Source organism: Streptomyces toyocaensis (assembly GCF_000725125.1).
GTDB classification, from domain to species: domain Bacteria; phylum Actinomycetota; class Actinomycetes; order Streptomycetales; family Streptomycetaceae; genus Streptomyces; species Streptomyces toyocaensis.
Genome location: NZ_JFCB01000003.1, coordinates 168,499 through 223,898 on the forward strand (window position 1 = coordinate 168,499; position 55,400 = coordinate 223,898).

56 protein-coding genes, 4 tRNA genes and 1 riboswitch (1 of these 61 running past the window's edge) are annotated in these 55,400 nt (G+C 72.4%); of the genes, 39 read left to right on the forward strand and 21 right to left on the reverse strand.

Going from position 1 to position 55,400, the window contains the following annotated elements:
- A protein-coding gene (locus BU52_RS06100; RefSeq protein ID WP_235216268.1) for a glycosyl hydrolase crosses the window boundary here: on the forward strand, positions 1-296 show its end. The gene continues 790 nt to the left of window position 1, outside the view; the window shows 296 of its 1,086 coding nt (coding positions 791-1,086); its start codon lies beyond the left edge, outside the window; the stop codon is at positions 294-296.
- Positions 297-353: 57 nt separating this feature from the next.
- Here BU52_RS06100 and BU52_RS06105 read toward each other — a convergent pair whose 3' ends face one another.
- The 3 genes from BU52_RS06105 to BU52_RS06115 are packed head-to-tail and all read right to left on the reverse strand — an operon-like array spanning position 354 to position 3,699.
- Entirely contained in the window at positions 354-1,166 is an 813-nt protein-coding gene (locus BU52_RS06105) for a polysaccharide deacetylase family protein (RefSeq protein WP_235216269.1), read from the reverse strand.
- On the reverse strand, positions 1,163-2,593 hold the full coding sequence (locus BU52_RS06110; RefSeq protein ID WP_037929381.1) for a glycosyltransferase: 1,431 nt from the start codon (positions 2,591-2,593) through the stop codon (positions 1,163-1,165). The genes BU52_RS06105 and BU52_RS06110 overlap by 4 nt, the downstream gene beginning before the upstream one ends.
- A gap of 20 nt (positions 2,594-2,613) precedes the next feature.
- Entirely contained in the window at positions 2,614-3,699 is a 1,086-nt protein-coding gene (locus BU52_RS06115) for a GNAT family N-acetyltransferase (protein WP_037929383.1), read from the reverse strand.
- A gap of 206 nt (positions 3,700-3,905) precedes the next feature.
- Here BU52_RS06115 and BU52_RS06120 point away from each other — a divergent pair, with 206 nt between their 5' ends.
- Positions 3,906-4,778, forward strand: a complete 873-nt coding sequence (locus tag BU52_RS06120; protein ID WP_037929385.1) for a Cof-type HAD-IIB family hydrolase — start codon at positions 3,906-3,908, stop codon at positions 4,776-4,778.
- Here the strand turns inward: BU52_RS06120 and BU52_RS06125 are convergent.
- The gene (locus BU52_RS06125; protein ID WP_037929386.1) at positions 4,742-5,230 is read right to left on the reverse strand and encodes a transglycosylase SLT domain-containing protein; all 489 of its coding nucleotides are present in this window, start codon (positions 5,228-5,230) and stop codon (positions 4,742-4,744) included. The two genes, BU52_RS06120 and BU52_RS06125, sit on opposite strands and share 37 nt — an antisense overlap.
- A gap of 3 nt (positions 5,231-5,233) precedes the next feature.
- A riboswitch (cyclic di-AMP (ydaO/yuaA leader) is annotated at positions 5,234-5,407 on the reverse strand.
- Positions 5,408-5,932: 525 nt separating this feature from the next.
- Between BU52_RS06125 and BU52_RS06130 the strand changes: the two genes are divergently transcribed.
- From BU52_RS06130 to BU52_RS06145, 4 genes are all read left to right on the forward strand, one after another.
- Positions 5,933-6,943, forward strand: a complete 1,011-nt coding sequence (locus BU52_RS06130) for a polyprenyl synthetase family protein (protein ID WP_037929389.1) — start codon at positions 5,933-5,935, stop codon at positions 6,941-6,943.
- Between the two features lie 245 nt (positions 6,944-7,188).
- A complete protein-coding gene (locus BU52_RS06135; protein WP_037929392.1) occupies positions 7,189-8,409 on the forward strand; it encodes a LolA family protein in 1,221 nt (406 codons plus the stop codon).
- Positions 8,410-8,449: 40 nt separating this feature from the next.
- Positions 8,450-9,424, forward strand: coding sequence for an ABC transporter ATP-binding protein (locus BU52_RS06140; RefSeq protein ID WP_037929395.1), 975 nt, complete (start codon positions 8,450-8,452; stop codon positions 9,422-9,424).
- Positions 9,411-10,280: an ABC transporter permease gene (locus tag BU52_RS06145; RefSeq protein ID WP_037929397.1), complete on the forward strand. Its 870-nt coding sequence runs from the start codon at positions 9,411-9,413 to the stop codon at positions 10,278-10,280. Before BU52_RS06140 ends, BU52_RS06145 begins: the two co-directional genes overlap by 14 nt.
- Here BU52_RS06145 and BU52_RS06150 read toward each other — a convergent pair.
- The 3 genes from BU52_RS06150 to BU52_RS06160 form a co-directional block, all read right to left on the reverse strand.
- The gene (locus tag BU52_RS06150) at positions 10,270-10,893 is read right to left on the reverse strand and encodes a flavodoxin family protein (protein WP_051857993.1); all 624 of its coding nucleotides are present in this window, start codon (positions 10,891-10,893) and stop codon (positions 10,270-10,272) included. The genes BU52_RS06145 and BU52_RS06150 overlap by 11 nt on opposite strands.
- 81 nt (positions 10,894-10,974) lie before the next feature.
- Positions 10,975-12,117, reverse strand: a complete 1,143-nt coding sequence (locus tag BU52_RS06155) for an amidase (RefSeq protein ID WP_037929752.1) — start codon at positions 12,115-12,117, stop codon at positions 10,975-10,977.
- Positions 12,114-12,626: a DUF6668 family protein gene (locus BU52_RS06160; RefSeq protein ID WP_037929398.1), complete on the reverse strand. Its 513-nt coding sequence runs from the start codon at positions 12,624-12,626 to the stop codon at positions 12,114-12,116. Before BU52_RS06160 ends, BU52_RS06155 begins: the two co-directional genes overlap by 4 nt.
- 169 nt (positions 12,627-12,795) lie before the next feature.
- On the opposite strand from BU52_RS06160, the gene BU52_RS06165 reads away from it, so the two are divergent.
- Positions 12,796-14,028 carry a hypothetical protein gene (locus BU52_RS06165; protein WP_037929403.1) on the forward strand — a complete coding sequence of 411 codons (1,233 nt, stop codon included), beginning with the start codon at positions 12,796-12,798 and terminating at the stop codon, positions 14,026-14,028.
- Positions 14,029-14,061: 33 nt separating this feature from the next.
- Here the strand turns inward: BU52_RS06165 and BU52_RS06170 are convergent, their stop codons facing one another.
- The gene (locus BU52_RS06170; RefSeq protein ID WP_037929405.1) at positions 14,062-14,535 is read right to left on the reverse strand and encodes a VOC family protein; all 474 of its coding nucleotides are present in this window, start codon (positions 14,533-14,535) and stop codon (positions 14,062-14,064) included.
- 82 nt (positions 14,536-14,617) lie between these two features.
- Entirely contained in the window at positions 14,618-15,652 is a 1,035-nt protein-coding gene (rarD, locus tag BU52_RS06175) for an EamA family transporter RarD (protein ID WP_037929408.1), read from the reverse strand.
- A gap of 240 nt (positions 15,653-15,892) precedes the next feature.
- On the opposite strand from rarD, the gene BU52_RS06180 reads away from it, so the two are divergent.
- Entirely contained in the window at positions 15,893-16,480 is a 588-nt protein-coding gene (locus BU52_RS06180; protein WP_200881158.1) for a M23 family metallopeptidase, read from the forward strand.
- 91 nt (positions 16,481-16,571) lie between these two features.
- Here BU52_RS06180 and BU52_RS06185 read toward each other — a convergent pair whose 3' ends face one another.
- A complete protein-coding gene (locus tag BU52_RS06185) occupies positions 16,572-19,466 on the reverse strand; it encodes an AfsR/SARP family transcriptional regulator (RefSeq protein WP_037929410.1) in 2,895 nt (964 codons plus the stop codon).
- A gap of 106 nt (positions 19,467-19,572) precedes the next feature.
- Between BU52_RS06185 and BU52_RS35900 the strand changes: the two genes are divergently transcribed.
- Positions 19,573-19,737: a hypothetical protein gene (locus BU52_RS35900; RefSeq protein WP_200881159.1), complete on the forward strand. Its 165-nt coding sequence runs from the start codon at positions 19,573-19,575 to the stop codon at positions 19,735-19,737.
- A gap of 33 nt (positions 19,738-19,770) precedes the next feature.
- Here the strand turns inward: BU52_RS35900 and BU52_RS06190 are convergent, their stop codons facing one another.
- The 5 genes from BU52_RS06190 to BU52_RS06210 form a co-directional block, all read right to left on the reverse strand.
- Complete coding sequence (locus tag BU52_RS06190) at positions 19,771-20,829, reverse strand: 2-oxoacid:ferredoxin oxidoreductase subunit beta (protein ID WP_037929412.1); 1,059 nt, start codon at positions 20,827-20,829, stop codon at positions 19,771-19,773.
- Positions 20,822-22,753 carry a 2-oxoacid:acceptor oxidoreductase subunit alpha gene (locus BU52_RS06195; protein ID WP_037929414.1) on the reverse strand — a complete coding sequence of 644 codons (1,932 nt, stop codon included), beginning with the start codon at positions 22,751-22,753 and terminating at the stop codon, positions 20,822-20,824. Before BU52_RS06195 ends, BU52_RS06190 begins: the two co-directional genes overlap by 8 nt.
- Positions 22,754-22,884: 131 nt before the next feature.
- On the reverse strand, positions 22,885-23,544 hold the full coding sequence (locus BU52_RS06200) for a response regulator transcription factor (RefSeq protein ID WP_327148558.1): 660 nt from the start codon (positions 23,542-23,544) through the stop codon (positions 22,885-22,887).
- 158 nt (positions 23,545-23,702) lie between these two features.
- The gene (locus BU52_RS06205; RefSeq protein ID WP_037929420.1) at positions 23,703-25,067 is read right to left on the reverse strand and encodes a sensor histidine kinase; all 1,365 of its coding nucleotides are present in this window, start codon (positions 25,065-25,067) and stop codon (positions 23,703-23,705) included.
- Between the two features lie 109 nt (positions 25,068-25,176).
- The gene (locus BU52_RS06210; protein WP_037929425.1) at positions 25,177-26,436 is read right to left on the reverse strand and encodes a sensor histidine kinase; all 1,260 of its coding nucleotides are present in this window, start codon (positions 26,434-26,436) and stop codon (positions 25,177-25,179) included.
- A gap of 239 nt (positions 26,437-26,675) precedes the next feature.
- Between BU52_RS06210 and BU52_RS06215 the strand changes: the two genes are divergently transcribed.
- From BU52_RS06215 to BU52_RS06270, 12 genes are all read left to right on the forward strand, one after another.
- Positions 26,676-27,068 carry an NADH-quinone oxidoreductase subunit A gene (locus BU52_RS06215; protein ID WP_037929428.1) on the forward strand — a complete coding sequence of 131 codons (393 nt, stop codon included), beginning with the start codon at positions 26,676-26,678 and terminating at the stop codon, positions 27,066-27,068.
- The gene (locus BU52_RS06220; RefSeq protein WP_037929431.1) at positions 27,059-27,709 is read left to right on the forward strand and encodes an NADH-quinone oxidoreductase subunit B; all 651 of its coding nucleotides are present in this window, start codon (positions 27,059-27,061) and stop codon (positions 27,707-27,709) included. The genes BU52_RS06215 and BU52_RS06220 overlap by 10 nt, the downstream gene beginning before the upstream one ends.
- Positions 27,706-29,412 (forward strand): NADH-quinone oxidoreductase subunit C, encoded by a 1,707-nt coding sequence (locus BU52_RS06225; protein WP_037929433.1) that lies wholly within the window; start codon positions 27,706-27,708, stop codon positions 29,410-29,412. The genes BU52_RS06220 and BU52_RS06225 overlap by 4 nt, the downstream gene beginning before the upstream one ends.
- Entirely contained in the window at positions 29,409-30,377 is a 969-nt protein-coding gene (locus BU52_RS06230; RefSeq protein WP_037929434.1) for a complex I subunit 1/NuoH family protein, read from the forward strand. Before BU52_RS06225 ends, BU52_RS06230 begins: the two co-directional genes overlap by 4 nt.
- A gap of 2 nt (positions 30,378-30,379) precedes the next feature.
- Positions 30,380-30,931: a NuoI/complex I 23 kDa subunit family protein gene (locus BU52_RS06235; protein ID WP_037929436.1), complete on the forward strand. Its 552-nt coding sequence runs from the start codon at positions 30,380-30,382 to the stop codon at positions 30,929-30,931.
- Complete coding sequence (locus tag BU52_RS06240; RefSeq protein ID WP_037929439.1) at positions 30,928-31,560, forward strand: NADH-quinone oxidoreductase subunit J family protein; 633 nt, start codon at positions 30,928-30,930, stop codon at positions 31,558-31,560. The genes BU52_RS06235 and BU52_RS06240 overlap by 4 nt, the downstream gene beginning before the upstream one ends.
- Positions 31,560-31,967 (forward strand): NADH-quinone oxidoreductase subunit NuoK, encoded by a 408-nt coding sequence (gene nuoK / locus BU52_RS06245; RefSeq protein WP_037929441.1) that lies wholly within the window; start codon positions 31,560-31,562, stop codon positions 31,965-31,967. The genes BU52_RS06240 and nuoK overlap by 1 nt, the downstream gene beginning before the upstream one ends.
- A complete protein-coding gene (locus BU52_RS06250) occupies positions 31,964-33,961 on the forward strand; it encodes an NADH-quinone oxidoreductase subunit 5 family protein (RefSeq protein ID WP_037929444.1) in 1,998 nt (665 codons plus the stop codon). Before nuoK ends, BU52_RS06250 begins: the two co-directional genes overlap by 4 nt.
- A gap of 6 nt (positions 33,962-33,967) precedes the next feature.
- Positions 33,968-35,542 carry a complex I subunit 4 family protein gene (locus BU52_RS06255; RefSeq protein ID WP_037929447.1) on the forward strand — a complete coding sequence of 525 codons (1,575 nt, stop codon included), beginning with the start codon at positions 33,968-33,970 and terminating at the stop codon, positions 35,540-35,542.
- Positions 35,539-37,038: an NADH-quinone oxidoreductase subunit N gene (locus BU52_RS06260; RefSeq protein WP_037929450.1), complete on the forward strand. Its 1,500-nt coding sequence runs from the start codon at positions 35,539-35,541 to the stop codon at positions 37,036-37,038. The genes BU52_RS06255 and BU52_RS06260 overlap by 4 nt, the downstream gene beginning before the upstream one ends.
- Before the next feature lie 272 nt (positions 37,039-37,310).
- The gene (htpX, locus tag BU52_RS06265) at positions 37,311-38,174 is read left to right on the forward strand and encodes a zinc metalloprotease HtpX (RefSeq protein ID WP_037929452.1); all 864 of its coding nucleotides are present in this window, start codon (positions 37,311-37,313) and stop codon (positions 38,172-38,174) included.
- Positions 38,171-38,566, forward strand: a complete 396-nt coding sequence (locus tag BU52_RS06270; RefSeq protein WP_037929456.1) for a YccF domain-containing protein — start codon at positions 38,171-38,173, stop codon at positions 38,564-38,566. The genes htpX and BU52_RS06270 overlap by 4 nt, the downstream gene beginning before the upstream one ends.
- A gap of 461 nt (positions 38,567-39,027) precedes the next feature.
- On the opposite strand, the gene BU52_RS06275 is transcribed toward BU52_RS06270, so the two are convergent.
- A complete protein-coding gene (locus BU52_RS06275; RefSeq protein WP_037929459.1) occupies positions 39,028-40,275 on the reverse strand; it encodes an APC family permease in 1,248 nt (415 codons plus the stop codon).
- A gap of 93 nt (positions 40,276-40,368) precedes the next feature.
- Between BU52_RS06275 and BU52_RS06280 the strand changes: the two genes are divergently transcribed.
- Positions 40,369-40,635, forward strand: coding sequence for a GlsB/YeaQ/YmgE family stress response membrane protein (locus tag BU52_RS06280; RefSeq protein WP_037929758.1), 267 nt, complete (start codon positions 40,369-40,371; stop codon positions 40,633-40,635).
- Positions 40,636-40,688: 53 nt separating this feature from the next.
- On the opposite strand, the gene BU52_RS06285 is transcribed toward BU52_RS06280, so the two are convergent.
- Positions 40,689-41,177 carry a YajQ family cyclic di-GMP-binding protein gene (locus BU52_RS06285; RefSeq protein WP_024883143.1) on the reverse strand — a complete coding sequence of 163 codons (489 nt, stop codon included), beginning with the start codon at positions 41,175-41,177 and terminating at the stop codon, positions 40,689-40,691.
- A 233-nt stretch (positions 41,178-41,410) separates the two neighbouring features.
- On the opposite strand from BU52_RS06285, the gene BU52_RS06290 reads away from it, so the two are divergent.
- Both BU52_RS06290 and BU52_RS06295 read left to right on the forward strand, forming a co-directional pair.
- Positions 41,411-41,492 (forward strand) — tRNA-Tyr (locus BU52_RS06290).
- A 109-nt stretch (positions 41,493-41,601) separates the two neighbouring features.
- Entirely contained in the window at positions 41,602-41,814 is a 213-nt protein-coding gene (locus BU52_RS06295; protein WP_037929464.1) for a hypothetical protein, read from the forward strand.
- Between the two features lie 22 nt (positions 41,815-41,836).
- Here the strand turns inward: BU52_RS06295 and BU52_RS06300 are convergent, their stop codons facing one another.
- Together BU52_RS06300 and BU52_RS06305 are read right to left on the reverse strand one after the other, a co-directional pair.
- A complete protein-coding gene (locus tag BU52_RS06300) occupies positions 41,837-42,493 on the reverse strand; it encodes an NAD(P)H-binding protein (RefSeq protein ID WP_037929467.1) in 657 nt (218 codons plus the stop codon).
- 99 nt (positions 42,494-42,592) lie between these two features.
- Positions 42,593-43,852 (reverse strand): amidohydrolase family protein, encoded by a 1,260-nt coding sequence (locus BU52_RS06305; protein ID WP_037929470.1) that lies wholly within the window; start codon positions 43,850-43,852, stop codon positions 42,593-42,595.
- A gap of 206 nt (positions 43,853-44,058) precedes the next feature.
- Between BU52_RS06305 and BU52_RS06310 the strand changes: the two genes are divergently transcribed.
- The 7 genes from BU52_RS06310 to BU52_RS06340 all read left to right on the forward strand — a co-directional run bounded on the left by BU52_RS06310 (position 44,059) and on the right by BU52_RS06340 (position 47,397).
- Positions 44,059-44,131 (forward strand) — tRNA-Thr (locus tag BU52_RS06310).
- 46 nt (positions 44,132-44,177) lie between these two features.
- A tRNA-Met gene (locus tag BU52_RS06315) sits at positions 44,178-44,250 on the forward strand.
- Positions 44,251-44,338: 88 nt separating this feature from the next.
- Complete coding sequence (gene rpmG, locus BU52_RS06320) at positions 44,339-44,503, forward strand: 50S ribosomal protein L33 (protein ID WP_003948671.1); 165 nt, start codon at positions 44,339-44,341, stop codon at positions 44,501-44,503.
- 83 nt (positions 44,504-44,586) lie between these two features.
- A complete protein-coding gene (locus tag BU52_RS06325; protein ID WP_037929473.1) occupies positions 44,587-45,039 on the forward strand; it encodes a MaoC family dehydratase N-terminal domain-containing protein in 453 nt (150 codons plus the stop codon).
- Positions 45,040-45,047: 8 nt separating this feature from the next.
- Positions 45,048-45,476, forward strand: a complete 429-nt coding sequence (locus BU52_RS06330; RefSeq protein ID WP_037929761.1) for a MaoC family dehydratase — start codon at positions 45,048-45,050, stop codon at positions 45,474-45,476.
- A 54-nt stretch (positions 45,477-45,530) separates the two neighbouring features.
- A complete protein-coding gene (locus BU52_RS06335) occupies positions 45,531-46,586 on the forward strand; it encodes a UDP-N-acetylmuramate dehydrogenase (RefSeq protein WP_037929477.1) in 1,056 nt (351 codons plus the stop codon).
- A gap of 145 nt (positions 46,587-46,731) precedes the next feature.
- Positions 46,732-47,397: a hypothetical protein gene (locus BU52_RS06340; RefSeq protein ID WP_327148491.1), complete on the forward strand. Its 666-nt coding sequence runs from the start codon at positions 46,732-46,734 to the stop codon at positions 47,395-47,397.
- Here BU52_RS06340 and BU52_RS06345 read toward each other — a convergent pair.
- Both BU52_RS06345 and BU52_RS06350 read right to left on the reverse strand, forming a co-directional pair.
- Positions 47,342-48,415 carry an adenosine deaminase gene (locus BU52_RS06345; protein ID WP_051857977.1) on the reverse strand — a complete coding sequence of 358 codons (1,074 nt, stop codon included), beginning with the start codon at positions 48,413-48,415 and terminating at the stop codon, positions 47,342-47,344. The two genes, BU52_RS06340 and BU52_RS06345, sit on opposite strands and share 56 nt — an antisense overlap.
- 126 nt (positions 48,416-48,541) lie before the next feature.
- Positions 48,542-49,768: a pyridoxal phosphate-dependent aminotransferase gene (locus BU52_RS06350; RefSeq protein ID WP_037929483.1), complete on the reverse strand. Its 1,227-nt coding sequence runs from the start codon at positions 49,766-49,768 to the stop codon at positions 48,542-48,544.
- A 283-nt stretch (positions 49,769-50,051) separates the two neighbouring features.
- On the opposite strand from BU52_RS06350, the gene BU52_RS06355 reads away from it, so the two are divergent.
- The 8 genes from BU52_RS06355 to rplL all read left to right on the forward strand — a co-directional run bounded on the left by BU52_RS06355 (position 50,052) and on the right by rplL (position 55,273).
- Positions 50,052-50,124: transfer RNA gene (locus BU52_RS06355), tRNA-Trp, on the forward strand.
- A gap of 109 nt (positions 50,125-50,233) precedes the next feature.
- Positions 50,234-50,518, forward strand: a complete 285-nt coding sequence (secE, locus tag BU52_RS06360; protein WP_037929486.1) for a preprotein translocase subunit SecE — start codon at positions 50,234-50,236, stop codon at positions 50,516-50,518.
- A gap of 80 nt (positions 50,519-50,598) precedes the next feature.
- A complete protein-coding gene (gene nusG, locus BU52_RS06365) occupies positions 50,599-51,507 on the forward strand; it encodes a transcription termination/antitermination protein NusG (protein ID WP_037929489.1) in 909 nt (302 codons plus the stop codon).
- 168 nt (positions 51,508-51,675) lie between these two features.
- The gene (gene rplK, locus BU52_RS06370; protein ID WP_004927359.1) at positions 51,676-52,110 is read left to right on the forward strand and encodes a 50S ribosomal protein L11; all 435 of its coding nucleotides are present in this window, start codon (positions 51,676-51,678) and stop codon (positions 52,108-52,110) included.
- A gap of 82 nt (positions 52,111-52,192) precedes the next feature.
- A complete protein-coding gene (gene rplA / locus BU52_RS06375) occupies positions 52,193-52,918 on the forward strand; it encodes a 50S ribosomal protein L1 (protein WP_037929493.1) in 726 nt (241 codons plus the stop codon).
- Positions 52,919-53,106: 188 nt separating this feature from the next.
- On the forward strand, positions 53,107-53,940 hold the full coding sequence (locus BU52_RS06380; protein WP_037929500.1) for a LolA-like protein: 834 nt from the start codon (positions 53,107-53,109) through the stop codon (positions 53,938-53,940).
- Positions 53,941-54,232: 292 nt separating this feature from the next.
- Positions 54,233-54,763: a 50S ribosomal protein L10 gene (gene rplJ, locus BU52_RS06385; RefSeq protein WP_037929502.1), complete on the forward strand. Its 531-nt coding sequence runs from the start codon at positions 54,233-54,235 to the stop codon at positions 54,761-54,763.
- A 123-nt stretch (positions 54,764-54,886) separates the two neighbouring features.
- Positions 54,887-55,273: a 50S ribosomal protein L7/L12 gene (rplL, locus tag BU52_RS06390; protein ID WP_037929503.1), complete on the forward strand. Its 387-nt coding sequence runs from the start codon at positions 54,887-54,889 to the stop codon at positions 55,271-55,273.
- Positions 55,274-55,400: the final 127 nt, after the last annotated feature.

The following is a 55,400-nucleotide window of genomic DNA, read 5'->3' on the forward strand; positions in this document are numbered from 1 at the left end:
TCGCCCGGACCCAGCGGGCCACCCACGCGTGGATACGGAAGAACATCTCCGGCGACAAGCCGCTGATGCTCTCCGAGTTCGGCACGGCGGCCGACCCGTCCCGCCCCGAGCGGCAGGCCGAGTGGTACGCGCAGGTGCCGCGGGTGCTGAAGGACCTGGACGGCGTCAAGGCCGCCCTGCAGTGGAACCACCGGGACCCGGGGCCGCACTGCGACCTCGCCCTGGCCGACGACGCGGCGTGGAGGAGCCTGCGCGAGGCGGTGGCCGACCCGTACCTGAACCAGCCACTGGGGTGAGCCGCCGGGCGCCCCGGGCGCTCAGCCCGCTCAGCCCGCCCAGTCCGCCCAGTCCGCTCAGCCCGCGAACTCCGGACCGCGGAGCATCGCCCGGCCGCGCCGGTACCAGCGCCAGGCGATGGTCTGCGGGCCGTCCCGGTACGGGGCGATCCGCGCACCGCCGCCCGCCAGCCACGCCTCGACGTCGGCGAGGGTGTGGCCGCGGCGGACGATCAGGCGCGCGATGCGGTGGCGCTCGTCCCGGTCCGAGCTGAGCGCGTGCCGCACGGCGGTGGCCGTCTCGTAGCCGGCCCGGGCGGCCGCCGCCCGCACCCGCGGGCTGTTGTAGCCGTGCGGATAGGCGAGGTGGGGGACGGAGTGACCGAGGGTGTCCTCCAGCGCCGCTTTGGAGTCCCGCAGTTCGGCGCGCAGTCGCCGTGCGGTCAGCGTGTCGAGCTGGGCGTGGGTGACCGTGTGGCTGCCGATCTCCAGCCCGGCCTCCTCCAGACGCCGCGCCTCGTCCAGGGTCATCATCGGGGCGGTTGGCAGCAGACTGCGGCCGCCCGGGGTGATGGCGCCGGTGGTGAGGTAGGCGGTGGCGGGCAGCCCACGCCCGGCCAGGACGTCGGCGGTCGGGCCGGGCAGGTCGGCGAAGCCGTCGTCGAAGGTGAGCAGCACCGGCCGGGGCGGCAGCGGTGCCCGCCCCGCGAGACAGTCGGCGAGGGCGCTGATGGTGAGGGGCGTGCGGCCGCTGTCCACGACGGCGTCCAGATGGGCCGCGAAGTCCTTCGGCGTGACGGTGAACTCGGCGATCCACTCCGGCGGGTCGTCCATCACGGCGTGGTAGAGGAACACGGGAACGGCCGGGGTCGCCCCCGGCGCCGGACTCATCGCGTCCCCCTTCCCCCGCCGTTCCGCCACGCCCGCCGCGCCCGCAGATAACCGAGCGGCCCGTGGACCATCCCCGTGCGCTGCAACCGCGACAGCCGGTGCGGCCAGGGATGGGTGCGGGTGTCGTGCCCCCCGGGTGCGCCGCCACCCGCGCCGGTGGCGCGTGCGGCGGTCAGCGCGCGGGCGTGGGCGAGACCGCGCGGCAGCCGGGCGAGGAACGCCGGCAGCAGCGCGGGCCGGTTGACCAGGACCGCGGTGAGGTAGGCGGTGAGGCCGGCGCCGTAGCCGTACGCCTGGGTCTCCAGGTCGGCCCAGGTCCGCCGGTGGTGGTGCCACACCAGCGCGTACGGCGTGTAGTGCAGCCGGTGCCCCTCGGCGAGCACGCGCACGAACCCGTACAGGTCGTCGCCGCCCCGCGCCGGCGTCCCGGCACCGGTGGCCGGGTCGAAACCGCCGACGGCACGCAGCACCCGGGTACGGAAGGCCATGTTGGCGCCGGAGCCGAAGCGGCCCGCGGTGAAGGGGAACAGCGGCTCGTCGCGGGGCGGGTCCCAGGGGTCGTACGTCGTCGGGGTGAAGCCCTTCGCGAACCCGCCGTGGCTCTCCAGCAGGACCTGGGCCGGGGTGCGCAGCCGGGCCGGCAGGATCAGGCCGGTGGCGCAGCCGAGCCGGGGGTCGGCGGCGAACGGCGCGGTCAGTTCGGTGAGCCAGCGGGGATCGGCGATCACGTCGTCGTCGGTGAACGCGACCACCTCGCCCCGGGCCGCCGCGAGTCCCGTGTTGTGCGCGATCGCGAGCCCGGGGACCGGCTCGCACACGTACCGCACGCGCTCGCCGTACGCCCGTTCCACGAGGTCGCGCGTCCCGTCGGTCACGGGCGCGTTGTCGACGACGACGATCTCGAACCGCGGATGGTCCTGCGCGAGGAGCGAGTCCAGAGCCCGGGCGAGCTGCCCGGCCCGCTCCCGCGTGGCCACGACGACCGAGGTGTGGGGCGGCCCGGCGCCGTTCCCCGCGCCGTCCGGGGCCGGCGCCCGCACCGGCACGGCGGCCCCCCGGCCGGCCGCGGCGTCCCGGAGCCGCCCGCTGCCGCCGGCCGCCGACGCCGCGCCGGACGGCGGCCCGGGGAGTGTCCCCTCCGGCGTCTCCCGCGCCGCCGTCGTGAGCCCTCGCCGTGCCGCCCGTGTCAGTGCCGCCCGTGGGTCCGCTCCCTCCGGTACCCGCGTCAGCAGTGTGCCCACCGGCCGTCCCGCCCGTCTGACCAGGAGGAACACCTCGCCGTGGGTCACCGGTGGGCTGCCGGGGCCGGGACGGAGCACGGCCTCGTCCCCGCCCGGGTCCAGCTCCAGCTCGGCGACCTGCACCGCGCCGATGGCCCGGAAGCGCCGTATCTCCTCGCGCGTCCGCGCGCGTGCTCTGCCGGACATACGTCCCCCCTCCCTCCTCCTCACGAGCGGCGCAGCCGTGCCGCGCCCTTCAGGGTCCGCGACGCCAGCGACGCGAGGCGCGGGCGGGAGCGGACGAACGCGTGCGCGCGGCGCGCGGGCTCGCGGCTCAGCCGGTGCAGCGCGGCACCCGCTCCCGGACGGGTCGCCGCACCCTCGTAGACGGCGAGTTCGCCGGTCTTCAGCGCGTCCTTGTACTCGGCCGGACCGCGCCCCATGTCGAGCAGGCCGATGCCCTCGGCGGCCGCCGCCTCGGCCATCCGCAGGTGCAGCACGAGCCCGGGCGAGTACGTCGCGAACTCCGGGTCGTACGCCGGGAACCAGCAGGCCAGGACGGAGGCGGAACGCAGGCCGAAGTGCGCGGCGACGGGGCGGCCGGCGGCGTACAGGACGGAGAGCGTGCCCGTGCACTGGGGTGCCCGGGTCTCGGCGAGCCGGCCCACGAGCCGGGCGATCCACTCCTGCGCGAACCGGTCGCGGCGCCCGGTCCTGCGGTACTGCGCCGACTTCCACGCCATGAGGGCCCGCAGCGCGGCCGGGTCGCGTTCGTCGAAGACGAACCGCACGGGCCCGGCCCGGCGGCCCAGCCTGCGCTCCTTGGCCAGCGTGGTCTTCAGGAACTTCGGCGACTGGGTGCGCAGCACCGACTCGTAGGTCTCGTAGCCCTTCTCCACGTCGATGACGAAGGTGGCGTGCTCCTCGGCCGCGTAGGGCACGAAGAGGTCCTGGCCTGCCTCCAGATTGTCGAAGGCGAAGCTCGACACCGAGCAGGCCCGCAGCAGTTCACCGGTCTCCGGTGCCGCACCGGGGGCCAGCACCGCGCCCTGGCAGTCCGACACCCCGAGCCCGATCGCCCGGCCCTGTCCCGCAACGCCCCGCTCGTAGGGCAGGAAGCCCGCCGGTTCCGCCCCCTCGTACAGCACCGCCACCCGGGCCCGCGTCCGCACCCGGCCCACGGCGGTGGTGAACTCCGGTTCCATGAAAGGGCTGCGGGGAGCGTCCGTCGCGGCGCGCAGTTCCCGCCAGCGCTCCCGTTCCCCCTCGCCGAGTTCCTCCGGCCTCAGCACGCGCACGCGTCCACTGCTCACCTGACCCCCCGATCAAGTCCCCCCTGGACTCCTGGACGGTACCGCCCGGGCCGGGAGGACGGTAGATAGCGGACGATGTTCTTGCCAAACGGTGAAAGAGTCCTCAACCGGTCCGTACCCGGCGATGACGGAAGGAGAACCGCACCGAAAGCGAGCTGAAACGGGCACGGTGAAGCGGACGGCCGCGTGGTCCGTATTCTCTGATCATGCCCGCACCCACCGCTTTTTCGCTCATCGCCACCGACCTGGACGGGACGCTGCTGCGCGGCGACGACACCCTCTCCGACCGGTCCCTCGCCGCGCTCGCGCGAGTGGCGCAGACCGGTGCCCGGCACCTCGTGGTGACGGGGCGTCCCGCCCCCAGAGTGCGGCCGTTCCTGGACGACCTCGGCTGCACGGGGCTCGCGGTGTGCGGACAGGGCGCGCAGGTGTACGACGCCGGCGCGGACCGGCTGCTGTGGTCGGTCACCCTGGACCGGGAGCTGGCGGAGACCGCCCTCGGCAAGATCGAGGCCGAGGTGGGGGAGGTGTACGCCGCGGTCGACCAGGACGGGGTCGACGGGCTGACGCTGATCGAGCCGGGCTACGTGATGCCGCACCCGACGCTCCCCGCCGTGCGGGTGGAGCGGCGGAGCGACCTGTGGGAGCGGCCGATCAGCAAGGTGCTGCTGCGCCACCCGCTCCTGTCCGACGACGCGTTGGCGGCGGCGGCGCGCTCGGTGGTCGGTTCGCTGGCGACGGTCACCATGTCGGGGCCCGGCACCGTGGAGCTCCAGCCGTGCGGGGTGACCAAGGCGACCGGTCTGGCCCTGGCCGCCGAGCACCTGGGGGTGAGCCCGGCCCGGACGATCGCCTTCGGCGACATGCCGAACGACATCCCCATGTTCGACTGGGCGGCGCACGGCGTCGCCATGGCCAACGCGCATCCCGAGCTGAAGGCGGTGGCCGACGAGGTCACCACGTCGAACGAGGACGACGGCGTGGCCGTCGTCCTCGAGCGACTGTTCGGTGGGGTGGCCGTGCTCGGCCGTCAGCGGTCGGCTCAGTACGCGCCGAAGACGTTGTCGATCGAGCCGTAGCGGTCGGCGGCGTAGTTGCAGGCCGCCGTGATGTTCGCGACCGGGTCGAACGGGTCGAAGGCCGTGCCGGGCACGTGGTAGGCCTGGAAGGTCGGGTCGATGACCTGCAGCAGGCCCTTCGACGGGGTGCCCGCGGCGGCGTTGGAGTCCCAGAGGTTGATGGCGGCCGGGTTGCCGGAGGACTCGCGCATGACGTTGCGGTGGATGCCCTCGTAGGAGCCCGGGATGCCGTTCTGCGCCATGACGGCCAGCGACTCGCGGATCCAGCCGTCGAGGTTGTCCGGGTACGCCTCCGTGGCCGTCGTGGGGGCGGCGGTCGTGGCGGGCGTCGTGGTGGCCGCGGAGGCGCCGGTGGCGCCGAACAGCGGAAGGGCGACCACGGCGACGCCGGCGACGGCGAGGGAGCGGGCGAGGCGGCGGCTGCCGAGGCGGCGGAGCTGACCGGAAGGCATGTCTGGGTTCCTCTCCTACGCCTGCGAGGTGAGCTGTCGGGTTCGGGCGGGGAGAGTGCCCGGCCGTGCCCTCGGGTGGACACGGCTTCACCCCGAGCCGTTCCGGTGCGATGCCCGGCCCGGCGACTTACCTGGGTCCCCCGCTCCTGCCGTGCGTGAGTTCGTCGGTGGGTGTGGTGCGGGCGGTGGCAGGATTCGGCGTCCGCCCGGCAGGCCCGGAACGTATGCGAGAGCACATGTCGGGAACAAGTGTGAGCATCACGTAAAGGACTCTTTGATCTTGTAACGGGGGATTTGGGACGCTTGATCCTTTGCGCGCGCCACGAGTCAACTCGGCGCGGGGGAAAGGGGGATCGCCGTCGCCGGGAAGCGGCGGATGCACCGGGTCGCGCGTGACTCACTTCACTGGTCACGGGCCGCGGGAGCAATTGCCGTCAAGCGGAATTCGCTTGTGAAGTGCGGCAAATCGGACGCGGGGCCGGGCAGGATGGTTGGCGGGTCGTCGTGTCCGGGAAGGAGGGGAATGTCCATCGCTGTCAACCGATCAAAAGCACTCCGCTTCCGGTCCCCCGGCGCCCTGCCCGTAACCCCGGGTGCTGGCGGTGATCGAAACGTGACCGGATACGCTGACTTGAGTGATGGCAGCGACCTATCGACATTCCATGTAATCGCCAGTGGACACCAGCAGACAGGAGACCCCTCGTGACCGTCGTCGGGCCGTTCGGGCTGAGCGTGCGGGACCAGGCTCTGGAAGCCGGTGTCCAGGCCGGAATGACGGCTGTCGAGGAAGGGCTGATCGAGGCCACCAAGAGTGAGGTCCCCTTCATCACGGGGGCCGCCCAGCACCTGGTGCGGGCCGGGGGCAAGAGGTTCCGCCCGCTGCTGGTGATGCTCGCCGCCCAGTTCGGTGACCCCTACGCGCCCGGCGTCGTGCCGTCCGCCGTGGTCGTGGAGCTCACCCACCTGGCCACGCTGTACCACGACGACGTGATGGACGAGGCCGAGGTGCGGCGCGGCGTCGACAGCGCCAACGCCCGCTGGGGCAACTCCGTCGCGGTCCTCACCGGCGACTTCCTCTTCGCGCGGGCCTCACACATCCTGGCCGACCTCGGACCCGAGGCGGTGCGGGTACAGGCCGAGGCGTTCGAGCGGCTGGTCACCGGGCAGATCCTGGAGACCGCGGGGCCGCAGGACGGCCGTGACCCGGTCGACCACTACCTGGACGTGCTCGGCGGCAAGACCGGCTCGCTGGTCGCGGTCTCCTGCCGCTTCGGCGCGATGATGTCCGGCGCCGACGAGACCGTGGTGGACGTCCTCACCCAGTACGGCGAACGGCTCGGCGTCGCCTTCCAGCTCGCCGACGATGTCCTGGACATCGCCTCCGACTCCCGCGAGTCCGGCAAGACCCCCGGCACCGACCTGCGCGAGGGCATCGCCACGCTGCCCGTGCTGCGTCTGCGCGAGCGGGCGGCGCGGCTGGGCCTGCCCGAGGACATCGCCCTGTGCGAGCTGCTCGACTCCGACCTCACCGACGACGCCCGGCACGCCGAGGCGCTCCGGCTGCTGCGCGCCCACCCCGCGCTGGAGCAGGCCCGCCGGGACACCGTGCGGTACGCCGAGGAGGCGCGTGCGGCACTGGCCCCGCTGCGGGACTGTGAGGCGAAGGCGGCACTCGTGCAGCTCTGCGACGCGGTGGTGCACCGGGCGGGCTGACCCGCCGGCGGCCCGGGACGTCCGCCCGACCCCTACGGGGAGGGGGAGGAAAACGCCCCCCGTGTCATACCGCAGCAGTACACGGAGTTGCGTCCGGGGTCTGACGTATCCGCCTGCCGGATTTGGTCGGATGGACCACGACGGACAACACCACTTCTCACCGGTTCGGGTGAGAATGGCGGCTCAGGGTGAGACTGGTGCGAGAACACGAGACGGAAGCCGCCGCCGACCACGGAGGGGCACACATGGCACCGTACGAATCCGAGAACACGACGGCCGCGGGGGAGGTCGACGAACCGCGCACGGGGCGGCGCAGGGCCGCCCGGTACGTCGTCCCCGTCACGGTGATGGGACTGGCCGCCGCGACCATCGGGCTCGTCCCCGCGATCGCCGACTCCGGCGACCCCGACCTGCCGGAGATCACCGCCGCGCAGCTCATCGAGAAGATCGCGCAGTCGGACGTCGAGCGGCTGTCCGGCACCGTGAAGATCACCACGGACCTCGGACTGCCGGACCTCGGCGGCCTGGAGGACGCTCTCGCGTCCGGCGCGGCGGGGCAGGGCGAGGACGGCGGCTCCTCGGCCGACCCGTCCGCCAAGCTCACCGAACTGGCGTCCGGCACGCACACGCTGCGGGTCGCGGCCGACGGTCCCGACCGGCAGAAGGTGTCGCTCCTCGAGGACGCCGCCGAGTACAGCCTGATCCACAACGGCAAGGACGTCTGGGGCTACGACAGCAAGTCCAACGAGGTCTACCACGGCACCGTCGACGGCTCCGGCGCGGAGCGGGAGCAGAGGCCCCCGGCCACCCCGAAGGACTTCGCCGAGGAGGCGCTCAAGTCGGTCGACGACACCACGTCCGTGACCGTCGACGGCACCGCCCAGGTGGCCGGCCGGGACGCGTACAAGCTGGTCGTCGAGCCGAAGCAGTCCGGTTCCACGGTCGGCGCGATCAGTATCGCGGTCGACCACGAGACGGGCATGCCGCTGAAGTTCACGCTCACCCCGTCGAGCGGCGGCGCGGCCGTCGTGGACGTCGGCTTCACCGAGGTGAGCTTCGACCGGCCGGCCGCGTCGACATTCGAGTTCACCCCGCCCAAGGGCGCCGAGGTGACCGAGGACGGAGAACTCGACCGGGGCCGCGAGCACCCCGGGAAGCCGGAGAACGCCCCGAAGTCCGAGGAGGACCTGGCCAAGGGCCTCGACGGGCTGAAGATGCTCGGCGAGGGGTGGAACACCGTCGCCACCTTCGACACCGGCGCCGGGGGCGGCCTGCCCACCGGTGACACCGGCGGAGACCTCGGCGGCTTCCTCGGCTCGCTCGGCGACCAGGTCGAGGGCGAGTTCGGCACCGGCACGGTGTTCAGCACCCGCCTGGTCAACGCCCTGTTCACCGAGGACGGCAAGGTCTACGTGGGCACCGTCACCAAGGACGCGCTCGTGAAGGCGGCCGACGCGGGGAAGTAAGGTCACGGAACCGCACGACGTGACAGGGAACGAGGGAGCGATGGGCGAGGCGTCCGCCGGCGAGCCGGACGGGGCACACGCGGGTGACGCGGTCGTCGCCACCCGCGCGCTCACCAAGCGCTACCGCGGCGGGCAGCTCGCCGTCGACGGTCTTCACCTGACCGTCCCGGAGGGCAGCGTCTTCGGCTTCCTCGGCCCCAACGGCTCGGGCAAGACCACCACCATCCGCATGCTGATGGGCCTGATCGAGCCGACCTCCGGCACGGCGCACGTCCTGGGGCGCCCCATGCCCCGCTCGGCGCGCGCCGTGCTGCCCCACGTCGGCGCCCTCATCGAGGGCCCGGCCCTGTACGGCTTCCTCTCCGGCCGGGACAACCTCCTGCGCTACGACGCCGCCGACCCGACCGCCGATCCGCGCACCCGGAGCGCCCGCGTCGCCGCCGCGCTCGACCGGGTGGGCCTCACGGCCGCCGCCGGCAAGAAGGCGAAGGCGTACTCCCTCGGCATGAAGCAGCGCCTCGGTCTCGCGGCCGCCCTGCTCCAGCCGCGCCGGCTGCTCGTCCTGGACGAGCCGACCAACGGCCTCGACCCGCAGGGCATGCGGGAGATCCGCACGCTCATCCGCGCGCTGGCCTCGGACGGCACCACCGTCTTCCTCTCCTCCCACCTGCTCGACGAGATCGAGCAGGTGTGCACGCACGCCGCCGTGATGGCACGGGGCCGGCTGATCACCCAGGGCCCGGTCGCCGAGCTGTCGGCGGGCGCCCGGGGCCGGCTGGTGGTGACCACGCCGGACCCCGCCGACGCGGCCCGGGTCCTGAAGGAACAGGGAGTCGCCGACGTCGTCGTGGCCGACGACCGGGTGACCGGCGAAGCACCCGAGCGCGACCTCGCCGAGGTGAACGCCGCGCTGGTCACCGCAGGGGTCCGGGTCCGCGGCTTCGGGGTCGAACGGGCCTCGCTGGAGGAGGCGTTCGTGGCGCTGACCGGGGAGGGCTTCGATGTCGCGGGCTGAGGCGGAGCGGAGGGTGAGCCCCCTGTGGACCCTCGGCCTGTTCCGCAGCGAGCTGCTCACCACGTTCCGGCGCTGGCGCACCCTCGCCCTGCTGGGGGTGCTGGCGGCCGTGCCGGTCCTGATCGGCGTCGCCGTGAGGATCGAGACCGGTGACGGCTCGTCGGCCGGTGGCGGGGGCGGCGAAGGCCCCGCCTTCATCTCGCAGATCACCAACAACGGACTGTTCCTGGTCTTCACCGGTCTCGCCGCGACCCTGCCGTTCTTCCTTCCCATGGCGATCGGAGTCGTCGCGGGCGACTCCCTCGCCGGCGAGGCGAGCGCCGGCACCCTGCGCTACCTCCTGGTCGCCCCCGCCGGCCGGACCCGCCTGCTGCTCACCAAGTACGCGACGGTCATGGCCTTCTGCCTGGTCGCCACGCTGGTGGTCGCCGTCTCGGCGCTGCTCGTCGGCGCGCTGCTGTTCCCCCTCGGCGATCTCACGACCATCTCGGGCACCCGGATCAGCTTCGGCGAGGGTCTGGTCAGAGCCCTGCTCATCGCCCTGGTCGTCGCCGCGTCCCTGACCGGGGTGGCGGCGCTCGGCCTCTTCGTCTCCACGCTGACCAACAGCGGCATCGCGGCGATGGCGACCACGGTCGGGCTGCTCATCACGGTCCAGATCCTCGACCAGATCCCCCAGCTGCACGCGCTGCACCCCTACCTCTTCCCCCACTACTGGCTGTCCTTCGCCGACCTGATGCGCGAACCGGTGCACTGGGACGACCTGACGAAGAACCTCGGCCTCCAGGCCCTCTACGCGGCGGTGTTCGGCTCCGCGGCCTGGGCGAGGTTCACGTCGAAGGACGTCACCGCGTAGGGAGGCCGGCGACGCGCGGCTCGCCCCGTCGGGGTGTCTCGTACGGGAAGCGGGCGAGCGGCGCCTGCCGGGCGAAGAACGTCTTGGCGCGGGCCAGGGCGTCGGTGTCCTTCAGGACGTCACCCGGCCTGCTGCCGTTGCCGAGCAGCACGCCGCCGAAGCTCATTCCCATGTACGCCGCCGAGTTGTTCAGCGTGCCGACCAGCGGGCCGGCGACGTCCGGCTCCTCGTGCGCGAGCGCGGTGACGCCCCACAGGGTGCGTCCCGCCATCGTCGCCTTGAAGTCCAGCCCCGGCGTGCGCAGCCAGCCCGACCAGTGGTCCAGGTAGCGCTTGGTCTGCGCGGACACCGAGTACCAGTACAGCGGCGAGGCGATCACCACGTCCGTCGCCGCGAGCGTGGCGTCCAGCAGCAGGGCCACGGGGCCCCCGGTGGGGCGCACATGGTCGCTGTCGTGGCGCAGGTCCTCGAAGTCGGGGAGGGGGTGGGCGGTGAGGTCGATCCACTGCTGCTCCACATCGGGCGGCAGTTGTTCGGCGGCCCTGCGGGCCAGCAGTTCGGTGTTCCCGTCGGGGCGGGCGCTGCCCAGGACGAAGAGGAAGCGGCGACTCATGATCATCCCCAAGATGCTCGGCGTACGCCAATTACAGGCATCTGCATCATATGTACATGCAAGTAGTCTGCCAAGGTGCGCTCAGCCGACGGCCCCGCGCCGCTCCGCCTCCCGCGCGACGGCGAGCAGCACCTCCTCCCGCCCGTGCGCCGCCACCACCTGGAGTCCTGCGGGGCAGCCGTCGCCGCCGAACCCGGCCGGCAGGCTCAGCGCGGGGTGACCACTGACGTTGAACGCCCAGGTGAGCGCGGTCGAGTAGACGTCACCGGGGCCGTCGTGGCCGTGCGGGGCCGTGGGCGCCGTGGGAGTCAGCAGCAGGCCGGTGCGGGCGAGGAGGGCGTCCAGACGCCGGTCGTTCCCCGCGCGGACGCGGTGGGCGTCGGACCGGTCGGCGCCGGACGTGCGCAGGGCGAACCAGGCCCGGGCGGGGTCGAGGAGCGACGGCGGCTCCGAGGGACGTACGAGCCGTACGACACCGGCCTCGGCCAGCCGCCCGACCGCCGCACGGGCCAGGGCCACCGGCTCGGGGTCGGGATCGGCGAATCCGAGGTCGGGGGACCAGACGGCGGTGACGGGGAAGGACGGAACCGCCCCGGCGCCGGCGGCCGGCCCCGACACCACCCGCCACCAGGCGGCCGCGTCCGCCGCCGTGCGGGTGAGGACCCCGGGCGCCGCGAGGCCCGTACGGTCGGGCGAGGGCAGACGGCCGCCCGTCACCTTCAGCCCGACGACCCCGCACCACGCCGCCGGGATCCGCACCGAGCCCGCCCCGTCACTGCCCGTCGCCAGCGGTACCAGCCCGGCCGCCACCGCCACCGCCGACCCGGCCGAGGAGCCGCCGGGCGTACGGTCCGCCCGCCACGGGTTGACGGTGCGGCCGCGCGCCCCGAGCCCCCACGTCTGCCAGGGCGTCCCCGGGCCGGGCACGGCGGTGGCGCCCACCGCGACAGCGCCGGCCGCGAGCAGCGGTCCCGCCGCACGCCGCCCGGACCGTCCCTTCACCGCGATCGGCACCCCGGCCAGCGGCAGCCGCTCCCCGGCGTCGACCCGCGCGTCCACGTCCCCCGCCCGCCGCAGCGCCTCCTCGCCCCACACCTCGGTGAACGCGCACAGCACCGGATCCGCCCGTTCGATCCGCTCCAGCGCCTCCGCGGCCACGTCCACGGCCCGCAGCCGCCGCCCGCGTACGGCGGAGGCGATCTCCACGACGCCGTCCCCGCTCAGTGCGGCGCGCCCGTCAGACGGGCCAGCGGCTCCGTCCCGCGGGGCGGCCGGCCGCTCAGGTCGCCCAGCCGCCATTCCGGCACCCACGGCACGCGGTACACGTCGATCACCGACTCGATGTGCCGGACCCGGTGGGCGAGGGGGCGCGGCAGCCGTCCCGGCGCGTCCGCCACCAGGACCACGGCGTCCAGGCCGAGCCCCCGGGGCGCCTCTCCGCGCCGGAACACCTCCGCGGCCGGGAGCACGGCGTCCAGACCGGCCGCGTGGGTCCGGGCGACGAGCAGCACCGACCGCGGATCGGCGGGTCCGGGCCAGACACGTCCGCCGTCATGACCGCCGTAGACCGCGGCGAGCGTCGAGACGCCGGCGCCCCCGTGCAGGCCCACCCAGGAGAAGCGCCGTTCCGGCGACCGTGCGGGGGCGGACCGCGGCGGGGACGCCTCCGCCTCCGGCGCCGCCACCGGCCCCCGGATCCAGATCTCCGGTCCCTCTCGCATGCCTGTCCCCATGCCCCTCTCCTGCTCGCCTCCCCCGGTCCTCATGCCACCGGATGCCACCGGGCGGGCGGGAAACCGGCGTGCCCGGTCGTTGGGACGAGCCTGTGACAACGCGGTGACGTGAGAAGCGCGGGCGAGCGGACAGACTCGACGGTAGGTGTACGACCCGAATGAGGGGACGATGTCTCGACTCAGCCGCGAGAACAAGCGGGAACAGCAGCAGGCCGCGCACGCGGCGGACCTCGCGGCAGCGCCGATCGACGTCCGTGTCCCCGTCGGCGGCGGGGCCGGCACGGTCGGGGCGTCGGTCGGCGGGGTACCGGTGTTCGCGGGGCCGGGCGAGGAGATCCAGCAGGCGGTGCTGAACCGGCTGCACCGCATCGCCCTCGCCTCCGGGCACGCCGTCCTCGCCACCGTGCACGACGAACGCATCGGCTGCGTCGTCCCGCTCCGGGTCGACCCGGACGGCTCCAGCCACTTCACGGGCCGGCCGGCACGGATCCGCCCGGCGCGGGACCGGGAGCCGGCACGGGGGGCCGAGCCGGTGCGGCACGCGGAGTCCGCACCGGGGACGGAGCCGGACGCGGACCGGCCGACGCACCTCCTGCGCCCCGTGCCGGAACCGCAGGCACCGGAGGGTCCGGCTCCGGCACGGGACGCCGCCCCCACCTTCCGGCTGCGGCCGGTCACCGAAGAGGCGGCTGCCCGGGACGCCGTACCGACCTTCGAGCTGCGGGCCCTGCCCGCGTCGGCGGAGACCGCGCCGCCCGGCACGGTCGCGCCCCCGACGGGGGCGTTCGGTCCGCCTCCGCCGATGGACGCGAGGCCGCATGCCGCGGAACCGTCCCCGGCCCCGGAGCCCTTGTTCGACCCCGATCCCAAGCCCACCCCGCCCCGGGGGTTCGACGCCGTGGCGGAGGCGGTGCTCGGTGACGAACCCCTCGCCGCGTCCGGCGGGAACCACCTCGCCGAGCCCATGGCCCGGGTCAACGAGGCCGTCCGGTCCGGCCGGATCGACACGGCCGCCCGCCTGGCCGGGGAGACCCTGACGGAGGCGTCGGCCACCCTGGGGCCGGAGCACCCCGAGGTCCTCCGCCTGCGGGAACTCACCGCGTACATCGCCTACCTGGCCGGTGAGCCGCTGCACGCCTTCCGGCTCTCCCTCGATCTCGCCCTGATCTGCCGCCGCGCGCAGGACACGGAGGCCGCCTACGGCAACGTCCGCAGCGCGGCCACCGCGTGGCGCGCGGTGCGCGACCCGCTGCTCGGACTGGAGCTCGGGCACGAGCTGATCGCGCTGTGGTCCGAGCTCGCCGCGGCGGGCGGCCCCGCCGCCGACGAGATCGAGGAACTGGAGTCCGCGCGCGCCCGCATGGGCCGCCTGACCGAACGGGCCCGCACACGGCAGGCCTGAACGCGTCCCGCGCGGGCGGCCCCCGCCGGGCCCTCAGTGCAGGCAGAACTCGTTGCCTTCCGGGTCGGCCATCACCAGCCACCCCCCGGAAGGCTCCTGCACCCGCCGCAGCACGCGCGCGCCGAGCCCCTCCAGGCGCGCGAGTTCCTCCTCGCGGCGCCCCTCCCCGGGGTGCAGGTCCAGGTGCAGCCGGTTCTTGACCGTCTTCTCCTCCGGTACGCGCTGGAACAGCAGGCGCCGTCCGCGGCCGGTGCCGGTCTCCTCGTCGTACGGGTCGTCGGGATGCCGTACCGCGGCCAGGTCGCGCCAGGCGTGACGGCCGTGGGACTCGACGGTGAGCCCGGCCGGAACGGCTCCCGCGCCGAGCAGCTTCCCGATGAGCGCGCTGTTGTCCTCGACCACGTACCGGAGTGCGGCGGCCCAGAAGTCGGCCTGCGCGTGCGGGTCGGCCGCGTCGACGACGACCTTCCAGTGGACGGGCGTGGCCGGAGTCGGTGTCTGCGTCATGCGGTCAGTTATAGGACCCGGCACTGACACCGGCCGGCGGCTCGGCGTCCGGGCCGTCCGTGTCGTCCGTTCCGTGCGCGGGCTACGGCCTGGTCTCCAGCGCGTCCGCCCCGGACGCGGCGGGCACGCTCCGCGCAGCCGGCACCGCGTCCGCCGTGCCGGCCGGCGCGGGGTGAGCGGCCACCGCGGTCGCCGGCACGTCGAGCCCGCCGGCCAGCAGGCGGGCGGTACGGCGGGCGGAGCGCAGCGCGTCCCAGGTGAGCAGGGTGAGCGCCAGCCACACCAGCGCGAAACCGGCCCAGCGCTCGGGCGGCATGGCCTCCTTGAAGTACAGGACACCGAGCAGGAACTGGAAGACCGGCGCCAGGTACTGCAGCAGTCCCAGCGTCGACAGGGGCACACGGATCGCGGCGGCGCCGAAGCAGACCAGCGGGAGCGCGGTGACCAGTCCGGTCGCGGCGAGCAGCAGCGCGTGCCCCGTGCCCTCGACGGCGAAGGTGGAGTCGCCCCGGGCGCCCAGCCACAGCAGGAAGCCCAGCGCGGGCAGGAACTGGATCGCGGTCTCGGCGGCCAGCGACTCGACGCCGCCGAGGTCGACCTTCTTCTTCACCAGCCCGTACGTGGCGAAGGAGAAGGCGAGACAGAGCGAGATCCACGGCGGCTGGCCGTAGCCGACGGTCAGGACGAGCACCGCTGCGGCGCCGACCCCGACCGCCGCCCACTGGACGGGCCTCAGGCGCTCCTTCAGCAGCAGCACGCCCATCGCGATGGTCACCAGCGGGTTGATGAAGTAGCCCAGGGATGCCTCGACGACGTGCCCGGAGTTCACGGACCAGATGTAGACGCCCCAGTTCACGGTGATGACCGCCGCGGCGACCGTGACCAGCGCCAGCCTGCGCGGTTGCCGCAGCAGCTCGCCGAGCCAGGCCCAGCGGCGTATGACGAGCAGGGCGGCGGCCACGAAGAACAGCGACCAGACCATGCGGTGGGCCAGGATCTCCACCGCCCCCGCGGGCTTGAGCAGCGGCCAGAACAGCGGGACGAGCCCCCACATGCCGTACGCCGCGAAGCCGTTCAGCAGTCCTGTGCGCCGCTCTGCGGCCGACTTCCCGGTCACGGGCCCTCCTTCGTGCCTGACGCGTGCCCTGTATCCGGCGACGCCCGCCGAACGCGCGCGCGACGCCGCGAACGACGGTAACGCCGCACACCCCCGCGTGTCATGCCCGTACCGACATACGGTCATGACGGATCACGTCGCCGCTCCCGTTCCGGAACACCGTGTGCGGCGACTTGTATCCGCTTTGTATGCGCACCTCCTTCAATCGCCCCAGTCACCTCGGCGACCACGGGAGGAACCATGCGCATACGGAAGAGACAGGGCCGTCGGCTGCTCGCGGCACTGTGCGGCCTGGCCGCACTGATGGCGGCCGCCCCGGCCTCGGTCGCGGCGCCGGAGAAGGCCTCGGCCGAGCTCCAGGCCGCATCGACACGCCCCGCGTTCCGCATGCCGTTCGTCTGCGGACAGACCTGGCGCGGCAGCAACTGGCAGGGTCACAGCCCCGCCCACTCCATCGACTGGAACCACTACGACGCGAACGGCACCCCGGACGACCTCGGCCGCCGCGTCCTCGCCAGCGCCGGCGGCACCGTCCTCTCGTCGTACTACGCCACGAGCACCGGCTACGGGAACACCGTCGTCATCGGGCACGGCAACGGCTGGCGGACGCGGTACTCGCACCTGCAGTCCCGTGACGTGCAGGAGGGCGACACCGTCTCGCGCGGTCAGCGCATCGGCACCGTCGGCGCCACGTCCGCGCTCTACGACATCTCGCCGCATCTGCACTACGAGCAGATCCACGACGGCAGTGTCGTCGTCGCCGTCGTGCAGGGCGTCACCTGGTACGACTACCTCACGCGCTACCAGACCAGCACCAACGGCTGCTGAGCCCGGCGCCGCAGCCGGACCGGGGGAGTGGGTACGGCGGCCGTGTGCCGCCGTACCCACCCGTGCGGGGTGCCGTCCCGCCGCCACCGGCTCAGCGCAACGAGCGCAGCTTGGCGTCCACCAGCTCGGCCTGGTCGCGCACGTCGAGGCGCCGGTAGGCCGACAGCGAGCGGTGGAAGTAGCGCCGCGCGGTCTGCTTCCGGCCCGTCGCGTGGTGCAACTCGCCCAGCAGACACGCCACCCGGGCCTCCGCACGGCGGTCGCCGAGCCGCTGCTGCACCGCCAGCGCACCCACCAGCAGCGCCGACGCCCGGCCCGCGTCGCCCTGCCGCAGGCACAGCTCCCCGATGCTCTGCTGCACGTACGCCGCGCAGTGCGTGTCGGTCAGCTCGTCGAAGATCCCCAGGGCCCGCTCCAGCTCGGCCCGCGCCCTGTGCGGTGTGCCGCGCAGTTCGTGCAGTACGGCGATGCGGCGCCGGACCTGTGCCTCGCGGTGCCGGTCGCCGACGTCGCGGGACAGGGCGAGCGCGTCGTCGAGCCACGGTGCCGCGGCGTCCGCGTCGCCCCGGTCCAGCCACACCGAGGCGATCGCGTTGTGCGCGATGGCCTCACCGTGCCGGTCGGCCGCCGCCCGGAAGGTGTGCCGTGCCGCGGTGAAGGAGGCCAGCGCCGAGTCCAGGTCGCCGGTCACCCGGTGCACGGAGCCGATGCCGAGCCGGGCGACCGCCTCGCCCGAGCGGTGGCCGAGGGCGGTGAAGACCTCCCGGGAGCGGGTGAACGCGGTGAGCGCGTCGGCGTACCGGTCCTGGTAGAGGTGCAACTGGCCGAGGTTGCGCAGCAGCGCGGCGGACCGGGTGTCGGCGGGTGCGGGCCCCGCCTGGAGGGCCAGCCGGTGGGTGCGCAGCCAGTCGTCGTAGTGGCCCCGCATGTCGAAGAAGCCGGCCAGCTCGACGGCGAGGTCGCCCGCCCGCGCGTGGTCGCCGAGGCGCAGAGCGGACTCCACTGCGGCGACGAGGACCCGTCGTTCGCTCTCGAACCACTCGACCGGCCTGGTGCGTACGGCGCGGGCGACGCCGGCGGCCGGGCCGGGCAGCGGGACGGCTTCCCCCAGCACCCCGAGGAAGCGCGTCGGCATCGCGGCGTTCGCACAGCGGGCCAGCGCGATCAGGGCGTCCACGGTCCGCAGCCCGTGCTCGCGCCGGACGGCGGGGTCGTCCGCCTTGGTGAGTTCACGCGCGTAGATGTGGAGCAGATCGTGCATGCGGTAGCGCTGCAGGCCCAGCGGGTCGGTGCCCACCACCTCGACCAGGTGCTCGTCGAGCAGTGTCTCGAGCACCGGGGCCGGCTCCTCGGCGTCCCCCATCGCGACCGTGACGAGCCAGCCCGGTACCGCCTCGGCGGGCAGCCGGCCGAAGGCGCGGAAGGCGGCGGCGGCGTGTTCGGGCAGATGCCGGTAGCTCAGCTCCGCGCTCGCCCGGACCTCCAGCTCGCCGGCCCGCAACCGGTCCAGCCGGTCACGCTCGTCGTGCAGGAAGTCGGCCAGCGCGGCGACGGTCCAGCCCGGCCGGTTCGCCAGCCGGGCCCCGGCGATCCGCACGGCCAGCGGCAACGACCCGCAGCCGGCGAGCACCCGGTCGGCATGCGCGTCGGCGCCGCGCAGCCGCTCCTCACCGACGATCCGGCCGAGCAGCGTCCGGGCCTCGTCGTGCCGCATCACGCCGAGGGGGCAGTGGTAGGCGGGCAGGGACGGCATGCGCCGGCGCGAGCCGACCAGCACCGCGGACCCGCCGGTGCCCGGCAGCAGCGCGCGGACCTGCGCGCTGGTCGAGGCGTCGTCCAGGACGATCAGGAAGCGCCGCGCGGCCAGTCGGGAACGCAGCAGCGCGGCCCGCTCGCGCGGTTCGGCCGGAATGGCGTGGTCGATGACGCCGAGGCCCCGCAGCATCTCGGCGAGCACGTCGGCCGCCTCACGGGGGCGGCCGCTCATGCCGCCCAGATCGACGAACAGCTGCCCGTCCGGGAACAGGTGCCGCACCCGGTGGGCGACATGGACGATCAGGGTGGACTTCCCCGCCCCCGGCAGGCCCGACACCACGGCGACGACCGGCCGCCGGCCCGCCCCGGACAGCAGCTCCTCCAGGGCGGCGACCTCCACGTCCCGGCCGGTGAAGTCGGGTACGTCCATCGGCAGCTGGCACACCGGTGTGACCGGGGCGGCGCGGCGCCCGGCCACCTGCCCGTTGACCTCCTCACCGGTGGCGCGCAGCGGGGCACCGGGGGCGACGCCCAGTTCGGCGGCGAGGACCCGCTCGGCCTCGGCGTAGGCGACGCGGGCCTCCGTGACGCGTCCGGCACCGTAGAGGGCGCGGACCAGCATCTGCCACAGGTCCTCGCGCAGCGGGTCCTCGGTGAGACGGCTCCTGAGGTCGGCGACGAGCGGCGCGTAGTCGCCCAGTCGCAGCCGCACCTGGAGGCATTCGTCGACGGCGAGGGAGCGCAGCCCCTCGATCCGGGCGACGACCGGATCCCACACGACGCTGGGCGGCAGGTCCTGGAGCACGCCGCCCCGCCACAGCGCGAGCGCCGTGTCGTAGCCGCGCAGGGCGGCGCCGTCGTCGCCCCGGTCGCGGGCCGCGCGGGCACGGTCCAGGAGGTGCTCGAACAGCACCATGTCGTGATCGCCGGGTTCCACGTCCAGGGTGTAGCCCGAGGGCAGGGTGCGCAGCCCGTCGGTGACGATGCCCGCGGCCCGCAGGGCCGCCCGGACCGCGCGCACATACGTGCGGACGTTGGCCACCGCCGAGCGGGGCGCGCCGCCGGGCCACAGGACCTCCGTCAGGACGTCGAGCGAGACGAACGCCCCGGGCTCCAGCAGGAGCGTGGCGAGGACCGCCCGCGGCTTCGGGCCGCCCAGCGGCAGCGGCTCCGCTGCACCCCGGGCCCGTACCCGGAGCGGGCCCAGCACGCTGAATATCGGCTCCCCCATGCGCCTGCCTCCGCAAAGCCCGTGACAGCCCGTGACTGTGGGCCCAGCGTAGCCGTACACACAGTCGCCGAACAGGAGTTCAGCGATCCGGGACGGAGCCGACACCGTGCGGGCCACGTCATGTCGGCCCGCACCGGCCCGGGCGGCGACGGGAGGGGAGGACGCTCCCCGACGTGCCGCGGGAGCAGACGACCTGGCCCTGTGGACGGAGAAGCGCATGACCGACGTCCTCGCGGCCCGGCAGGCGTACGACGAGGCCCGGACGCCGTAGGGCGCCCGGGCCTCAAGCGGATCGCGGCGGCCGTCAGCCGACGACGGTCCAGGTGTCGCCGCCGGCCAGGAGCGCGGCGAGGTCGCCCTTGCCCCTCTGCTCGATCGCGGTGTCGAGCTGGTCGGCCATGAGGGTGTCGTAGACGGGCCGCCCGACGGAGCGGAAGACACCGATGGGCGTGTGGTGCAGGGTGTCGGGGTCCGCGAGCCGGGACAGCGCGAACGCGGTGGTCGGGGACGCGGCGTGCGCGTCGTGCACCAGGATCCCGGCCTCGTTCTCCGGGGTCACCGCGACCACCTTCAGATCACCGGTCCGCGGGTCGCGGACGACACCCTTGGAGCGGTCGGCGCCGAAGCGGATCGGCTCGCCGTGCTCCAGGCGGATCACCGCGTCCTCCGCCTGCTGCCGGTCCTTGAGGACCTCGAAGGCTCCGTCGTTGAAGATGTTGCAGTTCTGGTAGATCTCCACCAGCGCCGTGCCCGGATGGTCGGCGGCCTGGCGCAGCACCTCGGTGAGGTGCCTCCGGTCCGAGTCGACCGTGCGGGCCACGAAGGAGGCCTCCGCGCCGATGGCCAGGGACACCGGGTTGAAGGGGGCGTCGAGCGAGCCCATCGGCGTCGACTTGGTGATCTTCCCGACCTCGGAGGTGGGGGAGTACTGGCCCTTGGTCAGGCCGTAGATCCGGTTGTTGAACAGCAGGATCTTCAGGTTGACGTTGCGGCGCAGGGCGTGGATGAGGTGGTTGCCGCCGATGGACAGGGCGTCGCCGTCACCCGTCACCACCCACACCGACAGGTCCCGGCGGGAGGCCGCGAGGCCGGTGGCGATCGCGGGGGCGCGGCCGTGGATGGAGTGCATCCCGTAGGTGTTCATGTAGTACGGGAAACGGGAGGAGCAGCCGATGCCGGAGACGAAGACGATGTTCTCCTTCGCCAGGCCGAGCTGGGGCATGAAGCCCTGCACGGCGGCGAGGACGGCGTAGTCACCGCAGCCGGGGCACCAGCGCACTTCCTGGTCGGACTTGAAGTCCTTCATGGACTGCTTGCCCTCGGCCTTGGGGACGAGCTGCAGCAGCGCGTCGGTGTCAGTCATCGATGGCCTCCTTCAGCGCCGTGGCGAGCTGCTCCGCCTTGAACGGCATGCCGTTGACCTGGTTGTACGACTGCGCGTCCACCAGGTACTTCGCCCGGACGAGTGTGGCGAGCTGACCGAGGTTCATCTCGGGGACCACCACCTTGTCGTACTTCTCGAGCACCGCCCCGAGATTGCGCGGGAAGGGGTTCAGGTGCCGCAGGTGGGCCTGCGCGACCCGCTCCCCGGCGTTCCGCAGCCTCCGCACGGCCGCCGTGATCGGCCCGTACGTCGAGCCCCAGCCCAGCACCAGCAGGCCGGCGGTCCCGTCCGGGTCGTCGACGTCGAGGTCGGGTACGTCGATGCCGTCGACCTTGGCCTGCCGGGTGCGCACCATGAAGTCGTGGTTGGCGGGGTCGTACGAGATGTTGCCCGTGCCGTCCTGCTTCTCGATGCCGCCGATGCGGTGCTCCAGACCCGGCGTACCGGGGATCGCCCACGGGCGGGCCAGGGTCTGCGGGTCGCGCTTGTAGGGCCAGAACACCTCGGTGCCGTCGTCCAGCGCGTGATTGGGTCCCTGCGCGAACCGCACCCTCAGATCGGGCAGCTCCTCCAGGTCCGGGATCCGCCACGGCTCGCTGCCGTTGGCGAGGTAGCCGTCGGACAGGAGGAAGACGGGGGTGCGGTAGGCCAGCGCGATCCTGGCCGCCTCCAGGGCCGCGTCGAAGCAGTCGGCCGGGGTGCGCGGGGCGACCACGGGTACCGGGGCCTCGCCGTTGCGCCCGTACATCGCCTGCAGCAGGTCCGCCTGCTCCGTCTTGGTCGGCAGACCCGTGGACGGACCGCCGCGCTGGATGTCCACGATCAGCAGCGGCAGCTCCAGGGACACCGCGAGACCGATCGTCTCCGACTTCAGCGCCACCCCCGGACCCGAGGTCGTCGTCACCGCGAGCGAGCCGCCGAAGGCCGCCCCGAGCGCGGCACCGATGCCCGCGATCTCGTCCTCGGCCTGGAAGGTGCGCACGCCGAAGTTCTTGTGCCGGCTCAGCTCGTGCAGGATGTCCGAGGCCGGAGTGATCGGGTACGAACCCAGGAACAGCGGGAGGTCCGCCTGCCGGGAGGCGGCGACCAGCCCGTAGGACAGGGCCAGGTTCCCGGAGATGTTGCGGTAGACACCCGGCGGGAACGCCGTCGCCGCCGGCGCGACCTCGTAGGAGACCGCGAAGTCCTCCGTCGTCTCACCGAAGTTCCAGCCCGCCCGGAAGGCCGCGATGTTCGCCTCCGCGATGTCGGGCTTCTTGGCGAACTTCGACCGCAGGAACTTCTCCGTGCCCTCGGTGGGCCGGTGGTACATCCAGCTCAGCAGCCCGAGCGCGAACATGTTCTTGCTGCGCTCGGCCTCCTTGCGGCTGAGGTCGAAGTCCTTGAGCGCCTCGACCGTCAGCGTGGTCAGCGGCACCGGGTGCAGGTGGTAGCCGTCCAGCGAGCCGTCCTCCAGGGGGCTGCTGTCGTAGCCGACCTTCTGCATCGCCCGCCTGGTGAACTCGTCGGTGTTGACGATGATCTCCGCGCCGCGCGGCAGGTCGCCGATGTTGGCCTTCAGCGCGGCCGGGTTCATCGCCACCAGCACGTTCGGCGCGTCGCCGGGGGTGAGGATGTCGTGGTCGGCGAAGTGGAGCTGGAAGGACGAGACACCGGGCAGGGTTCCGGCGGGGGCGCGGATCTCGGCCGGGAAGTTCGGCAGCGTGGAGAGGTCGTTGCCGAAGGACGCGGTCTCCGAGGTGAAACGGTCCCCGGTGAGCTGCATCCCGTCACCCGAGTCCCCCGCGAACCGGATGATCACCCGGTCGAGCCGGCGGACGTCCTTCGTGCCCGCCGCTGTGCGCTGCTCTCCCACGACTGCTCCGTCGGCATGCTCCGCTGTGCTGCTGACCTGGCTGGTCACTGAACTGGACCTCCTCGAGGGCGGCTGTCCGGGACGGCCCTCCCGCGGGCCTTCCCCGGATCAACCCTACGTCCGTAAGGGTCGCCTTCCTTGGGTCATTCGCATGTTGGACACGACTTCGAGAGGTCCCACTAGGAGTTCAGGTAGGTCAGAACCGCCAGGACCCGCCGGTGATCGCCGTCGCTCGGGGAGAGCCCCAGCTTCAGGAAGATGTTGCTGACGTGCTTCTCCACGGCGCCGTCGCTGACCACCAGCTGCCTGGCGATCGCCGAGTTCGTCCGCCCCTCGGCCATCAGCCCCAGGACCTCCCGCTCCCGCGGGGTGAGCCCCGCGAGCACGTCCTGCTTGCGGCTGCGCCCCAGCAGCTGCGCGACGACCTCCGGGTCCAGCGCGGTCCCGCCCTCGGCCACCCGCACCACCGCGTCCACGAACTCGCGCACCTCGGCCACCCGGTCCTTCAGCAGATAGCCGACGCCCCGGCTGGAACCGGCGAGCAGCTCCGTGGCGTAGCGCTCCTCCACGTACTGCGACAGCACCAGCACCCCGACCCCCGGATGCGCCTTGCGCAGCTGTACCGCCGCCCGCACGCCCTCGTCCGTGTGTGTCGGCGGCATCCGGACGTCCGCCACCACGACGTCCGGGAGCTGGTTCTGCCCGTCCAGCTCGGTGACGGTCTTGATCAGTGCCTCTCCGTCGCCGACACCGGCCACGACCTCGTGCCCCCGGTCGGTCAGCAGCCGGGTCAGGCCCTCCCGCAGCAGCACCGAATCCTCGGCGATGACCACCCGCACCCTGTCCTCCACGTTCTCCGGCCCCCCACGCCCCTGTTCCGGGCCCGCCCTCCTGGCGGACCCGGTCGTCAACAGGTCCAGCATTCCAGCATTCGCCGGAGGACGGGCCGGGGTGACGGGATCAGGGGTGTCGCGGGTCTCCCGGTCTCAGCACGTGGTCATCGGGCGCGCTCCGCGCGCCACGGCAGTTCGGCGGTCACCCGGGTCGGGCCGCCGGCCGGTGAGTCCACCACCAGGATCCCGTCCACCGCGTCCAGCCGCTCCGCCAGCCCCGCCAGCCCGGAGCCCCGGGAGATGTCGGCGCCGCCCACTCCGTTGTCCTCGACCTGGAGCATCAGCCGGTTCTCCGACCGCCACACCTCCACGGCCGCCCGGGTCGCCCGCGCGTGCTTGCTGACGTTCTGCAGCAGCTCCGAGGCCGTGAAGTAGGCGATGCCCTCGATGGCCGGCGCGGGCCGCTCCGTCAGGTCCACCTCCACCTGCACCGGGACCGTGCACCGCGAGGCGACCGAGGACAGCGCCGCGTCCAGTCCCCGGTCGGTCAGGACCGCCGGATGGATGCCGCGCGCCAGGTCCCGCAGCTCCTGCAGCGCCGTCTTGACCTCGCCGTGTGCCTCGCCCACCATCCGCGCCGCGACCTGCGGGTCCTCCCGCAGCTTCTCCTTCGCCAGCCCCAGGTCCATGGCCAGCGCGACCAGCCGGGCCTGCGCCCCGTCGTGCAGGTCGCGCTCGATGCGCCGCAGGTCCGCCGCCGCCGTGTCCACCACGACCCCGCGGTCCGACTCCAGCTCCACCACCCGCGTGGCCAGCCGGGACGGTCCGAGCAGCCCGTGCACCATCAGCCGGTTCACCATCGTCAGCGCCCGTACGATCCATGGCGTGGCCAGCGTGAACAGCAGACCCACCCCCGCGGTCACCGAGATCTCGAAGGGGTTGTCCAGATAGATCCGGCGCTGCTCGTCGCCGTACAGCTGTATGCCGTCCTGCCCGGCGTACGCCGGGAAGACCCAGAAGTACAGCGGATACGTCAGCAGCGACCAGCCCAGCGTCCACAGGGTCACGGTGACGGCGAAGGAGAGCACCGCCCACGGCAGCTGGATCACCGCGTACAGCAGCGACCGCCAGGACGCGCCGCTCTTCAGCACGGCGCCGACCCACCCCATGAGCCCGTGCCGCTTCGCCCGCAACGGCTCCGGCTCGCCCACCTCCAGGCCCAGCAGCCCCCGTGCCCGCGCCCGCTCCACCGACCCGAGGCCCCGGCAGCCGGCGAGCGCCGCCGCCAGCACCGGGACGCCGAGGAACGTCACCAGCAGGCCCGCCCCCAACGACACCATGGTGACCGCGTACGTGAAGAGCAGGATGCTGATCGGCAGGCTCAGCAGCACGTACCCCAGCTCGCGCCAGGTGCGTCCCTCGACCGGCGCCCGCAGGGCGGCCGGCAGCCGGTGCCGCCGTCCCTCGGCGTTCCCGGGATGCCCGGGCCCCGCGTGGAGCCCGTAGCCCTGTCCGTACTCCGTGGCCATCGGCGTCGTCCTTCTTCTCGTCCGGAGCTGTGCTGTCCTGTGTCCAGACTGCTCCGCCGCAGGTCGGCGGACCATGGAGGCCGTCGCAGTCCTGGGCGGGGGGTTTTCCCTACCTCCGGCCGCGGGCGGACGCCTCCTTGGCCGTCCGCGCGTCCGGGGCCAGGGCACCGGAGCGGTCCCGCCACGGCAGCTCCGCCGTCACCGTCGTCGGACCGCCCTCCGGCGAGTCCACGACGAACAGGCCGTCCACCGCGCCCAGCCGGTCGGCCAGCCCCCGCATGCCCGTCCCGCCCTCCAGGCTCGCGCCGCCGCGCCCGTCGTCCCGGACCTGGAGGAACAGCCGGCCCTCCGACCGCCAGGCCTCGACCGCGGCCGACCGGGCCCCGCTGTGCTTGCTGACGTTCTGCAGCAGCTCCGAGACGGTGAAGTAGGCGATGCCCTCGATGGCGGCGGCCGGACGTTCGTCCAGGTCGACGGTCACCGTCACCGGCACCGTGCAGCGCGAGGCGACCGAGGACAGCGCGGCGTCCAGGCCCCGGTCGGTGAGCACCGCGGGATGGATGCCGCGCGCCAGGTCCCGCAGCTCCTGCAGGGCCAGCTTCACCTCGCCGTGCGCCTCCTCCACCATGGACGCCGCGGCGTCGGGGTCCTCCAGCAGCTTCTCCTTGGCCAGGCCCAGCCCCATCGCCAGATTGACCAGCCGGGCCTGCGCCCCGTCGTGCAGGTCGCGCTCGATGCGCCGCAGGTCCGCCGCCGCCGTGTCGACCACCACACCCCGGTCGGACTCCAGCTCGGCGATGCGCCGCTCCAGTTCGTCGGAGGGAGACAGCAGGCCGCGCACCATCGCCCGGTCCGCGTTGGTCAGCGCCCGCACGACGAACGGCAGCACCGGCCACAGCACGAACAGGCCGGTCAGCGTGACGACGAAGGTGAGGATCCCCCACGGCAGCCGGATCAGCTCGTACAGGACCGTGCGCCAGCCCACCGGATCCTTCAGCGCCATCCACAGCTGCGGCCAGAACCCGCCGGGCCCGCGCAGGGGCAGCCGGCTCGGCTCCTCCACCCGCACCCCGAGCAGCTTCCTGGCCCGCGCCCGCTCCAGCCGGCCCAGCAGCCGCGAGCCCATCAGTCCGACGGCGAGCAGGGGGAACCCGATCACCGTGACGGTCAGTCCGAGCCCGGTGGACAGCATGGTCACCGTGTAGACGAAGCCGACCAGCGACACCGGGAGGTTCACCAGGAGATGCGCGATCTCCTTCCAGGTGTGCGCGTCGTAGGCGAAACGGGCCGGCGGCGGGCGGTCGCCGTGCCCTGCCGGTTCCGGCAGGGCCGTCACGGGCGTGCCCGGGGGCGCGAAGCGTTCGGTCATGGGGCACAGCCTGCCCGGAGCCGGGGGCCGGCGCCATGGAGCGGACCGCCAGGGCGCACTGAGGAAAACCCCACCCTCGCGTGCGGAGCGGTGGCGGGCTGCTTACTGTGCCTTTATCAGGGCCTAGACTCCCGTGCGTACAGATCGTCGAACCAGGGCGTTCGGCGTTCACCGGCACGGATCGAGGGCACGGGACAGGCATGGGCCCGGGCGCCGATCCGAGGGAGTGAGGGGCGGACGTGCGGGAATCGACCGTCGTCGCGGCGGACTACTTCCAGTCCTACTCGGTCGTCGGACTGCTCGCCGTGGTCGGCCTGCTCTTCGTCGCCGTCGCCTTCGGGGCGGGGCGCCTGCTGCGGCCGGTGGTCCCCACGCCCGAGAAACTCATGACGTACGAGTGCGGAGTCGACCCCGTCGGGGAGGGCTGGGCCCACACCCAGGTCCGCTACTACGTCTACGCCTTCCTCTACGTGATCTTCGCCGTCGACTCGATCTTCCTCTTCCCCTGGGCCACGGTTTTCGCCGCCGACGGCTACGGTGCGACGACCCTCGTGGAGATGTTCATCTTCCTCGGCTTCCTCGCCGTGGGCCTGCTGTACGCATACAAGAAGGGCGTCCTGACATGGACGTGACCCCGTCCGCCCCCGAGCCGGTCCTGCTTCCGGAACCGAAGCGGCTCGGCGCGCTCGCCCGGCTGGCGCCCGAGCCGATGAAGGTGGTCCTCAACTGGGGTCGCCGCTACTCGCTCTGGGTCTTCAACTTCGGCCTCGCCTGCTGCGCGATCGAGTTCATCGCCGCGTCGATGGCCCGGCACGACTTCATCCGGCTCGGCGTCATCCCGTTCGCCCCGGGCCCGCGCCAGGCCGACCTCATGGTGGTGTCGGGCACGGTCACGGACAAGATGGCCCCCGCGGTGAAGCGCCTGTACGAGCAGATGCCCGAGCCGAAGTACGTCATCTCCTTCGGCGCGTGCAGCAACTGCGGAGGCCCCTACTGGGACTCCTACTCCGTGACCAAGGGCGTGGACCAGATCATCCCGGTCGACGTCTACGTCCCCGGCTGCCCGCCCCGGCCCGAGGCGCTGCTCCAGGGGATCCTGAAGCTCCAGGAGAAGATCGCGCGGGAGTCGCTGGGCGAGCGGTACGGCTCCGGGGCGCCCGGTTCCGCTTCCGCCGCGGGGCGCCCCTCGGCGGCGGCGCTGCGGAGCGGGCTGGTCGAACCGCCCGCGCCGTCCGGTGAGACCGGTGAGACCGGTGACAAGGGGGAACGATGACCGCGGTCGGCTGGCTCCCCGCCGGCGCCGGGGAACTGTTCGGTACCGAGGCCACGGCGGAGGAGTCGTACGGCGTCCTGACGGTCGACGTACCGTCCGCCTCCTGGACCGACGCCCTCCGGGCCGCGCGTGACCGCCTCGGCTGCACCTTCTTCGACTGGCTGAGCGCGGTCGACGAGCCCGGCACCGGGTTCCGCGTCACGGCGCACGTCGCCGCCCTGGCTCCGGTGCGGCGTCTGCTGCTGCGCACCACGGTGCCGCACGAGGCCCCGACGCTGCCGTCCGCCGTGGACGTCTACGCGGGCGCCGCCTGGCACGAACGCGAGACGCACGAGATGTTCGGCGTCGACTTCACGGGCCACCCCGCCCTGGACCACCTGCTGCTGCCGGACACCTTCGAGGGCCACCCCCTGCGCAAGGACTTCGTCCTCGCGGCCCGGGTCGCCAAGGCCTGGCCCGGCGCGAAGGAACCCGGGGAATCCGAACACGGCGGCCCCAAGCGCCGCCAGATGCTTCCCCCCGGCGTCCCCGACCCGAACGACTGGGGCCCCCTGAAGGGCCAGCTCCCCCCGGCCCCGGCCCGCCCGGCCCGGGGCGCGGGCCGCCCGGCGGCAGCCGCGGCCCGCACCCCCGGCGACCGCCCGCCCCGCCGCACACGCACGGCGGCTGAGGGCTCGGCGAGCCAGGCGGCGGGCCCGGAGGCCCAGGACGTGCCTGCGACACCGGCGCGCCGTACCCGTACGGCGGCTGAGGGCTCGGCGAGCCAGGCGGCCGCCACCGAGTCCTCCGCCCAGCCCTCGGCCTCGCCTCGCCGCACCCGTACGGCGGCTGAGGGCTCGGCCGGCCAGGCGGCCGGCCCGGGGGCTCCGGCGCGACGGGCGCGCAGTGCGAGTGAGGGATCGGCGTCGCAGCGTCCGGATACGCCCGCCGTCGGCGGCTCTCGCCGGGCGCGCACCGCGTCCGAGGGGTCGGCGAGTCAGCGTGCCGCGGGCGAAGCGGCGGCAGCGGGTGAGGAAGCCGCCGCCTCCGAGGGCCGGCCCGACCACAGGCCCCCCGTCGCCGCGCGCAGCCCCGACGCCCCCTGGCACCACGCCCGCCCGGCCTTCACCGAACCGGAACCGGAACGCCCCGCGCAGCCCAGCACCGAGCCCGGCACCGGAACCGGCCCCGAACCGCGGCCCGGCGCCGAGGCGCAGCCCGGCCCGCCCACCGAGCCCGAGCCCAGGACAGGCCCCGAACCCGAACCCGAAGCCGGGCCGCCCACCGAGTCCGGGCCCGAGCCAGGGCCGTCCACCGAGTCCGGGCCCGATGCCGAGTCCGAGCCCAGGACGGGCCCCGAACCCGAACCCGAAGCCGGGCCGCCCACCGAGTCCGGGCCCGAGCCAGGGCCGTCCACCGAGTCCGGGCCCGATGCCGAGCCCGGGCCCGGTCCGCTAGGCGAGCCCGGGTCCGGCGCCCAGCCGGAGTCCGGGCCGCCCGCCCAGCCCGAGCCCGGCTCCGCGTCCGGATCCGAGGCCGTGCCAGGGCCGCCCAGCGAACCCCAGGCCGGACCCGGCTCCGGTCCGGACCGCGCTTCCGTTGCCGAACCGGAGCCCGGGGCCGACCGCGGACCCCGAGCCGCCGACGACACCCGCCCGGGAACCGGCCGCAGCGACGACCCCGAGACCACCACCCCCGAAGACCCGTCAGGAGGCCAGCGGTGAACGACGCGCTCGACGTCGCCCTGCGACTCCTGGTCGTGTTCGTCGTCTTCCTCACCTTCCCCCTGATCGTGGGTCAGACCGAGCACAAGGTGATGGCCCACATGCAGGGCCGCCTCGGCCCGATGTACGCCGGCGGCTTCCACGGCTGGGCCCAGCTCATCGCCGACGGCGTGAAGTTCGCGCAGAAGGAGGACGTGGTCCCGGCCGGCGCGGACCGCCGCATCTTCCAGCTCGCCCCCGCCGTCGCCCTCCTGCCGTACCTCCTCGTCCTGCTCGCCATCCCGATCGGCCCCGGCGAGGGCGCGGTCGGCCAGGTGCTGGACGCCGGTGTGTTCTTCGTGCTCGCCGTCATGGGCGTCGGCGTCCTCGGCTCGCTCATGGCGGGCTGGGCCTCCGCCAACAAGTTCTCCCTCCTCGGCGGCCTGCGCACCGCGGCACAGCTCCTCGCGTACGAACTCCCGATGCTGCTCACCGCCGCCTCCGTGGCGATGGCCGCCGGCACGGTCTCCCTCGTCGGCATCCTCGACGCCTTCGAGTGGTGGTGGCTGCCCTGGCAGATCACCGGCGCGCTCGTCTTCTTCGTCGCCGGCCTCGCCGAACTCCAGCGGCCTCCCTTCGACATGCCCGTCGCCGACTCCGAGATCATCTTCGGCGCGTACACCGAGTACACCGGCCTGCGCTTCGCCCTCTTCCTCCTCGCCGAGTACGCGGGGATCGTCGTCCTGTGCGGACTGACCACCGTCCTGTTCCTGGGCGGCTGGCACGGCCCCTGGGGCGCAGACGGGCTCGGCTGGGTCTGGACCCTGCTCAAGACCGCGGTTCTCGCGTTCGTCGTCATCTGGCTGCGCGTCACCTACCCCCGGCTGCGCGAGGACCAGCTCCAGAAGCTCTCCTGGACCCTCCTCGTCCCCCTGTCCCTCGCTCAGATCGCCCTCACCGGCATCGTCAAGGTGGTGATCCGGTAACCATGGCTCCCCTCCCCGGCTCCGGCCTGGCCAAAGGCCTGGCCGTCACCCTCCGCACGATGACGAGGAAGTCCGTCACCGCGCAGTACCCGGACACCCAGCCCGACCTCCCGCCCCGCACCCGCGGGGTGATCGGCCTGTTCGAGGAGAACTGCACGGTCTGCATGCTGTGCGCCCGCGAGTGCCCGGACTGGTGCATCTACATCGACTCCCACAAGGAGACCGTCCCGGCGGCGACCCCCGGCGGCCGCGAACGCAGCCGTAACGTCCTCGACCGCTTCGCCATCGACTTCTCCCTGTGCATGTACTGCGGCATCTGCATCGAGGTCTGCCCCTTCGACGCCCTGTTCTGGTCCCCGGAGTTCGAGTACGCCGAGACCGACATCCGCGACCTCACCCACGAACGCGACAAGCTCCGCGAGTGGATGTGGACCGTTCCCGCCCCGCCCGCCCTCGACCCCGGCGCCGAGGAGCCGAAGGAACTCGCCGCCGCCCGCAAGACCGCCGACAAGCTCGCCGCCGCCCGGGCCGAACCGCAGGAGGAGGAGTCGTGACCCTCGCCGCCGTGGCAACGGCCGCGCACGCCACGACCACCACCGCCGCCGGGACGCACGGCTTCCTCTCCCCGACCGGGGTGGAGATCGCCTTCCTCCTCGTCGGCCTGGTCACCCTCGGGGCCGCCGTCATCACCGTCACCACCCGGCAGCTGGTGCACGCAGCCCTGTGGCTGGTGGTGGCCCTCGGTGGCCTCGCCGTCGAATACCTGCTGCTCACCGCGGAGTTCATCGCCTGGGTGCAGGTCCTCATCTACGTCGGTTCCGTCGTCGTCCTCCTCCTGTTCGGGCTGATGCTGACCCGGGCCCCCATCGGCCGCTCACCGGACGCCGACTCCGGCAACCGGTGGGTCGCCCTCGCCGTGTCCGTCGCCGCCGCGGCCGCCCTGGTGTGGGTGGTCGTGGACGCCTTCCGGACCACCTGGATCGACCTGGACGGCGCCCCCGCCGGCTCCACCGAGGTGACCGGCGCGAGCCTCTTCCAGCACTGGGTCCTCCCCTTCGAGGCCCTCTCCGTCCTCCTCCTCGCCGCCCTCGTCGGCGCGATCGTCCTGTCCCGCAAGGCGAAGGCCGACGCCGCGGCGACCCCCACCACGGGCACCCGGCGCGACACGGAAGGGGCCCGCTGATGCACCTCGCCTATCCCGCCGTGCTCTCCGCCCTCCTCTTCTGTACGGGCCTGTACGGCGTCCTCGCCCGCCGCAACGCGATCCTGGTCCTGATGTCCGTCGAGCTGATGCTCAACGCCGTCAACCTGAACCTGGTCGCCTTCGACGTGTGGCTCAGCCGGGCCGCCGAGGAAACCCTGCACTCCGGCCAGGCCCTGGCGCTGTTCACCATCGCCATCGCCGCCGCCGAGATCGGCATCGGCCTGGCGATCGTCCTCGCCGTGTACCGCAACCGCGGCACCTCGGACATCGACAAGCTCCGCGACACCGCCGAGGGCCCCGGAGGCGACGGCCCCGACGGCGACGTACCCGGCGGCGACGCCTCCGCGACCCGGACGGCCGCCGAGAAGGCTGAGGCCACCGCGTGACCACGACCACCCTCGCCGTCCTCGTCCCCCTCCTTCCGTTCCTCGGCGCGATCGCCGGGCTGCTCCTGGGCCGCACCGCCCCCGGATTCGTCCGCCCGCTCGCCGTCCTGCCCACGCTGGTATCACTCGGCCTCGCCGCCGTGGTCGCCGCGCGCCAGGGCGGCGACGGGGCCGTCGACGCCGCCACCGAGCTCACTCCCACCGGCTCGGTCCCCGTCGAACTCGCCCTGCACATCGACGGCTTCGCCGCGCTGACCGCCGTCCTGGTCACCCTCGTCGCCGGCTGTGTGCAGATCTACTCGACGGGCTACCTGCGCGACGACCCGCGCTACCCCTCCTACGCCGCCCTCGTCTCCCTGTTCACCTCCGCGATGCTCCTGGTCGTCTACTCCGGCGACCTGATGGTCCTGCTGGTCGGCTGGGAAGTCATGGGCATCTGCTCCTACTTCCTCGTCGGCCACTACTGGGAGACCCCCGAGGCGCGCGCCGCCTCCCTCAAGGCCTTCCTGGTCACCAAGCTCGGCGACGTCCCCTTCCTCATCGGCCTGTTCGCCCTGGCCACCGAAGCCGGGTCCTTCCGCGTCACCCGGATCCTCGGCGCCGTCGCGAACGGCGGCATCGAACACCCCACGCTGATCGCCCTGCTGCTCCTGGCGGGCGTGGCCGGCAAGTCGGCGCAGTTCCCGCTGCACACCTGGCTCCCCGACGCGATGGCGGGCCCGACCCCCGTCTCGGCGCTGATCCACGCCGCGACCATGGTCGCCGCCGGTGTCTACTTCGTCGCACGTCTCCTCCCGCTCTTCGAGGCCTCGCAGGCCGCGATGGTCGTCCTCGCCGTCATGGCCGCCGTCACCATGGCCGGCTCCGCGCTCGCCGCCCTCGCCCAGGACGACATCAAACGCGTCCTCGCCTACTCGACGATCGGCCAGCTCGGCTACATGACCGGCGCCCTCGCCGTCGCCGACCGCGGCGCCGCCGTCTTCCACCTCCTGTCCCACGGCGCCTTCAAGGCCCTGCTGTTCCTCGCGGCCGGCGTGATCATCCACGCCGCCGGCACCAACTCGCTGGCCGCCATGTCCCGCATGGGCCACCTGCGCGACCGCGTCCCCGACGCCTACTGGACGATGACCGTGGCGCTCCTCGCGCTCGCCGCGATCCCGCCGTTCAGCGGCTTCTTCTCCAAGGAGGCCGTCCTCGGGGTCGCCGAGCACGTCGTCACCGGCCACACCGAGCACGCACCCGCCGCGGCGGGCTGGATCGTCCTCCTCGCCGGCCTCGTCACCGCCCTGCTGACCGCCGCGTACGCGATGCGCCTGTGGCTGCTGGCCTTCCGCGGGTACGGCGCCGAGGCACCCGACCACGGCAGGCAGCCGCTGACGATGACCGTGGTGCTGTGGGTGCTCGCCGTCCCGTCCCTCGCGCTCGGCGGTCTCGCCTTCCGCGTGCTGCCCGACTGGTTCGACGGCCACGACCTGACCCCGACACTCACCACCTCCGTGCTCGGCACGGGCGTGGCCCTGGTCGGCGGCATCGTCACCTACGCCACCTGGCGGCACACCACCGCGCACGCGGTGTCCCGCGTCCCCCTCGGGGCCGTCGCCGCCCACCCCGAGGGCGACGCCGGTCTGGTCGAGGCGGAGGCCATCGCCAGCCACCAGGCGGCCTACGGGGACATCGCGTCCGCGACGGACCCGTCGGACCCCGGCCGGCTGCTGCTCGGCCCGCTGCACCGGCACGCGGCCGCCGGCTTCCACCTGGACGCCGTGTACACCGCCCTCTTCGTCCGCCCCGTCCGGGCGGGCGCGAGCCTCGTGCGGTTCCTCGACCGCGAGGTCGTGGAGACCTACGTACGCGGCGCGGGCGCGCTGCCCCGCTGGCTCGGTGCCGCCGTGCGACGGGCCCAGACCGGCAATCTGCAGACCTATGTGAGCGCGCTGCTCGCCGGCACCGTCGTCCTCGCGGTCGCCGTCGTCCTCGTCGCCACGGGAGCGTGAGCAGGCGTGATCGATATCAACGAGTCCGTGATGCAGTTCCTTCTGGCGTTCCTCGTCGTCGGCCCGCTCCTCGGCGCCGCCGCCGCTCTCCTGCCGGCCCCGCCCGGACTGAAGGGGACGTCACCCGAGCAGGCCGTGCTCCGCCACGGCGTGACCGTCACCGGGGCGATCCTCGTCGCGGCGATCGTCCTCGCGCTCGGCTTCGACCACGACCAGCCGTCGAAGATGCAGGCCACGACCGACATCAGCTGGATCCCCGCGCTCGACGTGCGCATCCACCTCGGCACCGACGGCATCTCCCTCCCCCTCCTGGTCCTGACCGCGCTGCTGACCTTCCTCAGCGCCCTCCACGCGTACTTCAAGCCGCCCACGGGCCCGTCCCCGAAGGCCTTCGTCGCCCTGCTGCTCGTCCTCGAGTCCGGCACCCTGGCGACCTTCGCCGTCCTCGACCTGGTCCTGTTCTTCCTCGCCTTCGAGACGGTCCTCATCCCGATGTACTTCCTCATCGCCCGCTGGGGCGGCGAGGGCCGGGCCGAGGCCGCCTGGAGGTTCATCCTCTACACGCTGCTCGGCTCCGTGGTCATGCTGCTCGGCCTGCTCCTGATCGGTATCAAGGCGGGCACTTTCGACATGGTGGCACTCGCCACTGACAACGGCCGGTCCCTGACCACGTCCGTGCAGGTCATCGCCGTTCTGGCGATCGGGATCGGGCTCGCGGTCAAGACCCCGATGTGGCCGCTGCACAGCTGGCTGCCCGACGCCCACACCGCCGCGCCGACCGTCGGCTCGGTCCTGCTGGCCGGCGTTCTGCTGAAGATGGGCACATACGGATTCGTGCGGATCCTGCTGCCCGCGGCGCCGGACGGATTCCGCACCTTCGCCCCCTACCTCGCCGCGTTCGCCGTCGTCGGCATCATCTACGGATCCCTCGCCTGCCTGGCCCTCGCCAGAAGGGGAGCCAAGGGCGACCTCAAACGCCTCATCGCCTACTCCTCCGTCGGCCACATGGGCTTCGTCCTGCTCGGCATCGCGACCATGACCCCCACCGGCGTCAACGGCGCCCTCTTCGCCAACGTCGCCCACGGCCTCATCACCGGCCTGCTGTTCTTCCTGGTCGGCGGACTCAAGGAGCGCACCGGCAGTACCGACCTCGACACCCTCGCCCAGGAGGCCGGCGCCGCCCTCTACGGCAGGGCCCCGCGCCTCGGCGGCCTGCTCGCCTTCGCCGCCGTCGCCTCCCTCGGCCTGCCCGGCCTCGCCGGGTTCTGGGGCGAGATGCTCGCGCTCTTCGGCGCCTTCGACCCCGCCGAGGGACTCAGCCGCCCCGCCTTTCTGACGTTCATGGCGATCGGCGCGTTCGGCACCCTGCTGACGGCCGCCTACCTGCTGATCGTGGTCCGCCGGGTCTGCATGGGCGCCGTCCCGCAGGACGCCCCGCACCTCACCGACGTGCGCTCCTACGAGTTCGCGGCCTGGACCCCGCTCGTCGTCCTCACCGTCGTCGCCGGGCTGTGGCCGGGGGCCCTCCTCGGACTGACCGATCCGGCCGTGCAGCAGTTCCTCCCAGGAGGCACCCGATGAGCTCCCTCGTCCAGTCCGTCGACTGGCTGGCCATCGCGCCGCCCACCATCGCGGCGGTCGTCGGACTCGTCGTCCTCGTCGCCGACCTGTTCGTGAGCGAGACCAGGAAACCGCTGCTCGGCTGGGTCTCGGTGGCCGGACTCGCCGCCGCCACGCTCATGCTGCTGCCCCTCCTCGACGCCGACCGCAGCACCTTCTGCCTGGCCGGCGACACCGGGGTGTGCAGCTACACCGCGGACCGCTTCACCCTCGTCATCCAGTTCCTGGTGCTCGGCGGCGCCCTCCTGGCCGCCCTCCTGTCCGTCACCGCGCTGAAGGACGACGGCAAACGGCTCCCCGAGGGGGAGTACTGGTTCCTGTTCCTGTCCTCCGCGGCCGGCGCCGCCCTGCTGCCCGCCTCCCGTGACCTGGCGACCCTCGTCGTGGCCCTGGAGGTCGCCTCCCTGCCCGCCTTCGCCCTCGTGGGCCTGCGGCACGGCGACCGGAAGTCCTCCGAGGCGGCGCTGAAGTTCTTCCTGTCCTCCGTCACCGCCACCGCGGTCAGCCTGCTCGGCATCAGCTTCGTCTACGCGGCCACCGGAACCCTCCACCTCACCCTGGTCGCCGAGCGGATCCAGACCGTCGACGGACAGCTCCACACGCTCGCCCAGACCGGCGTCGTCCTCACCCTCGTCGGCTTCGCCTTCAAGACGGCCGCCGTCCCCTTCCACTTCTGGGTCCCCGACACCTACGTGGGCGCCCCCCTGCCGATCGCCGCCTACCTGTCGGTCATCGGCAAGGCGGTCGGCTTCTCCGGCCTGATCCTCGTCACCGTCGTCGCCCTGCCGTCCTACGCCGACGTGTGGGGCCCCGCCCTCGCCGCGCTGGCCGCCCTCACCATGACCGTCGGCAACGCCGGCGCCCTCCGGCAGCGTGCCACGCGCGCGTACAGCGCGGTGCGCCTCCTCGCCTGGTCGTCCGTCGGCCAGGCCGGCTACCTCCTGGTGCCGATCGCCGCCGCCGCGTACTCCGACGACGCCGAGAAGTCGATCGGATCCACTCTCGCCTACGCCCTGATGTACGGCGCCGTCAACCTGGGCGCCTTCGCGGTGGCCGCCCTCGTGGGCCGCGCGCACCGCCTCAACCGCGTCGCCGACTACCGGGGCCTGTACGCCGCCAGCCCTCTCACCGCGCTCCTGATGGGCTTCTTCCTGCTCTGCCTCGCCGGACTCCCGCCGGGCGTCATCGGCCTCTTCGCCAAGGTCACCGTCTTCGCGGCGGCCGTCGACGCCGGCCTCGGCTGGCTCGCCGCCGTCATGGCCGTCAATGTCGTCATCGCGCTGGTCTACTACCTCCGGTGGACGGCCCTGCTGTTCCGCGCCCCCGAGGGCGAGCCGGTCCGGCACCGCATCCCCGTCCCCCTCACCGCCGCGATCGCCCTGACCGGCGTCATCGGCATCGCCCTGTCGGGTGCGCCCCAGCTGGTCCTCCGCTTCACCGACACCGGACTCTTCTGAGCACACCGGGCCGCCTCCCGCACGCGCGTACGGCCACTCGACGCCCACGCGCGCGCGTGCCGGGCGGCCCGTCCGGAGCCGCCCGGGACGGCCGTCACCCGGACGGTTGACACGCGCCACCGCGCCCACAAGGGAACTAGTGCCTCCCGCCTGGCGTTGACCGGTACGGGAGGGTCCACTGGACGTGACACCGCGAGACCAGTGGGCAGCGCAGGTCAGAAGGAAGATCAGCAAGCGAGGTTCCCCCTGCCGCACGATTTGGAGGGCGTACCGTGCACCGCCGGCACAACGGGCTCAGGACCGCAGTCCTCCTCGGGGGACTGTCCGCACTCATCATCGTCATCGGCAGCTTCTTCGGCCGTACGGGGCTCGTCGTCGCCGTCCTGATCGCGCTGGGCACCAACGCGTACGCCTACTGGAACAGCGACAAGCTGGCCCTGCGGGCGATGCGCGCCCGCCCGGTGAGCGAGTTCGAGGCCCCCGGGCTGTACCGGATGGTCCGCGAGCTCTCCACCCAGGCCCGCCAGCCCATGCCCCGCCTGTACATCTCCCCGACGGAGGCGCCCAACGCCTTCGCCACCGGCCGCAACCCGCGCAACGCGGCCGTGTGCTGCACCGAGGGCATCCTGCGCCTGCTCGACGAGCGGGAGCTGCGCGGCGTCATCGGCCACGAGCTCAGTCATGTCTACAACCGCGACATCCTGATCTCCTCGGTCGCCGGCGCCCTCGCCTCCGTGATCATGTTCCTGGTCAACTTCGCCTGGCTGATCCCCATCGGCCGCTCGGACGACGACGACGGCCCCGGTCTGCTCGGCATGCTGCTGATCCTGATCCTCGGCCCGCTCGCCGCGTCCCTCATCCAACTGGCCATCAGCCGCTCCCGGGAGTACGAGGCCGACGCCTCGGGCGCCCAGCTGACCGGTGATCCACTCGCCCTCGCCCGCGCCCTGGGCAAACTGGAACACGGCACCAAGCAGCTTCCGCTGCCCCCCGAGCCCCGCATCGAGACGGCCAGCCACATGATGATCGCCAACCCGTTCCGTCCGGGGCAGGGGCTTGCGAAGATGTTCTCCACCCACCCGCCGATGGCGGAACGCATCGCCCGGCTCGAGAAGATGGCAGGACCCCACCAGTGAAGACCATCCTGAATCTCATCTGGCTCGTCTTCAGCGGCCTCTGGCTGTTCCTCGGCTACCTGCTGGCGGGCGTGCTGCTCTGCATCACGATCATCGGCATCCCCTTCGGCGTCGCCGCGTTCCGCATCGGCGTCTACGCCCTGTGGCCCTTCGGGTACACGACGGTCGAACGCCGGGACGCGGGAGCCCCTTCCTTCCTCGTCAACGTGCTGTGGCTGCTCCTCGCGGGCTGGTGGCTGGCGCTCGGCCACATCCTCACCGGCATCGCCCTGTGCGTGACGATCATCGGAATCCCGCTGGGCATCGCCAACTTCAAGCTGATCCCGGTCTCACTGTTCCCGCTGGGCCGTGAGATCGTGCGGACCGACCGGGCGTTCACAGAGCGCTGGTAGGCGGAAACCCACGCTCAGATCTCCGTCATGGACCGGAAGTTGTCCACAGCCCCGAGGTTGTCCACAGGCCCGCACGGCTGTCGGCGGCGGCGCGCATCATGAACCCATGACCGAGCACGAGCAGTTGCCGACACAGGTGGTGGGCGAGGCCCGCACGACCCGTCCGCGGGGCCGGCCTTCCCTCTCCGGGTCCATCGACGCGGGGGCGTGGCCGCCCGCGTCGACCGCCGCTCGCCCCGGGCCACCGCCCTGCTCCTCGAACCCGGCCCGGGCGGCCACGGCCACGCCCGGTGCCTCGACCCCCCGGGCCTCACCGACCGGTTCCGCTCCTGAGCCCGGGCCACGGGCTGCACGGGCTGGTACGAGGAGGAGAACGCGGGCGCGGACCTGACGCCGTGGACCGGTCGCCCCGGCCCCGCGACACCGGTGCGGACGCCCCGGCCGGGCCCCGCACCCGTCGGCTACCGCCGGCCGCTGAGCGCGCGCACGCCGTACACCACCACGCCGGCCACCAGGACGCCCGCGCCCGCGGCCACCGACGTCCACGGCAGCGAGAACGCCAGCACCAGGCACCCGGCCAGCCCCACCGCCGGCACCACCCGCGCCGCCGCCCTCGCGTCGAGCGTCCAGGCCGACGCGTTGGCCACCGCGTAGTACGTCAGCACGCCGAAGGAGGAGAAGCCGATCGCACCCCGCACATCCACCGTCGCGGCCAGCCCGGCGACCACGAGGCCCACCGCCAGCTCCGCCCGGTGCGGCACCCGGAACCGCGGATGCACGGCGGCCAGGGCACCCGGAAGATGCCGGTCGCGGGCCATGGCCAGCGTCGTCCGCGAGACCCCCAGGATCAGGGCGAGCAGCGAACCCAGCGCGGCCACCGCCGCGCCCACCCGTACCACCGGCGCGAGCCCGGGGACGCCCGCGGCCCGCACCGCGTCGGCGAGCGGCGCGGTGGCGTCGCCCAGCCCCTTCGGCCCCAGCACCGAGAGAACGGCCACCGCGACAGCCGCGTACATGACCAGCGCGATGCCGAGGGCCAGGGGGATCGCCCGCGGGATGGTGCGTGCCGGGTCCCTGACCTCCTCACCGAGCGTGGCGATACGGGCGTACCCGGCGAAGGCGAAGAACAGCAGGCCGCCCGCCTGGAGCACCCCGCCGGCCCCGCCCGACACGCCGATGTCCAGCCGCCCGGCAGCGGCCTGTGGCGATGTCAGACACACGACCACGACGGATGCGAGGACAGCCAGGACCACACCCACGATCGCCCGCGTCAGCCACGCGGACTTCTGGACACCGCCGTAGTTCACCGCCGTCAGCAGCACCACGGCGGCCACCGCCACCGCGTGCGCCTGCTCCGGCCAGACGTACGCGCCCACGGTGAGCGCCATCGCCGCACAGGATGCCGTCTTGCCCACCACGAACGCCCAGCCCGCGAGGTAGCCCCAGAAGTCCCCCAGCCTCTCGCGCCCGTACACGTACGTGCCGCCCGAAGCGGGGTAGAGGGCGGCGAGGCGCGCGGACGAGGTGGCGTTGCAGTAGGCGACCACGGCGGCGACCGCCAGACCGAGGAGCAACCCGGAACCGGCCGCGTGCGCGGCGGGTGCCAGGGCGGCGAAGATCCCGGCTCCCACCATGGAGCCGAGACCGATGACGACGGCGTCACCGACACCGAGGGTGCGGCGCAGTTGGGGACCCGGTGTGTCTGTCACAGGACCGCACCCTACTGATCAGGCGCAACCACCACATGTACGGGTGGCGTCCTCCAGGTGCGAGGGCAAACGGGAAAGGGGCAGGTGCACGGCATGACGATCATCAGCTGGATCATCCTGGGACTGCTGGCCGGAGCGGTCGCGAAGTTCCTGCTCCCCGGCCGCGACCCGGGCGGCCTCATCGGCACCACCCTGATCGGCGTCGCCGGCGCGTTCATCGGCGGCTGGATATCGGCCCGCTGGCTCGACCACCCGATCACCAAGGACTTCTACGACGGCACCACCTGGGTCGCCGCGATCGGCGGTTCCCTGGTCCTCCTGGTCGCCTACCGCATCCTGTTCGGCCACTCGCGCGACTGACGCGGGGCGGGCGCCGTGCGGGCGCCCGCCCCGCTCATCCGCTTCCGGCGGTCCTACCGGTAGTTCACGAACTGCAGCGCGAAGTCGAAGTCCTTGCCCTTGAGGAGGGCGATGACGGCCTGGAGGTCGTCCCGGCTCTTGGAGCTCACGCGCAACTCGTCGCCCTGCACCTGGGCCTTCACGCCCTTCGGTCCCTCATCCCGGATGATCTTCGCGACCTTCTTCGCGTTGTCCTGGGAGATGCCCTCCTCGATGGACGCGAAGATCTTGTACTCCTTGCCCGAGAGCTGCGGCTCACCCGCGTCCAGGGCCTTCAGGGAAATTCCCCGCTTGATCAGCTTGGACTGGAAGACGTCGAGGACAGCCTTCACCCGGTCCTCGGAGTTGGCCTCCATGAGGATCTTCTCCCCGGACCACGAGATCGAGGCGCCCACGCCCTTGAAGTCGTAGCGCTGCGAGATCTCCTTGGCGGTCTGGTTGAGGGCGTTGTCGACCTCCTGCCGCTCGACCTTCGAGACGATGTCGAAACTGGAGTCGGCCATGTCCTGTGGCTCCTTGAATCGGGGTGCGTATCGGCTGCGCACCGAATGCGTACCGGCGTACGTGAGACGGCCCCGAGCCCGGCATCGGCCCCGGACCGCATCCGGACCAGCCTAGTCACCCGCCGGCCCCCGGGTGGCGATCAATCGGGTGGCGGAGCACCCCTGTCCATCGGGTATTGTTTACGTCGTTGCCACGGAGCACCGCCGCAAGGCGGTTCGAGGGCAGCGACCCCGGCGGTGTGCCCGAGCGGCCAAAGGGAGCAGACTGTAAATCTGCCGGCTCAGCCTTCCCAGGTTCGAATCCTGGCGCCGCCACACTGGGGTAAGCCCCCTCCGGACTGCGGAAACGCAGACCGGAGGGGGTTTCTCGTGTTCGGGTGCGGTTCGGGCCCGCGGGCGGGAGCCTCCGGGGCACACTGGCCCCATGTCGTCCCGTCGCCGTCCCTGCCCCGAGTGCCGTCGCGAGATCGCCGTGGTCGCCGGGCGGTACGCGCGGCACGACCCGCCCGGCGCCCGGGGGAGCGGGGAGCTGACCTCGTGTCCCGGATCGCGCAGGCAGGCCCCGCTCGGGGCGGAGCAGCCGTCGCTGGACGGGCACGTGGTGCCGGAGTTCCCGGGGCAGATGCCCCTCTTCTAGCGCTTCACGGCGCCGGAGGCCCTCAGTTGCCCGCCACCGACTTGACCGCCACCGACACCGGCACGGATCCGCTGATGAGCTCCAGCGTCAGTCCGGCCGTCGCCGGCGTCTCCACCAGTTCCGCCAGGACGGCGGCCACGTCGTCGCGCGGGACCGGGCCGCGGCCCGTGTGGGCCTCCAGGCGGATCAGGCCGGTGCCGGCGTCGTTGGTGAGCTGGCCGGGACGCAGGATCGTCCAGTCCAGGGCGTCCAGGCCGCGGACGTGGGCGTCCGCCTCACCCTTGACCCGCAGGTACACGTCGAAGACCTCGTCGCCCCTGTGCGCCGCGTCCGCACCCATGGACGACACGATCACGAAGCGCCGCACTCCCGCGCGGACGGCCGCGTCCGCGAAGAGGACCGCCGCCGCCTTGTCCACCGTCTCCTTGCGCTCCACCGTGCTGCCCGGGCCGGCGCCCGCCGCGAACACCGCCGCGTCCGCTCCCTGCAGTCGTTCCGCGACCTCCTCCACCGAGGCCGACTCCAGGTCGAGGACGACCGGTTCGGCGCCCAGTTGCCGCAGTTCGTCGGCCTGTTCGGGTGTGCGGATGAGGCCCGCCGCCTCGTGCCCGCGCGCGGCGAGCAGCCGCTCCAGCCGCAGCGCGATCTGACCATGACCACCAGCGATGACAATGCGCATGTCTTCGACCGTACGCCGAGGCGGCAGCATCTGCCGAGCGACGCCCGCGCGGCGCCCTTCACCCCGCGCGAACCCGCGCGCCCGCGCCGGCTCCCCCGCCTACGCGGACCCGCGCCCCTGCCGGGGCAGTCCCGGCCCCACCGTGCCCGACGAATCGCAGTACTCCCGCACCGCACTGGTCCGCGCCACCACCCGGCCCCCGTGCACCACGATGCGGCTGTACGCCAGTGACAGCGCGCCCGGGAGCCCGTCCCCGCGGACCGCGAGCAACTCGGCGGGGAAACCCGCCTCGACGCGCACCTCGGGCAGTCCCAGAACCGCCCGCGCCGACGTGCTCACCGCGGCATAGGCGTCCTCCACGGGCAGTCCCTGGTGCGAGGCCAGCAGATAGGCGGCCTCCAGCGGGTCGCCGCGGCCCACCGGGTTCGACACGTCCCGCAGGGCGCCGCTCCCGGCGGCCACCCGCACTCCCGCCGAGCGCAACAGCCGTACCGGTGCCGCGCCCCGGCCGTCCGCGGCGCCGCAGCCGCCCTGCGGCACACACACCACCGTCACGCCGGCAGCGGCGAGCCGGTCCGCGGTCCGGGCGGCCAGGTCGGCCGGCAGTCCGGCGAGACCGCCGCAAGGGCCGAGGGCGACCCCGGGACGCAGCCCGCCCGCCATCGCCGCGAACCGGGCCAGCCGGGCGGGATCGGCCGCGTCCGTGTGCAGGTCGACGGGGCAGCCGTGCTCGGAGGCGACCTCCAGGACCGCCTCCACGTAACCCGTGGGATCGGGGTCGAGGTCCGGACAGCCGCCCACCACGGAGGCTCCCATCTTCATCGCGTCCCGCAGCACCGCGAGCCCGTCCGCCCCGGCCACCCCGGTCAGCACCCGCGGCATCGCCACCGTCGTCAGCTCGGCCAGCCCGCGCAGCGAGCGCCCCGCCCGCAGGACGGCGGTCAGCGCGCCGAGGCCGGCCAGGTCGCCCACCCGCACGTGGGCCCGCAGCGCCGTCGCGCCGTGCCCGAGCTGCAGCAGCGCCGCCTCGGTCGCCCGCCGCTGGACGTCCCGGGGCTCGTACGAGACGGGGCCGTCGGCGGACAGCGCGGTGTCCGCGTGGGCGTGGGGCTCGGCGGGGGCCGGCAGGAGCAGGTAGCCGGTGAGGTCGACCCGGGTGCCGCACGCGCGCGTGCCGTCCGCCGCCAGGCTGCCGGCCGTACCGACCGCCTCGATGCGCCCGCCGCCCAGCCGTACGTCGACGGTGCGGCCGTCGGTGAGGCGTGCGCCGCACAGCAGGAGGGGGGCGGGGTCGGCCGCACCCGGACCCGGGAGCGAGGGCCACGGGTCGGACGGTGGCTGCGGCTGGCTTTCGGGCATCGCGCTCCTGGGGCTCGGGCTGCGCACGAGGTCGCACGTCACGCTGAGACAAGATCACGCAGAGTGAGTCGAGCCTAGGATGGCCGCCCGCCGCTCGCCGGGAGGAGCGCAATAGTCGTACCGGCGTGGTCCGCGGACGACGTGGGCCGGGGGACCGAAACGGATTTGGGCGAACGGCGACGGACCGTGTAATGTCTTCATCGCTCGCCCCAATAGCTCAGTCGGCAGAGCGTCTCCATGGTAAGGAGAAGGTCAACGGTTCGATTCCGTTTTGGGGCTCTGGTGCGTGAGGTTCCCGTCGCGAGGCGGGGCCCGATCGCATCAAAGCGGTGTAGCTCAGTCGGTAGAGCAAGCGGCTCATAATCGCTGTGTCACCGGTTCAAGTCCGGTCACCGCTACAGACAGTAGCCGATTGCGGGGTCGGTCCTTCGATCGGCTACTCTTCTTGCGTTAATACAGTCAATCCGTTCGTCAAGGAGCACTCACGTGGCTGCCACCGACGTCCGCCCGAAGATCACGCTGGCCTGCGTGGAGTGCAAGGAGCGGAACTACATCACCAAGAAGAACCGGCGTAACAACCCGGACCGTCTTGAGATGAAGAAGCACTGCCCGCGTTGCAATGCGCACACCGCGCACCGCGAGACGCGATAAAACAGGCTCGTACACGAGGCCGTCTCCCCAGTCGGGGGGCGGCCTCGTGTCGTTTCGGTTCCGATACAGGAGGTGCCGCGCGCATGGCGCTCGACCAGTCCTTCGTGGGGCGGAGCTACCCGCCCACCGAGCCCTACGAGGTGGGCCGGGAGAAGATCCGTGAGTTCGCCGAGGCCGTGGGGGACGCCAACCCGGCGTACACGGACACGGAAGCCGCCAAGGCGCTCGGTCACCCCGAGGTGATCGCCCCGCCGACCTTCGTGTTCTCGATCACCTTCAAGGCCGCCGGCCAGGTCGTCGCCGACCCGCAGCTCGGCCTCGACTACAGCCGCGTCGTGCACGGCGACCAGAAGTTCGCGTACAGCCGGCCGGTGCGCGCCGGTGACCGGCTGACCGTGACCTCGACCATCGAGAAGATCAGGTCGATGGCCGGCAACGAGGTGCTGGACATCCGCGGCGAGGTGCACGACCAGGCCGGCGAACACGTCGTCACCGCCTGGACCAAGCTGGTGGCCCGCCCGGCCGAGGAGGCGTGACGAACACCATGACGGCGAAGATCTCCTATGCCGACGTCGAGGTCGGCACCGAGCTGCCCGCGCAGACGTTCCCCGTGACCCGGGCCACCCTCGTCCAGTACGCGGGCGCCTCCGGCGACTTCAACCCCATCCACTGGAACGAGAAGTTCGCCAAGGAGGTCGGTCTGCCCGACGTGATCGCGCACGGCATGTTCACCATGGCCGAGGCGATCCGCGTGGTGACCGACTGGGTGGGCGACCCCGGCGCGGTCGTCGAGTACGGCGTCCGCTTCACCCGTCCGGTCGTCGTGCCCAACGACGACCGGGGCGCCACCGTCGAGGTCAGCGGCACGGTCGCCGCCAAGCTCGACGACAACACGGTCCGCGTGGACCTCACCGCGACCCACGCGGGACAGAAGGTCCTGGGGATGTCGCGGGCGGTCGTCCGGCTGGGCTGACCCGGACCGGCCGGGGGAGCGGGGCTGTCGGTGCCGTCTCGTAGTCTTGAGCGCGTGCAGGAAATCCACGACGCCCCCCTCGCCCCGCTGACCACCTTCCGGCTGGGCGGCCCCGCGACCCGGCTGGTCACCGCGACGACCGACGACGAGGTGACCGCCGTCGTCCGCGAGGCCGACGACGGGGGCACACCGCTGCTGATCATCGGCGGCGGCTCCAACCTGGTCATCGGCGACAAGGGCTTCGACGGCACCGCCCTCGTCGTCGCCACCCGCGGCTTCACCCTGGACGGCACCGTCCTGGAGCTGGCGGCCGGCGAGGTGTGGACCGACGCCGTCGCCCGCACCGTGGAGGCGGGCCTGGCCGGTGTCGAGTGCCTGGCCGGCATCCCCGGCTCCGCGGGCGCCACCCCCATCCAGAACGTCGGGGCGTACGGCCAGGAGGTCTCCTCCACCATCACCGAGGTCGTCGCCTACGACCGCCGCGCCCGGGAGACCGTCACCCTGAGCAACGAGGAGTGTGCCTTCTCGTACCGCCACAGCCGTTTCAAGTCCGACCCCGAGCGCTACGTCGTCCTGCGCGTGCGCTTCGCCCTGGAGGACGCGGGCGGCCTGTCCGGTCCCGTCAGATACGCCGAGACGGCCCGCGCCCTCGGCGTCGCCCCGGGCGACCGGGTGCCGCTGGCCACGGCCCGCGAGACGGTCCTGGCGCTGCGGGCGGGCAAGGGCATGGTCCTGGACCCCGACGACCACGACACCTGGTCGGCCGGTTCCTTCTTCACCAACCCGATCCTCGACGACGAGACGTTCGCCGCATTCCGCACACGTGTGCGGGAGCGGCTCGGTGACGGGGTCGAGGCCCCCGCCTATCCCGCCGGCGAGGGCCGCACCAAGACCTCCGCGGCCTGGCTGATCGACAAGGCCGGCTTCACCAAGGGGTACGGCCACGGCCCGGCCCGCATCTCCACCAAGCACACCCTCGCCCTCACCAACCGCGGCGACGCGACCACCGAGGACCTCCTGGCACTCGCCCGCGAAGTGGTCGCGGGGGTCCGGGACGCCTTCGGGATCACCCTCGTCAACGAGCCGGTCACGGTGGGAGTCAGCCTCTGACGCTGCCTGCCTGCCCGGGCGGGCGGGGGCGGTATTTCGGTTGCCGGTGCCCCGGCGCGGCGAGTACCCCTAGGTCCATGAGGAAGCTCCTGTGCGGCTGAGGGTCAGCGAGTTCCGGCCGCGTGCCGGGCCATACGCCTTCCGGGTGGTCCAGCCGCGCCCCGCGCTGCGGCACACGACACTCAGCGACCCGGTGCGCGGCTGGGGTTACCTGGTCGGGGACCACGACGGACTGGCCCGTCTCGCCGGGCTCCTCTCGTTCGCGGCCCACTCCCCGCACACGGTCGTCCACATCCCGCTGCGGCACGGCACCCCCAGGGCGTACGCGCCGGGCGTGCCCGTCGACCTGGTGCTCGCCCACCAGTCACTCGGACTGCGGCCCTCCGTGTGGCCCGCCCTGCGGCGCGGGCTCACCCGGGGCGCCCCGGGCACCGTCCGCACCGACGAGCGGCGCACCGCGCGCCACGCCGCCGCCTGGGAGGCGCGCTGGGACCAGCGCTGGGAGCGGCTCGCGAGGGCCGACCGGATCCGCCCCGCCGTCCACGCCCGGACGCTCTTCCTGTTCGGCGCGCGGGACACCTTCGCCTCCGCGTCCGTGCGCCTGGAGCTTGCGGCCGGTTTCGGACCGCTCGACAAGAGGGCCGCCAAAGGGTGGGACGTGCTGGTCACCTCGCTCACCCCGCTCCTGCCCCTGACCCGGGGGCAGGGGCCCGAGCTGGACATCGGCTTCCAGGCGTACCCGCCGCACCGGCACTTCAGGCCGCCGGGCCGGCCAGCCAGTTGTCGATCCCCGCGAGCAGCTTCTCCGTGACGTCCTCCGGGGCCGCCGAACCGCGCACCGACTGACGGGCCACCTCCGCGAGCTCCGCGTCCGTGAACCCGTGGTGGACCCGCGCGATCTCGTACTGCGCGGCCAGCCGGGAGCCGAACAGCAGCGGGTCGTCCGCGCCCAGCGCGAGCGGCACGCCCGCCTCGAACAGGGTGCGCAGAGGCACGTCCTCGGGCTTGTCGTAGACCCCCAGCGCCACGTTCGACGCCGGGCACACCTCGCACGTCACCTGGCGGTCGGCGAGCCGCTGCATCAGCCGCGGGTCGTCGGCCGCCCGCACCCCGTGCCCGATCCGGTGCGCCTCCAGGTCGTCCAGGCAGTCCCGGACCGACGCGGGTCCCGCGAGCTCGCCGCCGTGCGGGGCGGACAGCAGCCCGCCGTCCCGTGCGATCGCGAACGCCCGGTCGAAGTCGCGGGCCATCCCGCGCCGCTCGTCGTTGGACAGCCCGAACCCGACCACCCCCCGGTCCGCGTACCGCACCGCCAGCCGGGCCAGGGTGCGGGCGTCCAGTGGATGCTTCATCCGGTTGGCGGCCACCAGCACCCGCATCCCGATCCCGGTGTCCCGCATCGCCGTGTCCACCGCGTCCAGGATGATCTCCAGCGCCGGGATCAGCCCGCCCAGCCGGGGCGCGTACGAGGTCGGGTCCACCTGGATCTCCAGCCAGCCCGAGCCGTCGCGCACGTCCTCCTCCGCCGCCTCCCGCACCAGCCGCTGGATGTCCTCCGGCTCCCGCAGGCACGAGCGCGCCGCGTCGTACAGCCGCTGGAAACGGAACCAGCCGCGTTCGTCCGTGGCCCGCAGTCTCGGCGGCTCCCCGCTGGTCAGCGCGTCGGTCAGCGCCTCGGGCAGGCGCACCCCGTACTTGTCGGCCAGCTCCAGCAGGGTGGCGGGCCGCATGGACCCGGTGAAATGCAGGTGCAGATGGGCTTTCGGCAGCTCAGAGACATCACGTACACGCGGGGGGTTCGGGGGGTGCCCCCCTGGAAAGCTCAGCATTCCAGGATCCTGCCGCACGTCCCGTCCGTCCCGGTAGGGCTTTCCCCCTTCGTGGTCTTGCTCGCACAAACGAACAGGGGCGCCCGGGATGAACCCGGGCGCCCCTGGGGGAGGGAGGGAAGGAGATCAGTCCCGGGCCTCCGCGAGCAGCTTCTGGATCCGGCTCATGCCCTCGACGAGGTCCTCGTCGCCCAGCGCGTACGACAGCCGCAGATAGCCCGGGGTGCCGAACGCCTCACCGGGGACCACCGCGACCTCGGCCTCCTCCAGGATGAGCGCGGCCAGCTCGACCGAGTCCTGCGGTCGCTTGCCGCGGATCTCCTTGCCGATCAGCGCCTTCACCGAGGGGTAGGCGTAGAAGGCGCCCTCCGGCTCCGGGCAGACCACGCCGTCGATCTCGTTGAGCATCCGCACGACGGTCTTCCGTCGCCTGTCGAAGGCCTCGCGCATGGTCGCGACCGCGTCCAGGTCGCCGGAGACGGCGGCGAGGGCGGCGGCCTGGGCGACGTTGGAGACGTTGGACGTGGCGTGCGACTGGAGGTTGGTCGCGGCCTTGACCACGTCCTTCGGGCCGATGACCCAGCCGACCCGCCAGCCCGTCATCGCGTACGTCTTCGCGACACCGTTGACCACGATGCACTTGTCGCGCAGCTCGGGCAGCAGCGCGGGCAGGGACACCGACACGGCGTCGCCGTAGACCAGGTGCTCGTAGATCTCGTCCGTCAGCACCCACAGCCCGTGCTCCACGGCCCAGCGGCCGATGGCCTCGGTCTCGGCCTCGCTGTAGACGGCGCCGGTCGGGTTCGACGGGGAGACGAAGAGGACGACCTTCGTCTTCTCGGTGCGGGCCGCCTCCAGCTGCTCCACGCTCACGCGGTAGCCCGTGGTCTCGTCGGCGACGACCTCGACCGGGACACCGCCGGCCAGCCGGATCGACTCGGGGTACGTCGTCCAGTACGGCGCCGGGACGATGACCTCGTCGCCCGGGTCGAGGATCGCGGCGAAGGCCTCGTAGATGGCCTGCTTGCCGCCGTTGGTGACGAGGATCTGCGACGGGTCGACCTCGTAGCCGGAGTCGCGCAGCGTCTTCGCGGCGATCGCGGACTTCAGCTCGGGCAGTCCGCCGGCCGGTGTGTAGCGGTGGTACTTCGGGTTCTTGCAGGCCTCGATCGCGGCCTCGACGATGTAGTCGGGCGTCGGGAAGTCGGGCTCACCGGCGCCGAAGCCGATCACCGGTCGCCCGGCGGCCTTCAGGGCCTTGGCCTTGGCGTCCACGGCGAGGGTGGCGGACTCGGAGATCGCGCCGACTCGGGCGGAGACCCGGCGCTCGGTGGGAGGGGTTGCAGCGCTCATGGACCCATCGTTCCAGACCGGAAACCCGCGGGGCACGGGGGTTTCACGGACTGAACATGACCGGGCAAACCACTGGACACCAGTCCGGATCCACCCCGTGGTGGCCGCGTGGCCAGGACGATCTTCCGCCACTGCGCCGCCCGGGCGGTCCGTCCCGGGCACTTTCTGTTCGACGCCCGGCCCAGGAGCACGTACACTCTCACCTCGTTGGCCATCAGCGGCCCGCACTCAGCCGGTGCACACCAAGCACCCGGTCGTATGCGGTACGTTGGGGGACACACAAAGGGTCGTAGCTCAATTGGTAGAGCACTGGTCTCCAAAACCAGCGGTTGGGGGTTCAAGTCCCTCCGGCCCTGCTACACACACCATCGCCAGGATGTGTGCGCATGTACGTACAGCAATGCACCGCCGTGCGGGCTCAGACCGGGCGCGGCACGGCCACGACCCGGAATCAGGTGAGGACGAGTGACGGACGCCGTGGGCTCCATCGACATGCCTGATGCCCAGGACGAGGCGCCGGACTCCAAGAAGACCCGCAAGGGCGGCAAGCGGGCCAAGAAGGGTCCGCTGAGGCGCCTCGCGCTCTTCTACCGTCAGATCGTGGCGGAGCTGCGCAAGGTCGTCTGGCCGACCCGCAACCAGCTGACGTCGTACACGACCGCCGTGATCATCTTCGTGGTCGTGATGATCGGCCTGATCACCCTGATCGACTATGGCCTCAGCAACGCCGCCAAGTACGTCTTCGGCTGATCCCCGAGCGAAGAGCGCCGAGGTACCCGGCGCTCCTTTCGCATGTTCCACCCCTATGTATCCAGGAAGAAGCAGCCACCGTGTCTGACCCGAACGTGAACGACGCCGCCCAGCCGTACGGCGAAGGGGCCGAGTCCGCCGAGGACGCGCGCGCCGCCGTCGAGGGCGTGGACGTCGAGGACACCGAGGCCTCCGCCGAGGCCGAGGCTGCCGGCAGCACCGCGGACGAGACCGCCGAGACGGACGAGACCGCCGAGACGGACGAGACCGCCGAGACGGACGAGACGGCCGAGACGGACGAGACGGCCGAGGCCGATGAGACCACCGAGGCCGTCGAAGCGGCCGAGGAGGCCGAAGAGCCCGAGGACGACCGCGACCCGGTCGAGAAGCTCCGTGAGGAACTGCGGACCCTCCCCGGCGAGTGGTACGTCATCCACACCTACGCGGGCTACGAGAACCGGGTGAAGACCAACCTGGAGCAGCGCGCCGTCTCGCTGAACGTCGAGGACTACATCTTCCAGGCCGAGGTGCCGCAGGAAGAGGTCGTCCAGATCAAGAACGGCGACCGCAAGACGATCAAGCAGAACAAGCTCCCGGGTTACGTCCTGGTCCGCATGGACCTGACGAACGAGTCCTGGGGCGTCGTCCGCAACACCCCCGGTGTCACCGGCTTCGTGGGCAACGCCTACGACCCGTACCCGCTGACGCTGGACGAGATCGTGAAGATGCTCGCCCCGGAGGCCGAGGAGAAGGCCGCCCGCGAGGCCGCCGAGGCCGAGGGCAAGCCGGCGCCGCAGCGCAAGGTCGAGGTCCAGGTGCTGGACTTCGAGGTCGGCGACTCGGTCACCGTCACCGACGGCCCGTTCGCCACGCTCCAGGCGACCATCAACGAGATCAACCCCGACTCCAAGAAGGTCAAGGGCCTGGTGGAGATCTTCGGCCGCGAGACGCCGGTCGAGCTCTCCTTCGACCAGATCCAGAAGAACTAGTTCTTCTGGCGCACAGCTTCCGCGCAGGTCAGCCGAGCGCTCGCGCACTCGGCTGACCTGCTCGGTTTTTGGCCGCGCATCTATACCCGTTATCGTTGTGCGGTATGCCTGCGTCCGGGTTGTCCCCATGACGTGGGCAGGACCCGAATCGAAAGGACCCGGAGAGCCATGCCTCCCAAGAAGAAGAAGGTCACGGGGCTCATCAAGCTCCAGATCCAGGCCGGTGCCGCCAACCCGGCCCCGCCGGTCGGCCCCGCGCTGGGCCAGCACGGCGTCAACATCATGGAGTTCTGCAAGGCCTACAACGCCGCGACCGAGTCGCAGCGCGGTTGGGTCATCCCGGTGGAGATCACGGTCTACGAGGACCGTTCCTTCACCTTCGTCACCAAGACCCCGCCGGCCGCCAAGATGATCCTCAAGGCCGCGGGCGTGGAGAAGGGCTCCGGCGAGCCGCACAAGACCAAGGTCGCGAAGATCACGCGTGACCAGGTCCGTGAGATCGCCACCACGAAGATGCCCGACCTCAACGCCAACGACCTGGACGCCGCCGAGAAGATCATCGCCGGCACCGCCCGTTCCATGGGCGTCACGGTCGAGGGCTGACCTCCACCCCCGTAAGCCAAGCAGTAGTGGCAGGGCCTGCTCGGCCCGGACCACGACTCCTCAGATTCCACAGGAGCTTTCAGTGAGCAAGCGCAGCAAGTCTCTCCGCGCTGCGGACGCCAAGATCGACCGGGAGAAGCTGTACGCCCCGCTCGAGGCCGTCCGTCTCGCCAAGGAGACGTCCACGACCAAGTTCGACGGCACCGTCGAGGTCGCCTTCCGTCTGGGTGTCGACCCGCGCAAGGCCGACCAGATGGTCCGTGGCACCGTGAACCTCCCGCACGGCACCGGCAAGACCGCCCGGGTCCTGGTCTTCGCGACCGGTGACCGTGCCGAGGCCGCACGTGCCGCGGGCGCCGACATCGTCGGCGCCGACGAACTGATCGACGAGGTGTCGAAGGGCCGTCTGGACTTCGACGCCGTCGTCGCCACCCCGGACCTCATGGGCAAGGTCGGCCGTCTCGGCCGCGTGCTCGGTCCCCGTGGTCTGATGCCGAACCCCAAGACCGGCACCGTGACCCCGGACGTCACCAAGGCCGTCAACGACATCAAGGGCGGCAAGATCGAGTTCCGTGTCGACAAGCACGCGAACCTGCACTTCATCATCGGCAAGTCGTCCTTCGACGACACCAAGCTGGTGGAGAACTACGGCGCCGCGCTGGAGGAGATCCTCCGTCTGAAGCCGTCCGCCGCCAAGGGTCGCTACATCAAGAAGGCCGCCATCAGCACCACGATGGGCCCCGGCATCCCGCTCGACCCGAACCGCACCCGCAACCTCCTCGTCGAGGAGGACCCGGCCGCGGTCTGAGCCCACGGCTCACCCCAACCGGTCACGGGCCCCGCACCTGAACAGGTGCGGGGCTCGTCCCTTTTCGGCCGGGTCACGTGCCCCAGAAGTATTCGAACGCCACTGTCACAGCGGTGGGATAGTCTGCGATTTCTGCTGTGCACCAGCCTTGTGTTCCTTGGGGGGAACCGATGACTTGGGGGGATTCCATGAGAACGTCCGTACCTGCCGCCGGACTTGCCGCACTTCTGCTCGCCGCGGGCGCGGTCGGCTGTTCGGGCGACTCGGACTCCGAGACGCCCGCCATGTCGCCGGCCGCCGCCGTGGCCAAGGCGGCGAAGAAGTCCGAGGAGATCACCTCCTTCCGGTACACGATGACCGGCAAGCTGCCGGAGCAGGGCCGCGTCAAGGCCGAGGCGTCGATGCGGGTCAAGCCCGACCTGGCCATGAGCATGGAGATCACGGCGCTGGACAAGGGCTCCGAGGGTTCCGCCGAGATCCGGCTCGTCGACAAGGCCATGTACATCGGCGGCGCCGAGATGGCCAAGGAGATGGACGGCAAGAACTGGATGAAGTTCGACCTGGCCGCGCTCGGCGCCGACCAGGAGATGAACGAGCTGGGCGCCGGCGGCCAGGCCGAGCAGAACCCGGCGACCGAGTCCACGTTCCTCACCGGCGCCGACGACGTGAAGAGGGTCGGCACCGAGACGGTCGACGGCGTCGAGACCACCCGCTACTCGGGCACCGTCACCCTCGACGACCTGCGCGCCGAGCTCAAGAAGAAGGACGCCAAAGCCGCCGAGCGCGGCGAGAAGAGCATCCAGCAGTACGAGAAGATGGGCGTCGAGACGTTCACGATGGACGCCTGGATCGACGGCGAGGACCGCACCAAGCAGTTCCGGATGCGCGGCGAGGCCACCAACGGCCCGCTGGACATGACCATCAAGTTCCTCGACGTCAACAAGCCGGTGACGGTCGAGGCCCCGCCGGCCAAGGACATCGTCGACCTGGCCGAGTTGATGCAGGGGGCCGAGGAGAGCTGATCACCGGGGAACGGATTTGCTTCCCGGCGATCCGTTCCCGTAATCTCCTTCTGAAGCCAAAGACCGCTGGTCGTTGCCGTGCGCTCATCCGAGGGTGCGGTGGCCGAAGGATCCGCTGAACTGCGGACGACCCGCGCAGGTGTCAGTGGAAGAGTTCCCGGAGTTCGTCGCCTCGAGCAGGCGAATGCCGGTTGAGCTTCGCCCCGTGCGCCTGCGCCCGGGGCGTTTCGTTTTCCCCAGTCCTCCTTCGGGTCCGCGCGGTCCGAATCACCCGGAAGGAGGCCGAGGCTCTATGGCGAGGCCCGACAAGGCTGCCGCGGTTGCCGAGTTGACGGATCAGTTCCGCAACTCCAGCGCTGCCGTGCTGACCGAGTACCGCGGTCTCACCGTGGCCCAGCTCAAGCAGCTGCGCCGTTCGCTCGGTGAGAACGCCCAGTACGCCGTGGTGAAGAACACGCTGACCAAGATTGCGGCCAACGAGGCCGGGATCACGACGCTGGACGACCTGTTCAACGGTCCGACGGCAGTCGCCTTCGTCACCGGTGACCCGGTGGAGTCGGCGAAGGGTCTTCGTGACTTCGCCAAGGACAACCCGAATCTCGTCATCAAGGGCGGTGTCCTTGACGGCAAGGCGATGTCCGCCGACGAGATCAAGAAGCTTGCGGACCTCGAGTCCCGCGAGGTTCTGCTCGCCAAGCTGGCGGGCGCTTTCAAGGGCAAGCAGACGCAGACTGCTCAGCTCTTCCAGGCGCTCCCCTCGAAGCTCGTCCGCACCGTGGACGCGCTCCGTGCCAAGCAGGACGAGCAGGGCGGTGCCGAGTAATTCGGCTCGCTTTCCGATCCTCGCCGCATGAACCACATGAGGTGAGGGTCGATGCGGGCCCGACGTACGCCCGCCTCACCCCGTACATCCGGCACCTGCCGAATTAGTGGAAGGACCGCCATCATGGCGAAGCTCAGCCAGGAAGACCTGCTCGCCCAGTTCGAGGAGATGACCCTCATCGAGCTCTCCGAGTTCGTGAAGGCCTTCGAGGAGAAGTTCGACGTCACCGCCGCCGCGGCCGTCGCCGCCGTCGCCGCCCCGGGCGCCCCGGGTGCCGCTGCCCCGGCCGAGGAGGAGAAGGACGAGTTCGACGTCATCCTCACCGGTGCCGGCGACAAGAAGATCCAGGTCATCAAGGTCGTGCGTGAGCTGACCTCCCTGGGTCTGAAGGAGGCCAAGGACCTCGTGGACGGCGCCCCGAAGCCGGTCCTCGAGAAGGTCGCCAAGGACGCCGCCGAGAAGGCCGCCGAGTCCCTCAAGGGCGCCGGCGCCTCCGTCGAGGTCAAGTAAGACCTCGCGGGTCCGGCAGGATCCGCACCGCGTCCCTCGGGACGTGTAACGCTCAAGCACCGAGGAGCGATCATCCATCCGGGTGGTCGCTCCTCGGCGTCTCGGGGGGTCCTGCAGCGGCTGCCTT

Coding starts and splice junctions, on each gene's coding strand:
- BU52_RS06135 (WP_037929392.1), top strand. CDS start 7,189: ATGGCACCGTACGAATCCGAGAACACGACGGCCGCGGGGGAGGTCGAC.
- rplL (WP_037929503.1), top strand. CDS start 54,887: ATGGCGAAGCTCAGCCAGGAAGACCTGCTCGCCCAGTTCGAGGAGATG.
- BU52_RS06300 (WP_037929467.1), bottom strand. CDS start 42,493: ATGCGCATTGTCATCGCTGGTGGTCATGGTCAGATCGCGCTGCGGCTG.
- BU52_RS06165 (WP_037929403.1), top strand. CDS start 12,796: ATGTCTCGACTCAGCCGCGAGAACAAGCGGGAACAGCAGCAGGCCGCG.
- BU52_RS06185 (WP_037929410.1), bottom strand. CDS start 19,466: ATGGGGGAGCCGATATTCAGCGTGCTGGGCCCGCTCCGGGTACGGGCC.
- BU52_RS06235 (WP_037929436.1), top strand. CDS start 30,380: ATGGCTCCCCTCCCCGGCTCCGGCCTGGCCAAAGGCCTGGCCGTCACC.
- BU52_RS06295 (WP_037929464.1), top strand. CDS start 41,602: ATGTCGTCCCGTCGCCGTCCCTGCCCCGAGTGCCGTCGCGAGATCGCC.
- BU52_RS06150 (WP_051857993.1), bottom strand. CDS start 10,893: ATGAGTCGCCGCTTCCTCTTCGTCCTGGGCAGCGCCCGCCCCGACGGG.
- BU52_RS06350 (WP_037929483.1), bottom strand. CDS start 49,768: ATGAGCGCTGCAACCCCTCCCACCGAGCGCCGGGTCTCCGCCCGAGTC.
- BU52_RS06140 (WP_037929395.1), top strand. CDS start 8,450: ATGGGCGAGGCGTCCGCCGGCGAGCCGGACGGGGCACACGCGGGTGAC.
- BU52_RS06280 (WP_037929758.1), top strand. CDS start 40,369: ATGACGATCATCAGCTGGATCATCCTGGGACTGCTGGCCGGAGCGGTC.
- BU52_RS06110 (WP_037929381.1), bottom strand. CDS start 2,593: ATGTCCGGCAGAGCACGCGCGCGGACGCGCGAGGAGATACGGCGCTTC.
- BU52_RS06105 (WP_235216269.1), bottom strand. CDS start 1,166: ATGAGTCCGGCGCCGGGGGCGACCCCGGCCGTTCCCGTGTTCCTCTAC.
- rplK (WP_004927359.1), top strand. CDS start 51,676: ATGCCTCCCAAGAAGAAGAAGGTCACGGGGCTCATCAAGCTCCAGATC.
- BU52_RS06190 (WP_037929412.1), bottom strand. CDS start 20,829: ATGACTGACACCGACGCGCTGCTGCAGCTCGTCCCCAAGGCCGAGGGC.
- BU52_RS06305 (WP_037929470.1), bottom strand. CDS start 43,852: ATGCCCGAAAGCCAGCCGCAGCCACCGTCCGACCCGTGGCCCTCGCTC.
- BU52_RS06205 (WP_037929420.1), bottom strand. CDS start 25,067: ATGGCCACGGAGTACGGACAGGGCTACGGGCTCCACGCGGGGCCCGGG.
- BU52_RS06285 (WP_024883143.1), bottom strand. CDS start 41,177: ATGGCCGACTCCAGTTTCGACATCGTCTCGAAGGTCGAGCGGCAGGAG.
- BU52_RS06260 (WP_037929450.1), top strand. CDS start 35,539: ATGAGCTCCCTCGTCCAGTCCGTCGACTGGCTGGCCATCGCGCCGCCC.
- BU52_RS06380 (WP_037929500.1), top strand. CDS start 53,107: ATGAGAACGTCCGTACCTGCCGCCGGACTTGCCGCACTTCTGCTCGCC.
- BU52_RS06145 (WP_037929397.1), top strand. CDS start 9,411: ATGTCGCGGGCTGAGGCGGAGCGGAGGGTGAGCCCCCTGTGGACCCTC.
- BU52_RS06120 (WP_037929385.1), top strand. CDS start 3,906: ATGCCCGCACCCACCGCTTTTTCGCTCATCGCCACCGACCTGGACGGG.
- BU52_RS06220 (WP_037929431.1), top strand. CDS start 27,059: ATGGACGTGACCCCGTCCGCCCCCGAGCCGGTCCTGCTTCCGGAACCG.
- BU52_RS06170 (WP_037929405.1), bottom strand. CDS start 14,535: ATGACGCAGACACCGACTCCGGCCACGCCCGTCCACTGGAAGGTCGTC.
- BU52_RS06210 (WP_037929425.1), bottom strand. CDS start 26,436: ATGACCGAACGCTTCGCGCCCCCGGGCACGCCCGTGACGGCCCTGCCG.
- BU52_RS06345 (WP_051857977.1), bottom strand. CDS start 48,415: ATGCTGAGCTTTCCAGGGGGGCACCCCCCGAACCCCCCGCGTGTACGT.
- BU52_RS06180 (WP_200881158.1), top strand. CDS start 15,893: ATGCGCATACGGAAGAGACAGGGCCGTCGGCTGCTCGCGGCACTGTGC.
- BU52_RS06330 (WP_037929761.1), top strand. CDS start 45,048: ATGACGGCGAAGATCTCCTATGCCGACGTCGAGGTCGGCACCGAGCTG.
- BU52_RS06125 (WP_037929386.1), bottom strand. CDS start 5,230: ATGCCTTCCGGTCAGCTCCGCCGCCTCGGCAGCCGCCGCCTCGCCCGC.
- BU52_RS06325 (WP_037929473.1), top strand. CDS start 44,587: ATGGCGCTCGACCAGTCCTTCGTGGGGCGGAGCTACCCGCCCACCGAG.
- BU52_RS06225 (WP_037929433.1), top strand. CDS start 27,706: ATGACCGCGGTCGGCTGGCTCCCCGCCGGCGCCGGGGAACTGTTCGGT.
- BU52_RS06160 (WP_037929398.1), bottom strand. CDS start 12,626: ATGGGGACAGGCATGCGAGAGGGACCGGAGATCTGGATCCGGGGGCCG.
- rplJ (WP_037929502.1), top strand. CDS start 54,233: ATGGCGAGGCCCGACAAGGCTGCCGCGGTTGCCGAGTTGACGGATCAG.
- nuoK (WP_037929441.1), top strand. CDS start 31,560: ATGCACCTCGCCTATCCCGCCGTGCTCTCCGCCCTCCTCTTCTGTACG.